Source organism: Streptomyces sp. NPDC030840 (assembly GCF_055572015.1).
Genome location: NZ_JBVIEE010000005.1, coordinates 253,619 through 311,289 on the forward strand (window position 1 = coordinate 253,619; position 57,671 = coordinate 311,289).

45 protein-coding genes and 3 pseudogenes (1 of these 48 cut by a window edge) are annotated in these 57,671 nt (G+C 70.7%); 34 read left to right on the top strand and 14 right to left on the bottom strand.

What is annotated here, in order from left to right; all coding sequences use genetic code 11:
* Positions 1–257 precede the first annotated feature (257 nt).
* The 3 genes and pseudogenes from ACZ49J_RS14050 to ACZ49J_RS14060 form a co-directional block, all read right to left on the bottom strand.
* Positions 258–1,193, bottom strand: a pseudogene (locus ACZ49J_RS14050) (phytoene/squalene synthase family protein); the annotation flags it as partial.
* Complete coding sequence (gene crtI, locus ACZ49J_RS14055) at positions 1,190–2,710, bottom strand: phytoene desaturase family protein (protein WP_467447914.1); 1,521 nt, start codon at positions 2,708–2,710, stop codon at positions 1,190–1,192. The pseudogene ACZ49J_RS14050 and the gene crtI, both read right to left, overlap by 4 nt.
* Positions 2,707–4,026 (bottom strand): polyprenyl synthetase family protein, encoded by a 1,320-nt coding sequence (locus ACZ49J_RS14060; protein ID WP_467447915.1) that lies wholly within the window; start codon positions 4,024–4,026, stop codon positions 2,707–2,709. Before ACZ49J_RS14060 ends, crtI begins: the two co-directional genes overlap by 4 nt.
* Positions 4,027–4,246: 220 nt before the next feature.
* Between ACZ49J_RS14060 and ACZ49J_RS14065 the strand changes: the two genes are divergently transcribed.
* The 8 genes from ACZ49J_RS14065 (at position 4,247) to ACZ49J_RS14100 (ending at position 13,168) form a co-directional block, all read left to right on the top strand.
* Positions 4,247–5,434: a lycopene cyclase family protein gene (locus ACZ49J_RS14065; protein WP_467447917.1), complete on the top strand. Its 1,188-nt coding sequence runs from the start codon at positions 4,247–4,249 to the stop codon at positions 5,432–5,434.
* 34 nt (positions 5,435–5,468) lie between these two features.
* Positions 5,469–6,188, top strand: a complete 720-nt coding sequence (locus ACZ49J_RS14070) for a class I SAM-dependent methyltransferase (RefSeq protein ID WP_467447918.1) — start codon at positions 5,469–5,471, stop codon at positions 6,186–6,188.
* Positions 6,185–7,741: an FAD-dependent oxidoreductase gene (locus ACZ49J_RS14075; RefSeq protein WP_467447919.1), complete on the top strand. Its 1,557-nt coding sequence runs from the start codon at positions 6,185–6,187 to the stop codon at positions 7,739–7,741. Before ACZ49J_RS14070 ends, ACZ49J_RS14075 begins: the two co-directional genes overlap by 4 nt.
* A 79-nt stretch (positions 7,742–7,820) precedes the next feature.
* Positions 7,821–8,705 (top strand): oxygenase MpaB family protein, encoded by an 885-nt coding sequence (locus tag ACZ49J_RS14080; RefSeq protein ID WP_467447921.1) that lies wholly within the window; start codon positions 7,821–7,823, stop codon positions 8,703–8,705.
* A gap of 180 nt (positions 8,706–8,885) precedes the next feature.
* Positions 8,886–9,599: a GntR family transcriptional regulator gene (locus tag ACZ49J_RS14085; protein ID WP_467447922.1), complete on the top strand. Its 714-nt coding sequence runs from the start codon at positions 8,886–8,888 to the stop codon at positions 9,597–9,599.
* 36 nt (positions 9,600–9,635) lie between these two features.
* Positions 9,636–10,802 carry an NAD(P)/FAD-dependent oxidoreductase gene (locus tag ACZ49J_RS14090; RefSeq protein WP_467447923.1) on the top strand — a complete coding sequence of 389 codons (1,167 nt, stop codon included), beginning with the start codon at positions 9,636–9,638 and terminating at the stop codon, positions 10,800–10,802.
* Positions 10,803–10,947: 145 nt separating this feature from the next.
* Entirely contained in the window at positions 10,948–11,583 is a 636-nt protein-coding gene (locus tag ACZ49J_RS14095) for a TetR/AcrR family transcriptional regulator (protein ID WP_467447925.1), read from the top strand.
* Between the two features lie 268 nt (positions 11,584–11,851).
* Positions 11,852–13,168 carry an MFS transporter gene (locus ACZ49J_RS14100; RefSeq protein ID WP_467447926.1) on the top strand — a complete coding sequence of 439 codons (1,317 nt, stop codon included), beginning with the start codon at positions 11,852–11,854 and terminating at the stop codon, positions 13,166–13,168.
* Between the two features lie 51 nt (positions 13,169–13,219).
* On the opposite strand, the gene ACZ49J_RS14105 is transcribed toward ACZ49J_RS14100, so the two are convergent.
* Both ACZ49J_RS14105 and ACZ49J_RS14110 read right to left on the bottom strand, forming a co-directional pair.
* Entirely contained in the window at positions 13,220–13,972 is a 753-nt protein-coding gene (locus tag ACZ49J_RS14105; RefSeq protein ID WP_467447928.1) for an SDR family oxidoreductase, read from the bottom strand.
* Positions 13,973–14,032: 60 nt separating this feature from the next.
* Complete coding sequence (locus tag ACZ49J_RS14110) at positions 14,033–15,073, bottom strand: NAD(P)-dependent alcohol dehydrogenase (protein WP_467447929.1); 1,041 nt, start codon at positions 15,071–15,073, stop codon at positions 14,033–14,035.
* A gap of 210 nt (positions 15,074–15,283) precedes the next feature.
* Here ACZ49J_RS14110 and ACZ49J_RS14115 point away from each other — a divergent pair, with 210 nt between their 5' ends.
* The 18 genes from ACZ49J_RS14115 (at position 15,284) to ACZ49J_RS14200 (ending at position 30,929) form a co-directional block, all read left to right on the top strand.
* Positions 15,284–16,438 (top strand): acyl-CoA dehydrogenase family protein, encoded by a 1,155-nt coding sequence (locus ACZ49J_RS14115; RefSeq protein ID WP_467447932.1) that lies wholly within the window; start codon positions 15,284–15,286, stop codon positions 16,436–16,438.
* A 412-nt stretch (positions 16,439–16,850) separates the two neighbouring features.
* Positions 16,851–17,096, top strand: a complete 246-nt coding sequence (locus tag ACZ49J_RS14120) for a hypothetical protein (RefSeq protein ID WP_467447933.1) — start codon at positions 16,851–16,853, stop codon at positions 17,094–17,096.
* A gap of 213 nt (positions 17,097–17,309) precedes the next feature.
* The gene (locus tag ACZ49J_RS14125) at positions 17,310–17,642 is read left to right on the top strand and encodes a hypothetical protein (RefSeq protein ID WP_467447934.1); all 333 of its coding nucleotides are present in this window, start codon (positions 17,310–17,312) and stop codon (positions 17,640–17,642) included.
* A gap of 113 nt (positions 17,643–17,755) precedes the next feature.
* Entirely contained in the window at positions 17,756–18,544 is a 789-nt protein-coding gene (locus ACZ49J_RS14130) for an enoyl-CoA hydratase/isomerase family protein (protein ID WP_467447935.1), read from the top strand.
* 5 nt (positions 18,545–18,549) lie between these two features.
* Entirely contained in the window at positions 18,550–18,936 is a 387-nt protein-coding gene (locus ACZ49J_RS14135; RefSeq protein WP_467448276.1) for a Zn-ribbon domain-containing OB-fold protein, read from the top strand.
* Positions 18,933–20,078 carry a thiolase family protein gene (locus ACZ49J_RS14140; protein ID WP_467447936.1) on the top strand — a complete coding sequence of 382 codons (1,146 nt, stop codon included), beginning with the start codon at positions 18,933–18,935 and terminating at the stop codon, positions 20,076–20,078. The genes ACZ49J_RS14135 and ACZ49J_RS14140 overlap by 4 nt, the downstream gene beginning before the upstream one ends.
* Before the next feature lie 43 nt (positions 20,079–20,121).
* Entirely contained in the window at positions 20,122–21,378 is a 1,257-nt protein-coding gene (locus ACZ49J_RS14145) for an acyl-CoA dehydrogenase family protein (RefSeq protein ID WP_467447937.1), read from the top strand.
* A complete protein-coding gene (locus ACZ49J_RS14150; protein WP_467447939.1) occupies positions 21,375–22,349 on the top strand; it encodes a phosphotransferase family protein in 975 nt (324 codons plus the stop codon). Before ACZ49J_RS14145 ends, ACZ49J_RS14150 begins: the two co-directional genes overlap by 4 nt.
* A 50-nt stretch (positions 22,350–22,399) precedes the next feature.
* Entirely contained in the window at positions 22,400–23,692 is a 1,293-nt protein-coding gene (locus ACZ49J_RS14155) for an acyl-CoA dehydrogenase family protein (RefSeq protein ID WP_467447940.1), read from the top strand.
* Positions 23,689–24,465 carry an SDR family oxidoreductase gene (locus tag ACZ49J_RS14160; protein WP_467447942.1) on the top strand — a complete coding sequence of 259 codons (777 nt, stop codon included), beginning with the start codon at positions 23,689–23,691 and terminating at the stop codon, positions 24,463–24,465. Before ACZ49J_RS14155 ends, ACZ49J_RS14160 begins: the two co-directional genes overlap by 4 nt.
* On the top strand, positions 24,462–25,235 hold the full coding sequence (locus ACZ49J_RS14165; protein ID WP_467447943.1) for an SDR family NAD(P)-dependent oxidoreductase: 774 nt from the start codon (positions 24,462–24,464) through the stop codon (positions 25,233–25,235). Before ACZ49J_RS14160 ends, ACZ49J_RS14165 begins: the two co-directional genes overlap by 4 nt.
* Complete coding sequence (locus ACZ49J_RS14170; protein ID WP_467447945.1) at positions 25,232–26,041, top strand: enoyl-CoA hydratase/isomerase family protein; 810 nt, start codon at positions 25,232–25,234, stop codon at positions 26,039–26,041. Before ACZ49J_RS14165 ends, ACZ49J_RS14170 begins: the two co-directional genes overlap by 4 nt.
* Positions 26,042–26,067: 26 nt before the next feature.
* Positions 26,068–27,216, top strand: coding sequence for an acetyl-CoA C-acetyltransferase (locus ACZ49J_RS14175; protein WP_467447946.1), 1,149 nt, complete (start codon positions 26,068–26,070; stop codon positions 27,214–27,216).
* A gap of 84 nt (positions 27,217–27,300) precedes the next feature.
* Positions 27,301–27,924 (top strand): TetR/AcrR family transcriptional regulator, encoded by a 624-nt coding sequence (locus ACZ49J_RS14180; protein ID WP_467447948.1) that lies wholly within the window; start codon positions 27,301–27,303, stop codon positions 27,922–27,924.
* A gap of 313 nt (positions 27,925–28,237) precedes the next feature.
* Positions 28,238–28,618, top strand: coding sequence for a nuclear transport factor 2 family protein (locus ACZ49J_RS14185; RefSeq protein ID WP_467447950.1), 381 nt, complete (start codon positions 28,238–28,240; stop codon positions 28,616–28,618).
* Entirely contained in the window at positions 28,615–28,992 is a 378-nt protein-coding gene (locus tag ACZ49J_RS14190; protein WP_467447951.1) for a hypothetical protein, read from the top strand. The genes ACZ49J_RS14185 and ACZ49J_RS14190 overlap by 4 nt, the downstream gene beginning before the upstream one ends.
* A gap of 76 nt (positions 28,993–29,068) precedes the next feature.
* Complete coding sequence (locus ACZ49J_RS14195) at positions 29,069–29,389, top strand: EthD family reductase (protein WP_467447954.1); 321 nt, start codon at positions 29,069–29,071, stop codon at positions 29,387–29,389.
* A 28-nt stretch (positions 29,390–29,417) separates the two neighbouring features.
* Positions 29,418–30,929 carry a class I adenylate-forming enzyme family protein gene (locus ACZ49J_RS14200; protein ID WP_467447956.1) on the top strand — a complete coding sequence of 504 codons (1,512 nt, stop codon included), beginning with the start codon at positions 29,418–29,420 and terminating at the stop codon, positions 30,927–30,929.
* 304 nt (positions 30,930–31,233) lie between these two features.
* Here the strand turns inward: ACZ49J_RS14200 and ACZ49J_RS14205 are convergent, their stop codons facing one another.
* The 4 genes from ACZ49J_RS14205 to ACZ49J_RS14220 all read right to left on the bottom strand — a co-directional run bounded on the left by ACZ49J_RS14205 (position 31,234) and on the right by ACZ49J_RS14220 (position 34,807).
* Positions 31,234–32,319 (bottom strand): phosphotransferase family protein, encoded by a 1,086-nt coding sequence (locus ACZ49J_RS14205; protein ID WP_467447958.1) that lies wholly within the window; start codon positions 32,317–32,319, stop codon positions 31,234–31,236.
* Entirely contained in the window at positions 32,316–33,518 is a 1,203-nt protein-coding gene (locus tag ACZ49J_RS14210) for an acyl-CoA dehydrogenase family protein (RefSeq protein WP_467447959.1), read from the bottom strand. Before ACZ49J_RS14210 ends, ACZ49J_RS14205 begins: the two co-directional genes overlap by 4 nt.
* A gap of 106 nt (positions 33,519–33,624) precedes the next feature.
* Complete coding sequence (locus ACZ49J_RS14215; protein WP_467447960.1) at positions 33,625–33,822, bottom strand: hypothetical protein; 198 nt, start codon at positions 33,820–33,822, stop codon at positions 33,625–33,627.
* 103 nt (positions 33,823–33,925) lie between these two features.
* Positions 33,926–34,807 carry a LysR substrate-binding domain-containing protein gene (locus ACZ49J_RS14220; RefSeq protein ID WP_467447962.1) on the bottom strand — a complete coding sequence of 294 codons (882 nt, stop codon included), beginning with the start codon at positions 34,805–34,807 and terminating at the stop codon, positions 33,926–33,928.
* A gap of 71 nt (positions 34,808–34,878) precedes the next feature.
* On the opposite strand from ACZ49J_RS14220, the gene ACZ49J_RS14225 reads away from it, so the two are divergent.
* Genes ACZ49J_RS14225 through ACZ49J_RS14235 form a run of 3 tightly spaced genes read left to right on the top strand, consistent with a single transcriptional unit; the run spans position 34,879 to position 37,453 of the window.
* Positions 34,879–36,084 (top strand): thiolase family protein, encoded by a 1,206-nt coding sequence (locus ACZ49J_RS14225; protein ID WP_467447963.1) that lies wholly within the window; start codon positions 34,879–34,881, stop codon positions 36,082–36,084.
* Entirely contained in the window at positions 36,081–36,776 is a 696-nt protein-coding gene (locus ACZ49J_RS14230; RefSeq protein WP_467447964.1) for a 3-oxoacid CoA-transferase subunit A, read from the top strand. Before ACZ49J_RS14225 ends, ACZ49J_RS14230 begins: the two co-directional genes overlap by 4 nt.
* On the top strand, positions 36,773–37,453 hold the full coding sequence (locus ACZ49J_RS14235) for a 3-oxoacid CoA-transferase subunit B (RefSeq protein WP_467447966.1): 681 nt from the start codon (positions 36,773–36,775) through the stop codon (positions 37,451–37,453). The genes ACZ49J_RS14230 and ACZ49J_RS14235 overlap by 4 nt, the downstream gene beginning before the upstream one ends.
* 747 nt (positions 37,454–38,200) lie before the next feature.
* On the opposite strand, the pseudogene ACZ49J_RS14240 reads toward ACZ49J_RS14235, so the two are convergent.
* The 3 genes and pseudogenes from ACZ49J_RS14240 to ACZ49J_RS14250 form a co-directional block, all read right to left on the bottom strand.
* Positions 38,201–38,481, bottom strand: a pseudogene (locus tag ACZ49J_RS14240) (CocE/NonD family hydrolase).
* Positions 38,482–38,509: 28 nt separating this feature from the next.
* Positions 38,510–38,719: pseudogene (locus ACZ49J_RS14245) on the bottom strand (alpha/beta fold hydrolase); the annotation flags it as partial.
* Between the two features lie 425 nt (positions 38,720–39,144).
* Positions 39,145–40,611, bottom strand: coding sequence for a non-reducing end alpha-L-arabinofuranosidase family hydrolase (locus ACZ49J_RS14250; RefSeq protein ID WP_467447967.1), 1,467 nt, complete (start codon positions 40,609–40,611; stop codon positions 39,145–39,147).
* 763 nt (positions 40,612–41,374) lie between these two features.
* Here ACZ49J_RS14250 and ACZ49J_RS14255 point away from each other — a divergent pair.
* Positions 41,375–42,805, top strand: a complete 1,431-nt coding sequence (locus tag ACZ49J_RS14255) for an endo-1,4-beta-xylanase (protein WP_467447968.1) — start codon at positions 41,375–41,377, stop codon at positions 42,803–42,805.
* A gap of 100 nt (positions 42,806–42,905) precedes the next feature.
* Entirely contained in the window at positions 42,906–44,210 is a 1,305-nt protein-coding gene (locus tag ACZ49J_RS14260) for an RICIN domain-containing protein (RefSeq protein WP_467447969.1), read from the top strand.
* Positions 44,211–44,581: 371 nt separating this feature from the next.
* Here the strand turns inward: ACZ49J_RS14260 and ACZ49J_RS14265 are convergent, their stop codons facing one another.
* The gene (locus ACZ49J_RS14265) at positions 44,582–46,537 is read right to left on the bottom strand and encodes an RICIN domain-containing protein (RefSeq protein ID WP_467447970.1); all 1,956 of its coding nucleotides are present in this window, start codon (positions 46,535–46,537) and stop codon (positions 44,582–44,584) included.
* A gap of 274 nt (positions 46,538–46,811) precedes the next feature.
* Positions 46,812–49,043 (bottom strand): alpha-L-fucosidase, encoded by a 2,232-nt coding sequence (locus tag ACZ49J_RS14270; protein WP_467447973.1) that lies wholly within the window; start codon positions 49,041–49,043, stop codon positions 46,812–46,814.
* A gap of 1,133 nt (positions 49,044–50,176) precedes the next feature.
* Between ACZ49J_RS14270 and ACZ49J_RS14275 the strand changes: the two genes are divergently transcribed.
* The 3 genes from ACZ49J_RS14275 to ACZ49J_RS14285 form a co-directional block, all read left to right on the top strand.
* Positions 50,177–51,607, top strand: a complete 1,431-nt coding sequence (locus ACZ49J_RS14275; protein ID WP_467447975.1) for a glycoside hydrolase family 43 protein — start codon at positions 50,177–50,179, stop codon at positions 51,605–51,607.
* 858 nt (positions 51,608–52,465) lie between these two features.
* Positions 52,466–54,577, top strand: a complete 2,112-nt coding sequence (locus ACZ49J_RS14280; protein ID WP_467447977.1) for a glycoside hydrolase family 97 catalytic domain-containing protein — start codon at positions 52,466–52,468, stop codon at positions 54,575–54,577.
* Positions 54,578–55,392: 815 nt separating this feature from the next.
* On the top strand, positions 55,393–57,671 hold the 5' portion of the coding sequence (locus tag ACZ49J_RS14285) for a beta-L-arabinofuranosidase domain-containing protein (protein ID WP_467447978.1). It continues 28 nt past the right edge of the window; only the first 2,279 of its 2,307 coding nucleotides appear in the window; its start codon is at positions 55,393–55,395; its stop codon lies beyond the right edge, outside the window.

Here is a 57,671-nt window from a genome sequence, read left to right on the forward strand (position 1 = left end):
GTCGGGGCGGCGGGAGGCGTCCTGTTCGTGGGTGTGCCTGGGCCGCCGGGTGGCGTCGCCCGTTCAGGCGTGCCCTGCTCGACGGGAGGCGTCGCGTACGTCGGCGTGGCCCGCTCGCCGGGAGGCGTCGCTCGTACAGGCGTGGCCCGCTCGACAGGTGGCCTCGCCCGCTCAGGCCTGCCCCGCTCGACCGGAGGCGTCGTATACGTCGGTGTGGCCCGGCTACCGGGCCACACCGTACGCACCGCCGACGACCGGCTCCGGTGGCGCAGCCTGGCCGCGGCCGCCCGGACCAGCCCGTCCGCCGCGACCGCCGCGCGCTCCCGGCGCGGCACCACGGCGCGGCGGTGCAGCACGGCGTAACCGTCGCGGGCGACGGCGTCGAGGATGCTTCCGTACAGGATGTACGCCGTGCGGATGCAGGGCCGGGACAGCGGATCGAGCATGGCCAGCCCCGGTTCCGCCTCCCGGTAGACGCGGCGGGTGAGTGCGTGGAACTCCCGTAGGGCGGCGAGGACCCGCCGGTCCCGGCGACCCGTGTCCCGGCACCGTCGCAACAGTTCCCGGTCGACACCGTGTCCGGCCAGGAGGTCGGCAGGCAGGTACACCCGCCCGCGGTCCAGGTCCTCGCCGACGTCCCGCAGGAAGTTGGTCAGCTGGAAGGCCACACCGAGGGCGGCCGCATGCGGCTCGGCCTCCTCCCGCGGCACCACCGTGCCCAGCACCGGCAGCATCTGCAGGCCGATCACGGCGGCCGACCCGTGCATGTAGCCGCGCAGGTCGGCGTAGGTGGGGTAGTCCGTCACCACCAGGTCGGACCTCATCGCCGTCATGAAGTCCCGGAAATGGCGGTGCTCGATGGCGTAGCGGCGCGCGGTGTCGGCGACGGCCAGCACCACCGGTTCGTCACTGATTCCCTGCCGCAGCCCGCTGTCCAGACGCCGCTGGAGCGCCGCCAGGCGCGGGCCGCGCAGACCGCCGTCCACACCGGGAGCCGGCGAGTCGACGATGTCGTCGGCCCACCTGGCGAACCCGTACAGCGCGTGCACGGCGGGCCTGCGTTCGGCCGGCAGCAGGCGGGTGGCCAGGAAGTAGGTCTTTCCGTGCGCCGCGTTGAGTTCGCGGCAGCGGCGGTACGCCGCCCGCAGCACCGGGTCGGTGATGCCCGCGGCGTGGAGCTCCCGCCCGGTCACCGGGCAACCCCCACGGCTCGGGCGGGGCGGCGCCGGAGCCCACCGGTGATCCGGGCCGCAGCCAGCTTCCCCGACACCAGGGTGGTCGGCACGCCCACGCCGGGAGTGGTGCCGCAGCCGGCCAGGACGGCGTTCTCCGTGCCCCGGACCAGGTTGCGGGGCCGGAACGGTCCCGTCTGCAGGAACGTGTGCGCCACCGAGAACGGAGTGCCCGATCCATGCTCCTGGCCCAGCCAGTCGACCGGCGTGACGAGGGCCTCCTCCTCGATGGCCGCCTCGATGCCGTCGAGGCCACGCCGGTCCAGCTCGCGCAGCAGCGCGGCCCGGTAGCGCGGGCCGAGCTCGCCCCAGGCGGCGGCACCGGGCCCGATGTCGGTGTTGGGGCAGGGGGCGAGGACGTAGTGCAGATGGCGGCCCGGTGGGGCGAGTCCGGCGTCGGTGGCCGTGGGCCGGCTGATGAGCAGGGACGGATCGCTCATCAGCCGCCCCTGGCGGGTGAGTTCGTCGAACGTGGTCCGCCAGGCGGCGCCGAACGAGATCGTGTGGTGGGCGAGCTGCGGCCAGGTGCGGTCCGTGCCCACGTGCAGGACGAGGGCCGAGGGCGAGTGCCGCAGTCGCACGGGCCGGCGGGGGCGGCGGCCGAGGAGCCGGTAGGTGACGGGCAGGTCCGGTGTGAGGACGACCGCGTCGCAGGGGATGCGGTCCTTCGCGGTGACAACGGCGGTGATCCGGCCGCCGGACCGCTCCAGCAGTGTGACCGGCTCGCCGAACCGCAGCTCGGCGCCCGCGTCGGCGGCGGCGTCCGCCATGGCCCGCGGCAGGGCGTGCATGCCGCCGCGCGGGAAGTACACCCCGGCGACCGTGTCCATGTAGGCGATCACGGCGTAGGCGGCGAGCGCGCGGGCGGGCGGTACGCCCGCGTACAGCGCCTGGAAGGAGAAGACCCGCCGCAGCCGCTCGTCCTTGAGGAAGCCGCCGATGCGCCGGTCCAGCCGCCCGAAGCCGCCGAGCGCCGCCAGCCGGGCCAGATCACCGGTCAGCAGGTCGAGGGGGGAGTCGAAGTTGGCGTCGATGAAGCGGCGCATCTGGGCCCGGTAGAGCTGTTCCAGCCAGGCGCGCAGCCGCCGGTAGCCCGCCGCCTCACCGGCCCCGGCGAACCGCTCCACCTCCGCGGCCATCGCCTCGCCGTCGGTGTGCACGTCCAGCGTGCTGCCGTCCGCGAACGACGCCCGGTAGGCCGGGTGCAGTGGGACCAGCTCCACCCGCCGGTACAGGCTGTCGCCGACCGCCGCGAAGGCTTCCTCGGCGAGACCGGGCATGGTCAGCACCGTCGGGCCGGTGTCGATCCGGTAGCCGTTCAGACGCAGCAGTCCCGCCCGGCCGCCGGGCAGGCCGTCCCGTTCGACGACGGTGACCCGGCGTCCGGAGCCCAGCAGGTGGAGGGCCGTCGACAGACCGGCCAGGCCCGCCCCGACGACCACCACATGGTCCGTTGGGCCGGAGACCGCGCGGGTCATCGCCGGGCCTCCGAGGCCCCGGGGCCCACCGGGGTGAGAGCGGGCGCGGGACGCGGACGGGCGGGCGGGCCGGCGGCGGCACGGGAGGCCGTCGCCGCGGTCAGCAGCGCGCGCAGACGGCCCTTGGCGTCCGCGTCGAGCAGGGCACCGTCGAAGTGGCGCAAACCCCGCGCCGACAGGCGGTCGATCTTCGCCTCGACCGCCTGCCGGGCGCCCGTGCGCACCAGGACGTCCCGCACCTCGTCGAGCCCGGCCGGGGTCAGACCCTCGTCGCCGAGCGCCTGCTCGAGCACCTGCAGGGCGAGCCGGTCGCCCGTGGCCTCGGCGCGCGCCAGTGCCAGGGCGACCAGGTAGGTCGGCTTGCCCTCACGGACGTCCCCGCCGCGGCTCTTGCCGGTGTGCCGGGGGTCGCCGAAGACGTCGTCGAGGTCGTCGCGCAACTGGAAGGCCATGCCCACACAGCGCCCCGCCGAGCACAGCGCCCCCATGGTGCGGCGGTCCGCGCCGGCCACCGCCGCACCCAGGGCCAGGGGCCGTTCGACCGAGTACAACGCGCTCTTGAGGCAGGCGGCGCGCAGCGCGCGCGGCTGGGAGCGCGACGCGGTCAGCTGACCCTGGAGTTCGAGGAACTGACCCGCCACCATCTCCGTGCGCATGTCGCTCCACAGCCGGCGCACCACCGTCGCCGTCCACGAGTCGAGCGCCGTCCCGGCCACCACGTCGTCCGCCCACGCGAGCGCCAGGTCCCCGGCCAGGATCGCGGCCGCCTCCCCGAAGCGGGCGACGCGGCCCGGTGACCCGGCGCCGCTGTACCGCTCGCGCACGTCGGCGTGCAGCGCCGGACGGCCGCGCCGCAACGTCGAGCCGTCCATCACGTCGTCGTGGACCAGGGCGCACGTCTGGAGCAGTTCGAGCGCCGCCCCGACGCGCAGGGCCGCCGTGGACGTCTGCTCGTCGGTCCCGCCGCAGGCGCGCATCGACCACCACACGAGCTGCGACCGGGTGCGCTTGCCGCCCTCCAGGGTGAAGCGCGTGACCCGCTCGGCCATCTCACGCGCGAACAGGGTGTCCAGAACGCCGGCCCGGGCGAGCCGGCCGGCGAGCAGCCGCTCCAGCACGCGCCCGACCGCGGCGGGCACGTCCGCGTCGACGGCGGCGGGCTCGACCGCGGGGAGGGTGACACCGTCCGGGGTGCCCGCGCCGGTGGCCGCTCGGCCCGGTTCCCCCCGCCAGGGCGAGGACCCCGACGGGGCCACCAGGCGGGGGACGGGCGGCGGCGTGGCCGCGGGGTGATCCTTCGCCTGAACGGGGCGCATCCCGGTTCCTCTCGTCGTGGTATCGGTCGCTCCTCACCGGTCCTCGGTCCCTTCCCGTGATACGGATGCGGTTCGCAGCGGGTAGCCGGAACGCGCGGGAGTGCCGTCGAGCGGACGCACCTGTTCAGGTGACCGCGACCGATGACCGCGTCGGCGTGCGCGCCGGGGCGGGAAACCTCGCACGGTGCGGGCACGTACACGTGGGACGGAGGGAGCGGCCGTGCTGAAGGCGGACGTGGCGGTCATCGGGGCGGGAGCGGCCGGGCTGTCCCTGGCCCATCGGCTGAGCGGACACATGCCCGGCACCCGGACCCCGTCCGTGATCCTCGTCGGCGCTCCGCCCGGCCCGCTGCGTCCGGCCCCGCGCACGTGGTGCTTCTGGGAGTGCGGCCCCGGCCGCTTCGACGCCGCGGTGCGATCGCGGTGGCGCCACCTGCGGGTACGGCCGCCCGCCGGCCGCGCGGTCGAAGGGGACATCGCGCCGCTGACGTACAAGATGATCCACTCCGGCGACTTCGAGCTCCTGGTCACCCGCGACCTCGCGCGCAGCCCCAACGTCCGGCGTCTGGAGGCGACCGTGGACACCGTGGAGGAGATCCCTTCCGGGGCCCGCGTGCTGATGACCCGGTCGGACGGCCGCCCCCACGCCCTTCAGGCCCGCTGGGTGTTCGACTCCCGTCCCCTGGGCAGTCTCCCGGCTGCCCGCACCACCTTGCTGCAGCACTTCCACGGCTGGTTCGTGCGCACCGCCCGGCCCGCCTTCGACCGCGGGACCGCCGAACTGATGGACTTCCGGACACCACAGCCCGCTCACGGGCTCTCCTTCGGCTACGTCCTGCCCACCGGCTCGCGCGAAGCCCTCGTGGAGTACACGGAGTTCTCCCGGCGCGTCCTGACGCCGAGCGGCTACGAGGCGGCGGTGGGGCACTACGCCGACGACGTGCTGCGCCTCGGCGACCTGGAGATCGTCGCGACCGAGACCGGGGTGATCCCCATGACGGACGCTCCCCTGCCGCGGCGGGTCGGCGCCTCGGTGTTCCGCATCGGCGCCGCGGGCGGTGCGACCCGCCCGGCCACCGGGTACACCTTCGCCGGGCTCCAGCGTCAGACACGGGCGGTCGCCGCCGCGCTGCGGCAGGGGCGCAGGCCGGTGCCGCCGGCCGCCCATTCCGTGCGGGCCCGCACCATGGACGCGGTACTCCTGCGCGCCCTGGACAGCGGCCGCGTCGACGGTCCCGCCCTGTTCTCCCGTCTTTTCGCCCGCGTCCCGACGGCCCGGCTGCTGCGCTTCCTCGACGGACGCACCAGCCTGCTCGAGGACCTCTCCATCGGCCTGCACACCCCGGTCGGCCCCATGCTGCGCACCGCCGCCGAACTGCCCGCACTGCCACGCCGCCCCTTCGACTGACCCGCCCGCCTCCGCCAGCGCCCCTGGAGACCGCATGACCTTGCTGCGCGACGAAGACCTCGCCGCCGCGTTCGACCACGCGTCCCGCAGTTACGACGCGCTGGTGGCGGCCAATCCCGGCTACCACGCGCACCTGCGGCGCTCGGTGCGCCGCCTCGGCCTGCCCGGTGACGGACAGGGGCTGCGCGTCCTGGATCTCGGCTGCGGCACCGGGGCGTCGACGGCCGCGATCCGATCCGTCCTCCCGGCCGCCGGCATCACGGCCGTGGACGCGTCGGCCGGCATGCTGGCGCGGGCCACCGGCAAGCCGTGGGCGGACGGAGTACGGTTCGTCCACGCGCCGGCCGAGCGACTGGCGGACGCGGGGTTGGAGGGGCCGTTCGACGCGGTCTTCGCCGCCTACCTCTTCCGCAACGTCTCCGATCCCGACGCCGTCCTCGGCACGGTCCGCGCCGTTCTGCGGCCGGGCGGACGGCTCGGGGTGCACGAGTACAGCCTCAGCGGACGCCGCGCCGACCGGGCGGTGTGGACGCTGGTGTGCCGGGGCATCGTCCAGCCCGCCGCGACCCTGCTGGGGGACGGGCCGCTCTACCGCCACCTGCGGCGCAGCGTCGTCGACTTCGACACGGCGGACCGGTTCGCCGGAAGGATCCGCTCGGCCGGCTTCGACCGGGTCCGGGCCCTGCCCCTGCCGGGCTGGCAGACGGGCATCACCCACACCTTCGTGGCCCTGCGCGGCGAGGTCCGCCGATGACCGGCCCGGGTCACCACCGGCCCGCCGCACGCCGGGGCCGGGACCGGCGGGCCCGCGTCCTGCCGGCCCACCCGGGAGCCAGGCACGCCACCGGCCGTCCCACGGTGGCCGTGGTCGGCGCCGGGATCGCCGGACTCGCCGCCGCCACCACGCTGGCCGAACGGGGCGTGGCGGTGACGCTGTACGAGCGCGAGCCCCACGTAGGCGGACGGGTGGGCGGCTGGCCGACCCGCCTGCGGGACGGCAGCACCGTGACGATGAGCCGCGGCTTCCACGCGTTCTTCCGGCAGTACTACAACCTGCGCGGCCTGCTGCGCCGTACCGACCCCGCCCTGGCCCGGCTCACCCGTCTGCCCGACTATCCGCTGCTGCACGCGGACGGGCTGCGGGACAGCTTCCGGCGAGTGCCGCGCACCCCGCCGTGGAGCGCCCTGGGATTCGTCGCGCTCAGCCCCACCTTCCGGTTGCGGGACCTGCGCGCCATCGACCCGGTCGCGGCCCTGCCACTGCTCGACGTGCGCGTGCCCGACGTGTACCACCGCCTCGACGACATCAGCGCCCACGACTTCCTGGAGACCGTCCGCTTCCCACAACACGCCCGCCACCTGGCGTTCGAGGTGTTCTCCCGGAGCTTCTTCGCCGACCCCCGGCAGCTGTCGGCGGCCGAGATGGCGCTGATGTTCCACATCTACTTCCTCGGTTCCGCCGAGGGTCTGCTGTTCGACGTGCCCCGCGCGCCCTTCCCGACGGCCCTGTGGGATCCGCTGGTCGGATACCTGCGGCGGCACGGCGCCGAGGTGCGCACCGGCGACGCCGTCGAGCACATCGCACCCGCCCGGGGAGGCGGCTTCGAGGTCGCCGGGGACCACGACGAACGCCGGCACGACGCCGTGGTCCTCGCCCTGGACACCGCCGGCCTGCGGTCCCTCGTCGCCCGCTCGGACCGGCTGGGCGAGCCCTCCTGGCGGGAACGCGTCGCACGCCTGCGCACCGCCCCGCCCTTCCTGGTCACCCGGCTGTGGCTGGACCGGCCCGTCGCTCCCGACCGCCCCGGCTTCCTCGGCACCAGCGGCTTCGGCGGCCTCGACAACATCAGCGTGCTGGACCGGTGGGAGGACGAGGCGGCCCGCTGGGCGGCACGGACCAAGGGATCCGTCGTGGAACTCCACGCCTACGCCGTCGCCCCGCGCGCCCCCCGCACCGCCGAGCAGGGGCGCCTCGTCGAGCAGCTCCACCGCGTGTACCCGGAGACCCGCGCCGCCGCGGTCGTCGACGCCCGCCACGAATGGAGGGAGGACTGCCCGCTGTTCCCCGTGGGCGGCCACGCCGACCGTCCCACCGTCCGCACCCGCGATCCCGGCCTGGTGGTGGCCGGCGACGTCGTGCGCACCGATCTGCCCGTCGCCCTGATGGAACGGGCGGCCACGACCGGTTTCCTGGCCGCGAACGCCCTGCTGGAACGATGGGGTGTACGCGGGCAGACCCTGTGGACAGTGCCGGACCGCGGTCGTGACGCCGTACTGCGGAAAGCGGCCGCGTGGGCAGGGCGCTGAAAGGGCCGTCACAGGGTACAGGGGGACCAGGACGCCCGTGATCCGCCGGGGCGCCGCGCGGGAAGGAGGCCGTGGCACCATGAGACTCCTCCGGGACCTCGGACCCGTGCGCGACCGGGTCGGCGAGGCCATCTTCGCCCGCGTGGCCGGACCCGAGGGCCCGGCCAACCGGGCCCGCATCCACGGTGCGCCGGGACCCCGCTGGTTCGGCCCGGACCGCCCGGTCCGCCAGGTGCACGGCGACGCCGCGATGTTCACCGGCGGGCTCGCCGCCCTGCTGCTCCAGTCGCTTCACCCGCTGGCCATGGCCGCTGTGGCCGGGCACTCCGGGTTCCGCGGCGACCCCTGGGGAAGGCTCCAGCGGACCAGCACCTTCCTCGCCGTCACCACCTACGGCCCCGCCGACAGCGCCCGGGCGGCCTGCGAGCGCGTGCGCGCCGTCCACGACACCGTGCGCGGCACGACAGCCGACGGCCGGGCGTACTGCGCGGCGGACCCGCACCTCCTGTGCTGGGTGCACATCGCGGAGACCGACTGCTTCCTGCGCGCACACCAGCGCTACGGCGCCCGCCCGCTGGACGCCGCGGGCTGCGACGCGTACGTCGCCGACATGGCCCGCATCGCCATGGCCCTGGGCGTCCCCGACCCCCCGACGGACCGCGCGGGGCTCGACCGGCGGCTCGCCGCCTACCGGCCCGAACTGCGGGCCACACCGGAGGCGCTGGACACCGCACGTTTCCTCCTGCTGCGCCCGCCCATCCCGCTGCCGGCCCGACTGCCGTACGTCGCCCTGGCCGCCAACGCCGTCTCGCTCCTGCCCGCCTGGGCCTCCCGGGAACTGCGGTTGCCGCGGATACGGGCGGCCGAGGATCTGTGCGTACGGCCGCTGGGCACGGCGCTGACCGCCGGAATCCGCTGGGCGATGGCACCGACACGCGAAAGGATCCAGACGGGCGGCGCCTGAGCGGCAGGGACGAGGCGGCTATTGACCGGTCAATTGAGTTATTGTACGGTCTAGTTGTCGGAGCTGTACGCCGTGCGGTCGGACGGGAGACAGACATGACCCATCGGTCAAGGGCTCAGCCCTTGGGTGCTCGCGCGGGACGGTCGGCACCAGCCAATTGACGGAATGTACGGTCCAGCCATGACCGTGCCGCTCTACGTACAGATCAGGCGAGAGATCGAAGCGACGATCCGGGCCGGAAGCCTGCCGCCCGGCGCCCGGCTGCCGACCGAGAAGGACCTCTCCACCCAGTACGGCGTCAGCCGTGCCACGGCCCAGCGGGTCCTCAACGACCTGGCCGAGGCGGGACTGGCGATCCGCCGGCGGCGCCACGGAACGTTTGTCGCGGACGTGACGCGCCAGATCAACCTGCTGAACTTCATCACCCCCGCGGTGGCCGCGAAGGGCTCGCCGGGCAGACACGAAGTCGTGTCCGCGCGGATCGCCAGGGCCGCGGACGCCATCCTGGCTCTCCCCGGCGCCTCCGCCGACACAGCCGTGGTGGAACTGGTCCGCCGCAAGCTCGACGTACGCGAGGAGCCACAGTCTGTCGAGCGGCACGTCGTCCTCTTCGCGGCGGCCCCCGACCTGCTGAACGAGAACCTCGAAGACCTCGTCACCCTCCCGTACCTCCAGCGCAGAGGAGTACCGGTCGACGCGATCCGGCTCTACCTCGACCCGGTGACCCTCGACGAACACGACGCCGCACTGCTGCACAGCGAGACCGGAACACCCGCCCTGATGAGGCGCAGGGAGCTGCGTGCCGATGACGGAAGCACCGTCGAGGTGGTCACGACCCTCGTCCGTCCGGGAACAGCCGAGTTCTTCCTGGAGCTGCCCGTCCCTCCCCCATGAGCAGCGTGTCGCTGCCGCGAAGGAAGTGAGTGAACGATGAAAGTCATCATCATCGGTGCCGGTGTGCTGGGCGTGAGCGTCGCGAGGCACCTCGCCGTCGCCGGCGAGGACGTTCTCCTGCTCGATCAGCGAGGAGCCGGCGCCGGTACGACCGCGACCACCTTCGCCTGGACCAACTCCAGCCGGAAGCTCGACCCGCACTACCACCGGCTGAACCTCGCGGGGATGGAGGAGCACGCCAGGCTCGCCGGGCAACTGCGGGGCGCGCCGTCGTACTTCCCCAGCGGGGCACTGCAGTGGGCGGACGCCGCGAACGAGCGGTGGCTTGCCGACAACGTGGAACGACTGCGGTCCCTGGGCTACCCCGCGCACTGGATCACGCCTGACGAGGCAACGCGGATCGCGGGCGACCTCCGCATCCCGGCGGCCATCACGTCCATCGCGCATTTCCCCAGTGAGGGATACGTTCTGCCGGATGTCTTCGTGGGCACCTTGCTGGCGGACGCCGAGCGGCACGGAGCCACGTACGCGATCGACGAGGTCGTGGCCGTCGACGACAGACCTGACGGCGTGTCCGTCACTCTGGCCGGAGGCCGGGTCCGCACGGGCGACCGAGTCGTCCTGGCGGCCGGCCGGTGGACACAACGGCTCGCGGCGGGCGCCGGAATCGACATACCCATGGTGACGGACGCCGGCCGCGGGGCGCGGACTGTCGGGCTGCTCGGCTACGCCAGGTTCCCGGAACTCGGCCTGCGCTGCGTGATCCACAGCCCCGGCCTCAACCTCCGCCCCGCGGCCGGCGGGCGTACCGTCCTGCAGGCTCTCGATCTGAACCGCGACGTCGATCCGGCAGACCCTCCGTCCGCGGACGGCGCCATCGCGAGCACCCTCGCCCGGCGGTTCTCCGCACTGCTGACCGACCCGAGCCGGGCACCGAGGATCGACCTGCGCGTCGGCTTCCGGTCCCTGCCCGCCGACGGCCACACCGTCGCCGGCTATGCCTCCGCGCGGTCCCGCGTCTACTGCCTCGTCTCGCACAGCGGAGTCACCTTGGCGCCGATTCTGGGACGCCTGGTCGCGGCCGAGATCGCCACCGACCAGGAACAGGACCTTCTCCGGACCTTCCGTCCCACACGATTCACCGGCGCACGGCGCTCGGACACCGAGGTGGACCAACACGCCGTACGTCTGGGTGAGCAGTAGCCCGCCGAGGCAACCCGCCGTCTGCCTGCCGTCGGCACGAGGGACTCCCTCAGGGCGGGAGCTCGGATGGTTTACGGTGAGCCGGGCGGAGTGGACGGCGGCATGGGCTACGCATCGCCGGCCGGGTGGACAAGGCGGGAGAAGCGTGACGTCACAGCGCGGCAGTCAGCCGGCGGTAGCCGCCCGGGGCCGTACGGGGGCCGGCCGGACTCCGGGGCCGCGTGCGGCGGAGATCCGGAACGCCGCCCTCGCCCTGTTCGCCGAGCGGGGGTACGTCGCCACCACGATGGCCGACATCGGCGAAGCGGTGGGGATGCGCGGGCCGAGCCTGTACAAGCATGTGGGGTCGAAGCAGGAACTCCTCACCCAGATCATGACGGGCACCATGGACGACCTGCTGCGGAACCACCGCGCTGCCGTCGCGGGATGTGAGGACGTGGTGGAGCGGCTGCGCCGGGCCGCCGAGGCTCATGTCCGCTACCACGCCCGGCACCGCCTGGAAGCGTTCGTGGGAACCCGGGAGATCCGCAGCCTGGAGGAGCCTCACCGTACGGAGGTCCTGCGGCGGCGTGCCGCCTACGAGCAGGCCTTCAGGACGCTGCTCAGTGAAGGCGTGCAGGCCGGGCGCTTCCACATCACCACGGTGAAGCTGACCTCGTACGCGATCCTCGATCTCGGGATGGGCGTGCCCGTCTGGTACCGCGAGGACGGCGACCTGACCGAGGACCAGGTCGTGTACCAGTACGGCGACTTCGCACTTCGGCTGGCCGGCGCGCGCTGAGCGGACGGGCGCGGGCCCCTTCGGACGGGCCGGGCATAGTATCAAATTGAATCTGCTTCAAGTAGGGCTGGGATCGCATGTGCCGGTGCCGTGGCTCCGGCGCGCGCACTTTCGGCAGGTCATGCTTCTGGGCGGGCCAGTCTCTGCCGCCACTCTTCGTCCCATCCTGAGAAATCCGCCGCAGCACACTAGCTGTACTGAGTTCAGTTCTGTAGCGTCCCCGGCGTCGGCAGGTGCGAGACCGTGCCGTGGGAAGGAGAGACGGAGCATGAGTGCCACTCAGCGTTCGGCCACATCGGAGGCGGAGTCAGCGACGTACGAACCTCGTACGGTGCGCCGCGCGATGCTGGCCGGCAGCCTCGGCACCCTGATCGAGTACTACGACTTCAGTGTCTACGGCTATCTCGCCGTGGTGATCGCGCCGCAGTTCTTCCCGAGCGAGGATCCGGCGGCCGCGCTGCTGGCGACGCTCGCGGTGTTCGCCACCGGGCTGGTGGTGCGGCCCGTCGGCGGCGTCTTCTTCGGGTGGCTCGGCGACCGGTGGGGGCGCCGCAAGGCGCTCGTCTCCTCGGTGCTGTGCATGGGAGTCGCCAGCAGCGCCACCGGACTGCTGCCGACCTACAGCCAGATCGGCGTGACCGCCGCGGTGCTGCTCCTGCTGTGCCGGCTCATGCAGGGCATCTCCACGGGCGGCGAGTCGGTCGGCGCCTACACCTACATCTACGAGTCGGCCCCGCCCCGGCGCAGGGCCTTCCTCGGTGCCGTCACGCCCATCGGGTCCAATCTCGGATTCATGTTCGCGGCCGCCACGGCCGGAGTGATCTCAGCGCTCGTCACCAAGGACCAGATGGCCGACTGGGGCTGGCGGCTGCCGTTCCTCATGGCCGTGCCGCTCACGCTGTTCTGCCTGTGGGCCCGGCTGCGGATCGAGGACACCCCGGAGTTCGAGGAGGCCGCACGGCGCGCCGACATCCCGACCGCTCCGATCAGGGAGGTCCTGTCCACCCACCGCGCGGCGCTGCTGCAGTCCATCGGCCTGTCCATGGCGCAGGGCGGGGCCATCTTCCTCGGCCTGACATACATCGGCATCCACCTCACCAGCGACCTGGGGTACGACTCCACGCAGGTGCTGTGGCTGAGCGCGGGCGTCGTGCTCGTCACCGTGCTGCTCATGGTGCCGGCCGGCCGCCTCGCCGCCCGGTTCGGCTCCCGTCGCGTCCTGATGTGCGGGCTGCTGGGATTCCTGGTGACCGCCTACCCCGCGATGATGCTGATGGAGCGGCACAACCTGGCCCTGGCCGGGACCGCCTACCTGCTGTTCATGCTCAGCAGTGCGTTCGTGCAGGTCCCGGCGGCCAGTCTGTGGCCGCACCTGTTCGAACGCCGGGTCCGGTTCACCGGCATGGCGATCGGCTACAACATCGGCACCGTCCTCGCGGGCGGTACCGCTCCGTACATCGCGGCCTACCTGGTCCAGCGGACCGGCAACCATCTCTCCCCGGCGTTCTTCGTCATGACGGTCTGCGTGATCGGGATCGGTGCCCTGCTCACCGTCCGCGAGGACGTGGGCGCGAAGTCGTGCTGAGAGGTCCGTCGCGGTGACCGCCGGTGCCGGGGCGCCGGTCACCGCGACGCGCTAACCCGCCGCCTTGCCGCGGGCGTGACCGGCGTGGCCGATGGTCTGGCCGCCGTCGACCAGGAACTCGCCACCCGTGGTGTACGAGGCGTCGTCGCAGGCGAGGAAGAGCACCATGCGGGTGACCTCCTCGGGCTCCCCGATGCGCGGGACCGGCTGATCGGCGAAGAGCGCCGGGTCGGCGCTTTCCCCCATGGGAGTGCGGATGACGCCCGGATGCACGGAGTTGACGCGCACGCCGGTGCCCGCCATGTCCAGTGCGGCGGCCTTGGTCATTCCCCGGATCGCCCACTTGCTCGCCACATAGCCGATGCCGTCGGCGAAACCCATGAGGCCGGCGGCCGAGGAGATGTTGACGACCGCCCCGCGGCCGCGGCCGCGCATGCCGGGCAGGACGGTGCGCATGCCGAGGAAGGTGCCGGCCACGTTGACGTCGAGGATCCGGCGGAAGTGTGCGGGCGACTGCTCCTCTACGCCGCCGAAGTGAACGATCCCCGCGTTGTTGACCAGGATGTCCACGGGGCCGAGGGTGTCCTCGACGGTGCGGACGACGGACTGCCACACTTCTTCGTCGGTGACGTCGAGGTGGTGGTACCGCGCGCCGGGGAGGCTCGCGGCGAGGGCCTGTCCCTCGTCGTCCAGCAGGTCGCAGACGGCGACCCGGGCGCCTTCCGCGGCCAGTCCGCGTGCGTGTGAGGCGCCCATGCCCCGGGCCCCACCGGTGACGATCGCGACTCGTCCGTCGAAGCGCATCCTGGACTTCCCTTCCGCGTATACGTGATGTCGGGCCCGGCCGGTCGGGTCTGCGTCTGGTCAGTCGGGGACGAGTACGGCCCGCCCGCGTACCCGGCCCCGGCTCAGCCGGTCGATCGCCTCCGGTGCGGCGGACAGCGGGAAGTGCTCCGTCTCGACGTGGATGGCCCCCGAGCGCGCCAGCGCGACGACCTCGGAGAGTTCGGGGCGCGTTCCCCAGAAAGGCAGGGAGAGCCTGGCGCCCTGCGGGAGAACGCCCGGCTTGGAGACGGTCAGATGGCCGCCCCCACTGCCGACGACGGCGAGTTCGCCACCCGGCCGCAGGACCCCGGCCGCGAGTTCCAGTGTCTGTGTGGTGCCGACGAAGTCGAGCACGGCGTCCACGCCCGCGCCACCGGTCCGCGCCCTCAGCACCTGGGTGGTGTCCGCCCGCACCAGGGTGCCGAAGTCCGCACCGGAGCGGTCCGCGAGAGCCAGAGCCTCCTCCCGCACGTCGACCGCCAGTACACGGCCCTGCGTTGTCGCGCGAAGGATCTGCACGGCCAGGTGGCCCAGCCCTCCGACGCCGATGACGGCGGCAGTGGCACCCCGCTCAAGTGCGTGACGGACCCCCGCCACGGCGTGGTAGGACGTCAGGCCCGCGTCCGAGAGCGGAGCGGCCTGATCGGCGGGCAGGTCGTCGATCGGCACCAGATGGCGGACGGACGGAACGAGTACGTACTCGGCCATTCCGCCGTCCCGGCCCAGTCCCACCCCGTGCCAGGCGAGGGTTCCGCGCCGGTCGCAGTAGTTGTCCCGGCCCGCCGCGCACCGGTCGCAGGCACCGCAGCCCCACGGTCCGTAGAGCACCACGCGGTCACCGGCCCGCACCCCGTCGGCGCCGGGCCCCAGGGACGTGACCCGCCCGGCGACCTCATGGCCGAGCGTGAACGGGAGCCGGTAGGGGAGAGTCCCCGGAAGGGCTCCCATGACGTGCAGGTCGGAGTGGCACAGGCCGGTGCCTTCGACCCGCACCAGTACCTCGGCGCCACGGGGGACGGGCCGCTCGACCTCGGCCGGTGTCGGGGGCTCGCCCCACGCCGTCAGTCGCAGTGCCCTCATCTTCACCGTCCCAGGTCCTGTCCGTCCCGTAGCCGCCACGGTAACAGAGGTGAAGTTGGTTCAATACGGGCAGCGCGGAGAAATGGCGCTGGGTGTGCCCGTGTGCGGCGGCTCCTGCTCGACTCTTGCCCGGGTCGCGGACCGGCGCCTACATTAAATGAATTGAGTTCAGTTCTTAACTGTGCGACGCACGAGCACGATGGAGACCCCATGCACCGTCGTCACCCCGAGATCGACCCCCAGTTGCTGTCCGAAACCGACGAACAGCGACAACTGCGCGCCGTCCTGCGGGACTTCTACACCGAGACAAGCGGTCCCGAGGACGTCCGCAAGCAGCTGGCCACCCCGCGTGGCTACGACGAGCAGCTCTGGGCGCGGCTCGCGGGCGAGATCGGGCTCCACGGGCTGGCCATTCCCGAGGAGTACGGCGGGGCGGGTTTCACGTTCGCCGAACTGGCCGTGGCACTGGAGGAATCCGGGCGCGCCCTGAGCTGTGCGCCGCTGCTGCCCACGGTGGTCCTCGCCGCTCACGCCCTGCTGCACAGCGGCGACCGTACGGCGTGCGAGCGCTATCTGCCGCGAATCGCCGACGGGACGCTCACCGCTACCGTGGCCGGGTTCGACGCCGCCGCATCCGGTGCGCTCCAGGTCACGGCCGAGCAGGGCGGTTCGGGCTGGGTGCTGCGCGGGCGGGCGGACTTCGTGCTCGACGGGGCCGGCGCCGATCTGGTCCTGGTACGGGCGGGAACCCCGGCCGGGCCGCAGCTGTTCGCCTGTGAACCCGCGCCGGACAGCACCCGGCGGACTCCGCGCCGGGTCCTGGACGAGACGAGGCGCCAGGCCCTGGTGGAGTTCCGGGGGGCGCCCGCCACCGCGGTCGGCACGGCAGGCGGTACCGAGGGCACAGTCTCGGTGACCCTTGACACCGGTCGGGCCGCACTGGCGGCCGAGCAGGTCGGCGGCAGCGGACACGCGCTGGACGCCACGGTCGAATTCGTCGGACAGCGCCACCAGTTCGGGCGGCGCATCGGTTCCTTCCAGGCCGTCAAGCACCGGCTGGCCGACGTGCTTGTCGCGCTGGAGGCGGCACGCTCCGCGGCCTCGTACGCGGCCGCCTGCGCCGCCGTCGCCTCGCCACAACTGCCGGTGGCCGCCTGTGCCGCCGCCGTGGTCTGCTCCGAGACCTTCCGCCGGGCGACGGCCGAGTACGTCCAGCTGCACGGCGGCATCGGCTTCACCTGGGAGCACCCGGCCCATCTGTACGTACGGCGCGCGCGCAGCGCCGAGATCCTCTTCGGTACGGCGGACCGGCACCGGGCCCGGCTCACCGAACTCATCGGGCTCGCCGCCGCCTCCACCGCCTGACCAGGAACCATGGCACACATCGAAAGCCGCAGCCGCAGCCGTACGGGGCCGACGCCACGGGGCTCGCTCACCCTGGCCGCACCGTTCACCCTCGGCGGTCTCACCCTCCGCAACCGCCCCGTCGCCACCGCCCACGCCATCGCCGCCGTCAGTGACGGCGCTCCCACCGAGGCCGACGCGGGCTACTGGCGGCGGCCGGCCCGGGGCGGCACCGGCATGGTGATCACCGGAGGCACGGCCGTGGCCCCCGAGTCGACCCTCCCGCGCCGCTGTCCGACCGAAGCGTGGCGCCCCGATCAGGGACGGGTGATCGCGGGCGACGAGCGATCCGTACGCCCCTGCACGGGCTGCAACGAGGGCTGCCGGACCTTCGAGCCCACCGGGTCGGTCTGTCGGCCGCCGCGGTGCAGAGGTGACCGTCCACGACACGGCCCGGCAGGCCGGCGGGCAGGCACGCTTCGCCTCCCTCGCCTCGCACATTCCCGCTTGTCGGAGGTTCGTCGACTACCAGCGCGAGCAACTCGCCGACCTGGGCGTCCGGGTGTTGCTGGGCGATTCGCCGGGGCCGGACGAGCTGGGGGAGCACACGGAGATCGTGCTCGCCGCCGGCGCGCGGGAAGAGCCCGTCCGCGTGCCGGCGCGCTTCGGACACACATGAGTTCCGAGCTCCTGCGCCGGTACGAGGGAGTTGTGGCGGACGCGCCCGTCGTCGCCGTCCTCGACGACGGGTTCGGCTGGTGGCAGGGCATCGGCGCGGTGGAGAGCGCGCTGGCGACCGGTGCGAGGGAGGTCGCCTTCATCACCCCCGCGACCGGCTTCGCGACCGGCCTGTCGCCGGAGAACCGCACGCAGCTGATGCACCGGCTCACCGGTGCGCCCCCTGCGTGTCGTCGCGCTGAGCGGGGTGGCCTCGACGTCCTCCGGCGGCGTGCGCCTGCGCCACGTCCTGGACGGTCGGGAGACGTCCCTGGCCGCCGATGTCCTGGTCACCGTTGGCGAACGCCTTCCTCGCCGCCCCGGCTTCTCCCCGGCCGTCCACCGGACCGTCGGCGCGGTCGGCGACTGCGTCGTGCCGCGCCGCGCACGCCGTCGCGGAGGGACGCGCCGCCGCCGAGGCCTTGGCCGCACGGCCCGCGAGGCCGCTGTGACGCGGTGTGTGTCCATCGGCTCGGTGACGGTCACATCGACACCGATCAAGAGCTGAATCCGATTCGGTTTGATGTGATCACGGGGTTGACAGGCGCCCGCGAGACTCACAGACTCATAGTGAATTCAGTTCAGTTCAGTTCAGTTCGGTTCGATCGGAGGGGTTGGAAGATGGCAGTGGAGGACGAGATCCAGTTCGAGCGTGACGGCCACGTCGCCCGTGTGTGGCTCAACCGCCCGTGGAAGAAGAACTGCGTCACCGTGCCGATCCTGGACCGGCTCGACGAGATCATCACGGAGGTCGACGAGGACCCCGAGCTCCGGGTCCTGGTGGTGCGCGGCCGCGGCGGCACCTTCTGCTCGGGCTTCGACCTCGACAGCCTGAAGGCCGACTACGTCGGCAAGTCGAACGCGATCGACGTGGCCGTGAAGTCCGCGAAGGTGTGCGACCGCCTGTACTCCATGAAGACCCCCTCGGTCGCCGTCCTGGAGGGCCACGTCACCGCCGGCGGCTTCGAGATCATGATCTCCTGCGACTTCGCCATCTCGGCGGACGACGCCAAGATCGGCGACTTCCACATCCGCCGCGCGCTGTTCGGCGGGGCCGGTCCGATCTACCGGGTGCCCCGCATGATCGGCATCCGCAAGACCAAGGAGCTGATGCTCACCGGCAAGCTCCTCTCCGGTGTCGAGGCCGCCGAGTTCGGACTGATCAACAAGTCCGCACCGGCGGACAACCTGGACGCGACCGTCGAGGACTTCATCGGAGACCTCGTCGACAAGAGCCCCTTCACGATGTGGCTCACGAAGATGACGATCGACCGCAGCCTCGACGCCGACACCCAGTCGCTCATGGTGATGGAGCACCTCGCGGTGGGCGTGGCCCTCAACTCCGAGGACGCCAACGAAGGGGTGTCGGCGTTCCTGGAGAAGCGTGAACCCAAGTGGCAGGGGCGCTGATCCGGATGGCCACGGATCCGCGGAGTCCGGCCGTCGCCGTCGGGCTCCAGGGCTCACGCTGCTCCGGCTGCGCGGTGACCGTCTGTCCCGCGGAGGACACGTGCCCACGCTGTGGGGGACCGGCCGACGAGACGGTCCTCCAGGGCACCGGCACCCTGTGGACCTGGACGGTGCAGCGGTACGCCCCCAAGTCACCGCCCTACCAGATGCCGCCCGGCGGCTTCGAGCCGTTCGCGCTCGGCTACGTCGAGCTGACGGAGGGCGTGCGGGTGGCCGCCGTACTCGACGTCGACGACCTCGGCGCCGTCCGCATCGGCATGCCCCTCACGGTGACCGCGGGCCACGGCGTCCCCCGGGCCAGGCCCACGACCCCCGGCGAGGAGGGCTCATGAGCACCGACGTCCTGATCTGTGGCGCCGGGCGCACCCCGTTCGGCCGGTCGGAGGCCAGCGGCCGGGAACTAGCCGTCGGTGCGGTGAACGCCGCGCTGGCGGACGCCGGGATCGAGTGGTCGCGGGTACGGGCCGCGTTCGGCGGCAGCGACAACGCCGGCCTCGCCGACACCCTGGTGGCCCGACTCGGGCTCACCGGACTGCCGTTCGTCAACGTCAAGAACGGCTGCGCCACCGGCGGCAGCGCGCTGGTCTCCGCCGTGAACGCCATCCGCTCCGGTATGGCGGACGTCGTCCTCGCCGTCGGCTTCGACAAACACCCGCGCGGCGCCTTCGACCCGAGGCCCGAGGACTGGGGACTGGGTCCGCAGTACGGCAGCGACGGGCTCATGGTGACCACCCAGTTCTTCGGCATGAAGATCCAGCGGTACATGCACGACCACGGCATCACAGCCCGCACTCTGGCCCTGGTCGCCGAGAAGGCCTACCGCAACGGTGGTCTGACCCCGGAGGCATGGCGCCGCAAACCCGTTTCCGCCGAGGAGATCCTCGACTCCGGCATGGTCAGCGATCCCCTGACCCGCTACATGTTCTGCTCCCCGGGAGCGGGCGCGGCCGCGCTGGTGCTGTGCTCACCCGAGGCCGCACGCACCCTGGAGAGCACGCCGGTCACCCTGCGCGCGGCGGTGGTACGCACCCGGCGCTTCGGCTCGTTCGAGGTGTTCAGCCCCTGGATCCCCGCGGGCCCGCTCACCAGCGTCAGCCGTGACGCCTCGGCCGCCGCCTTCGAGGAAGCCGGGATGGGGCCCGGCGACATCGACGTCTGCCAGGTGCAGGACACCGAGAGCGGCGCCGAGGTCATGCACCTGGCCGAATGCGGGTTCTGCGAGGACGGCGAGCAGGAGCGGCTGGTCGCCTCCGGCGCCACGGAGATCGGCGGGAGACTACCGGTCAACACCGACGGCGGCTGCATCGCCAACGGTGAACCCATCGGAGCCTCGGGACTGCGCCAGGTCTACGAGATCGTCCAGCAACTGCGCGGCCGGGCAGGCGATCGCCAGGTCCCCGGCGAACCGAGGACCGGATTCACCCATGTGTACGGAGCCCCCGGCGTGAGCGCCTGCACGGTGCTGTCCCGCTGACCTTCCCTTGTATGTCCCCTGCCGATCGGAGGTGGAAGAAGCGATGAACGCCAGCCCGGAAGCCGGCGCTTTCCCGGAACCCGAGGCGTTCCGCGCCCAGGCCCGGCAGTGGCTCGCCACGGTCGCCCGGCCGCGGGCCGTCGGCGGGGAGTGGGGCAGCGGCTCCGACTCCGTCGCCGTGTTCGAGAACTGGACCGAGGAGCAGGAGCGCGAACACACCGCCCGCACCCAGGAGTGGGAACGCACCCGCTACGACCAGGGATGGGGCGCCCTCAACTGGCCGCAGGAGTACGGGGGACGGGGCCTTCCCGCGTACTACGAGCAGCTCTACCGCACCGAAGAGGCCGCCTTCGACGTGCCCCACCGCACCGAGATCTTCCCGGTGACGCAGCAGCTCGTCGCCCCCGCGATCGGCATCTGGGCCACCGAGGAGCAGAAGGAGCGCTGGCTGCGGCCCATGCTGCGCACCGACGAGCTGGCCTGCCAGCTGTTCTCGGAGACCGAGGCCGGCTCCGACCTCGCCGCGGTGCGTACCAGGGCGGTGCGCGAGGATGGCGGTACCTCCCGCTCGAGCGAAGCCGAGAGTGGGGGACACTGGGTGCTCCAGGGGCACAAGGTGTGGACCTCCGGGGCGCGCGTCGCGACCTGGGGCGTCGCGGTGTGCCGCACCGATCCGGACGTACGCAAGCACGCCGGCATCACCGTCTTCCTGGTGCGCATGGACGCGCCCGGAGTGACGGTACGGCCCATCCAGCAGATGACGGGCGGCACCAGCTTCAACGAGGTCTACCTCGACGGTGTGGTGGTGCCCGACACCGATCGGCTGGGGCCGGTCGGCGAGGGCTGGCGGGTCACGCTCAGTGTGCTGGCCGCCGAACGGCTCGACTCCGGCGGCCTCGGCCTGGACAACGCCGACCGGGCCCTGGACCTCGCCGGGCACATGCCCCGCCCGCTCACCGGCAGCGAACGGCAGCGGGCCGCCGACCTCCACATCCGCACCCTCGTCCAGCGGCTCATCGGACTGCGCGTGACCGCCGCCCTCGTCGCCGGACGCGAGCCCGGCGCGGAGGCCTCGGTCGGCAAGCTCTACGCCACCGAGACCATGCGGCGCACCAGCGACCTGGTCTCCGAGCTGCTGGGACCGACCCTCGTCGCGGACACGGGGGAGTGGGGCACCTACGCCTGGACGGAGCACCTGCTCGGCGCCCCCGGATACAGCATCGCGGGGGGCACCGACGAGATCCAGCGCACCATCCTCGCCGAGCGTGTGCTCGGTCTGCCGAAGGAGCCCCTCCGATGAGCACGGCCACGCGGGTGCCGGAGCTGTCCGTCCGCGTCCGCGACCGGCTCGCCCGCCGCCATCCGGGCGCCCCGGTCGGCGAGTTGGCGGTGCTGCCGGGCGGCCACTCGGGGCTGACATATTCGATCACCGCGGGGGACGCCAGGTATGTCGTCAAGGCCGTGCCTCCGGGGCAGAAGCCCGTCGGGCGCAACGACGTGCTGCGTCAGGCGCGAGTGCTGGGAGCGCTGGCCGGTTCCGCGGTGCCCGTGCCGGGCGTCGTCGCCGTCGACGAGACACAACCGGCCTGGTTCGCCATGGAGTTCGCGCCCGGGGAGGCCGTCGAGCCGGTGCTCGACGAGCCCGGGGTGCCCGCCGCGACGGCCCGAGCCCGGATGCTGGGGATCGCCGCGGTACTGCGGCGGCTGCACACCACCGACACCCGCACGCCCGGGCTCGATCCGCCCGAACCGCTCGACGCGGCCGGGGAGCTGGAACGGTGGAGCCGCACCCTGCACGCCGTCCCCACCGAACTGCGCCCTGGTGGCGAGGAGTTGCTCGCACGTCTAGCCCGAGATGTGCCCGGCGGCCTCCCACCGGTTCTGCTGCACGGGGACTTCCGGCTCGGCAACGTGCTGTGCGTCGACGAGCGTGCCGTGGCGGTCGTCGACTGGGAGATCTGGAGCACCGGCGACCCGCGCATCGACCTCGGCTGGTTCCTGCTCTTCGCCGACCACCGCAACTTCCCCCAGCTGGGGCGTGCCGTGCCCGGCCTGCCCGGGGAGAGGGAACTGCTGGACGCCTACCTCGACGGCCGGCCCGCCCTGCCCGCGATGGACTGGTTCCGGGCGCTCGGCCGCATGAAGATGGCCGCGATCATGGGCCACAACCTGCGCCGGCACCGTGAGGGCAAGCACCACGACCCGGACCAGGAGCGACTGCCGCCCACCATCGCCGCGATGATCCGCACGGCACGCGACATCCTCGGCTGATCCGGACCGACCACACGAATCCCGGACACGAATCCCGGACAGGAGCAATCGTGGATTTCGGATTCTCGCCCCGAGCGAGTGAACTCCAGGACCGCATGCGGTCGTTCATGGAGCAGCACGTCCTTCCCGCGGAGGCTGTCTACGACCGGCAGCTCGCCGAGGCGGACGACCCGCACGCCCTGCCGCCCGTGATGACGGAGCTGAAGGAGAAGGCGCGTGCCGAGGGCCTGTGGAACCTCTTCATGGCGCACAGCGACTGGGGCGCGGGACTCACCAACCTCGAGTACGCGCCGCTCGCCGAACTGGCGGGCCGCTCGATCATCGGCCCCGAGGTGTTCAACTGCTCGGCCCCCGACACCGGCAACATGGAACTCCTCGCGCTGTACGGCACGCCCGACCAGCAGGAGCGGTGGCTGCGCCCCCTGCTGGACGCGGAGATCCGCTCGTGCTTCGCCATGACCGAGCCGGAGGTCGCCAGCTCCGACGCCCGCAACATCCGTACCCGTATCACCCGCGACGGCGACGCCTACGTCGTCAACGGGCGCAAGTGGTACACCTCCGGGATCCTCGACCCCGACTGCGAACTGATCATCCTGATGGGCAAGACCGATCCGGACGCGCCCACCTACCGGCAGCAGAGCATGCTGCTCATCCCCCGGGACACCCCGGGCGTCACGGTCCTGCGCGACCTGCCGATGTTCGGCTACACCGACCGGCTCGGACACGGTGACGTGCTCTTCGAGGACGTCCGCGTGCCGGCGGAGAACATCCTCGGGGACGAGGGAGAGGGCTTCGCGCTCGCCCAGGGGCGGCTCGGTCCGGGCCGGATGCACTACGCGATGCGCGCCGTGGGCTTCGCCGAGCGCGCCCTGCAGCTGATGTGCGAGCGCGTCACGGCACGCAGCGCCTTCGGCGGACCACTCGCCGACCAGGGCGTGGTGCGCGAGTGGATCGCCCGCAGCCGCATCGAGATCGAGCAACTGCGCCTGCTCGTCCTGAAGTCCGCCTGGCTGATGGACACCGTCGGCAACGCCGCCGCCCGTATGGAGGTCGCCGCGATCAAGGTCGCGGCGCTGGAGGTCGCCCACCAGGTGGTCGACCGCGCGGTGCAGGCGCATGGCGCCGCGGGGGTCAGCGACGACACCGTACTGGCCCGGCTGTACGCCATCACGCGGGCACTGCGCATCGCCGACGGCCCCGACGAAGTGCATCTGCGCACGGTGGCCCGCGAGGAACTCGCCAAGTACCGCGACAGGACCGGGCACGACAAGACCGGGCACGACAAGACCGGGCACGACAAGACCGAGCAGGAGAAGACCGACATGAAGGCAGGGGCAGCGTGAGCGCCGGCACTCTCGACGGCCGGGTCGCCGTCATCACCGGCGGATCCCGCGGCATCGGGCTCGGCATCGCCACCGCCTACCGAGCGGCCGGCGCGCACGTGGTGATCGCGGCCCGCAAGGCGAGCGGACTCGCCGAGGCGCGCGAGGAGTTGCTGCGCGTCAAGGGCGACGGCGACGTGCACACGGTCGTGGCCAACGCCGGCGAACCCGAGCAGGCCGAGGCCTGCGTCGACGAGACCATGGCCCGCTTCGGCCGTCTCGATGTCCTCGTCAACAACGCGGCGACCAACCCGTACCACGGCGATCTGCTCGACCTTGACCTGCCGCGCGCGGAGAAGACCGTACGCGTCAACCAGTACGGCATGATCGCCTGGACCCGGTACGCCTGGCGGGCCTGGATGGCCGAGCACGGGGGAGCGGTGGTCAACATCGCCTCCGTAGGCGGGCTGATCGTCGATCCGCACATCGGCTACTACAACGCCACCAAGGCCGCCATGCTGCACATGACCCGGCAGCTCGCCTACGAACTCGGGCCCCGGGCCCGGGTGAACGCCATCGCTCCCGGCCTGATCAAGACGGAGCTGGCCCGGGCGGTGTGGGAGGTCCGGGAGCCGATCCTCACCGCCCAACTGCCGCTGCGGCGCCTCGGCACGGTGGAGGACGTGGCGAACGCGGCGCTGTTCCTGGCCTGTGACGCCTCCTCCTGGATGACCGGCCAGACCCTCGTGCTCGACGGCGGAGCCACCGCCCTGCCGATCGGGGTGGACGAGTGAGCGGGCCACGACCCGCCGCCGAGCTGTTCTCGCTCCAGGGCAGGACGGCCGTCGTCACCGGCGCCTCCGCCGGGCTCGGCGCACGCTTCGCCGCGGTCCTCGCGCAGGCGGGCGCCACCGTGTTCGCCGCGGCCCGCCGCATCGACCGGCTGAAGGAACTCGCCGACTCCGACGCGCGTATCCACCCCGTGGCCTGCGACGTCTCGCTCGCCGACGACCGTACGCGGCTCGCCCGGACCGCGCTGACCGCTACCGGCCGTCTCGACATCCTGGTCAACAACGCGGCCACCCCGGGCGAGACGCGCGCCGAGGACGAGTCGCCGGACGCCTTCGCCGACGTCCTCGGCGTCAACCTCACCGCGCCCTACCACCTGGCCCGCCTCACCGCCGAGGCACCCGGTGACACGGGCGGCAGGAGCATCATCAACGTCTCCTCCATCCTCGGCCTGGTGACCGCCGCGCCCCTGGGCGGCGCGAGTTACTCCGCGTCCAAGGCCGGACTGATCGGACTGACGCGTGAGCTGGCCGGACAGTGGGGAACGAGCGGCACCCGCGTCAACGCGCTCGCCCCGGGCTGGTTCCGCACCGAGATGACCGCGGACCTCTTCGGCGACGAGCGCTCCAGCCGCTGGGTCGAGCGCAACACCCTGCTGCGGCGCGGCGGCGACGGCCATGAACTCGACGGCGCGCTCCTGTTCCTCGCCTCGGACGCCTCCTCGTACTGCACCGGGCAGGTGCTGACCGTCGACGGCGGATGGACGGCGCGATGACGGCCGGAGCGACGCGGGTCGGCATCGACATCGACGACTGCGGCCTGGCACGCCTCACCCTGCGCCGGGGCGAGGCCGGCAACGCAATCGACCTGGACATGGCGCGCGGACTGCTTCAGGCGGCGCGGACCTGCGCACGTGAGGCCGTACGGGCCGTGCTGCTCACCGGCGAGGGAAAGTCCTTCTGCGTCGGCGGCGACCTCAGGGAATTCTCACAGCTCTCCGGCAAGGCGCTGGAGAAGCACCTGACCGCGGTGACCGACGCGCTGCACGACGCCCTGCGTACGTTCGCCGCGAGCGACGCGCCCGTGGTGGCCGCCGTGCAGGGTGCCGTGGCGGGCGCCGGCATCGGTCTGGCCGCGGCCGCCGATGTGACCCTCGCCGCCGACGACGCCTCGTTCACCGCCGCGTACACCGCCATCGGTTACTCACCGGACGCCGGAGTCAGCTGGTTCCTGCCCCGTCTCCTCGGCCCGAAGCGGGCCCTGGACCTGCTGCTGACCAACCGCCGCGTCCCCGCGGCCGAAGCCGCGGCGATCGGACTGGTGACCAGGACCGTGGCCCCCGACCGGCTCGCCGCCGAGGCCGAGCGCACGGCCGAGGTGCTGCGCCGGGGACCCACCCCCGCCTTCGGGGCCACCCGCCGGCTCGTCGCCGCCGGGCTGACCGCTGACCTCGGGCCGCACCTGGACCGCGAGGCCCGTGCGCTCGCCGCCGCGGCCGCGTCCGACACGGGCCGTGAGGGCGTCGCCGCGTTCCTGGGCAAACGGGCGCCCGACTTCACGCACATCCCGCCCCGCCCCTGAACCTGTACCGAACCCTGGAGCCCACCGTGCCGGAAGCATTCGTCGTCGGAGCCGTCCGTACCCCCGTCGGCCGCCGCAAGGGCGCCCTCAGCGGCGTGCACCCCGCCGACCTCGGCGCCCATGTGCTGCGCGCCCTGCTCGAACGCACCGGGGCCGACCCGGACGCCGTCGACGACGTGTACTTCGGCTGCGTCAGCCAGCTCGGAGCGCAGACCGGGAACATCGCCCGCACCGCCTGGCTGTCGGCGGGGCTGCCGCAGCACGTACCCGGCACCACCATCGACCGCCAGTGCGGTTCCTCCCAGCAGGCCGTTCACTTCGCCGCGCAGGCGGTGGGCTCCGGCACCGCCGACCTGGTGGTCGCGGGCGGGGTGGAGGTGATGAGTCTGGTGCCCATCGCCAGCCCCATGGTCGTCGGTGAGCAGGCCGGCATGGGCAGCCCGTTCGCCGGGGACGGCTGGCGCGAGCGCTTCGGGAACCAAGAGGTGTCGCAGTTCCGCGGGGCCGAGCTGATCGCCGAGAACTGGGGCGTCTCCCGTACCGACATGGAACGGTTCGCGCTGACCAGCCACCAGCGGGCCCTCGACGCCCAGGCCCACGGCGTCTTCGACGACGAGATCACCCCGGCCTTCGGCCTCACCGCCGACGAGGGCCCGCGCGCGGACACCAGCCGCGAGAAGATGGCCGGTCTGAAGACCCTCACCGAGGGCGGCCGGCTCACCGCGGCCGTCTCCAGCCAGATCTCCGACGGCGCCGCCGCCCTGCTGATCGCCTCCGCGGAGGCGGTGCGCCGCCACGGTCTGACCCCGCTGGCCAGGGTGCACACCATGGCCGTGGTCGGCTCCGACCCGATCCGGATGCTGACCGGCCCGATCCCCGCCACCGAGAAGGTCCTGAAGCAGGCCGGGCTGTCGATCGGCGAGATCGACCTGGTCGAGATCAACGAGGCGTTCGCCTCCGTCGTCCTGGCCTGGCAGAAGGAGACCGGCGCCGCCTCGGAACGGGTGAACGCCTTCGGCGGCGCCATCGCGCTCGGGCATCCGCTCGGCGCCACCGGCGCCCGGCTCATGACCACGCTCGTCCACCAGTTGCGCAGGACCGGCGGCCGCTATGGTCTGCAGACGATGTGCGAGGGCGGCGGCATGGCCAACGCGACCGTGATCGAGCGGCTTTGACCGGAAGCCGATTGGCAACTGAGTTCAGCTTGGGTCTACTCTCGGGTACGCACGAGTGGGCGGCAGCCGGGAGACAGGTCAGCCATGGCGACAAGGATCGTTGAACCGGAAGCGGGGCCGAGGTCCAAGCGGGCCGCCATTCTGGCGGCCGCCGTCGACCACTTCGGCGAGGAGGGCTTCGAGGCCACCAAGTGGTCCACGGTGGCGAAGCGGGTCGGCATCGGACAGACCGCGCTGTACCACTACTTCGAGTCCAAGACCCACTGCCTGCTCACCATCATGCGGCAGGAGCTGCAGCGCTCCCACGACAAGTTCACGGAGACCACGGCGGACGTGGAGGACCCGGTGGAGGCGCTCCGGGCGGCCGTTCGCGCGGCGTACGACGTCTCCGACCAGGAGGTCCTGCAGATGCGCATCCTGCAGAACCACATGGACCTGCTCTCCGGCCCGCGCAAGTCCCAGCGGGAGGAGGCCGAGCGCGTCGCGGCCCGCCGGCTGGTCCAGCTCGTCGAGCGGGACTGGACGAACCTGCTGGTGCGGGGTATGTCCCAGGGCGCGTTCCCGCTGCGCGACGCGCAGCTCCTGGGCGCGAGTGTGCTGGGCCTGATCGTCAGCGTCTGGCGGTGGTACCGGCCGTCCGGGCCGACGCCGCTGTCGGAGGTCAGCGAAGTGATCGAGGGTGCCTGCGAGCGGATGGTCGCCACGTGACGCCCTGAGAGCCTGTGCCATGTCCCCGGCCGGGCGCGCGGCGTCCGGCCCTCCGGCGCCCTGCGATCGCACGCACCGGACGCCGCGCGCTGGTCCGGCCGAGGACAGGACACAGGCTCTGAGCGTCCCGGCTTGTGGCCCCCGGCGATTTCCGCCGGGGGCTTTGTCGTGCCGGTGGTGCGACACGGCTGTTGTCCCCGCGGCTCCGGGATGCACTATTGCCAGGCCGTTTCCCCGCGATTACGATCCTAACTGAATTGAACTTGGCTCAATTCGATCACCGCGAGCGGTCGCCGACCGAAGGGGTTCACTCATGACGTTGCGCGCATACATGGCCGGCATGGACAGCCGGCACCCTGGGCGGACGCTTCAGCTGCTCGAACCCGACTTCCGCTTCCTCATCGCCCTGCCGGGCAAGGAGGTCACCGGAAAGTCCAGGGAGGACTTCGCGGCGTACATCGCCGGCCGCAACGCCGTGGACCGGACGCACGAGATCCTGCGGTACAGCCGGGACGGCGACCTGGAGACCGTCTACGGAGTGGTGACGGAGGGCGGGCGGTACGCCGGTTCCTTCCTCTCGGCCGCGGTGATCTCGCCCGGCGGACTCCTGGCCCGCTACCAGTCCTTCTTCACCACGTCCTTCGAACTCGTCGACTGGGCCGGGCAGGCCACGAACGACAGGAGCCGGGCATGACCGACACCTCGGCCGGGGCCCCCTTCCTCACCGCGTGGTTCGAGATCCTCGACGGCGACGAGCCGTCCCGCGTCCTCGACCTGATCAGCGACGACTTCTCGCTCTCCATCCTCTTCTCCACCGGCGACGGCAAGGCCACCGACTTCGCGGGCGACCGCGCGGCCCTCGTGGGCTACCTCGAACAGCGCGAGAAGGGCACCCGCACCCACCACAGGCTGTCGGCGACCACCCTCGGCCAGGACGAGCTCTTCCTGGGGGAGGTACGACGCGCGGGTGTCCCCGAGGCGAGCTTTGTCGCCGCCGGGCGGGTGAACGACGAGGGCCGGCTGCAGCGCCTGCTGATCGGACGCTCGTCCGAGATCCGCTTCACCTGACCGTGTTCGCACTGACCGTGTACGCGCGCACGCCCCGTCCGATCGACGTACGACCGACCACGCACGGAGGACCGTCATGTACAACCTCGTCCTGCTGGCAGCGCGGCCCCCGGAGTGGACGCACGAGCAGTTCATCACGTGGTGGCGCGGCGACCACGCGGAGCTGACCTACCGCCTGCCGGGACTGCGTGCCTGGCGGCACACCGAGATCGACGCCGCTCTGGAGCCCCGCTCCGAAGGCTGGGACGGGATCTCCGTGCTCAGCTTCGACTCGCCGGAGGACCTGAGGAAGGCCCTCGCGAGCCCCGAGTGGGCCGAGGCCGTCGCACAGGTCGGTGACATGAGGGGCCGCCGCATCGCGGTCATGGGGCACGAGGCGGAGATGTTCGCCGCCTGACGTTCGGGACATCGCAGCGAGGGACAAGATGCGACAGGTAGTGCGGGAGTTCCAGCAACAGGCGAACGAGGCGGACTTCGTCGCCGTCATCGACGACGCGGGCAGCCATACCGCCCGCCAACTGCTCGACGAGGCCACGCCGATGGCCGCGGCGCTGTCCACCGGGAGCCCGGACGGAGCGGGCCGCACCGTCCTCGTCCAGGCCGACAACTCATGGCGTACGGTCGCCGCCACCCTGGCGGTCGGCCTGACCGGTGGCGTCATCGCGGTCGTCAACCGGCACACGACCCGCGCCGAGTTCACCGCGGCCTGGGAGGACATCCGCCCGGACGCCGTGGTCGCCGAGCCCTCCGCGATGGACGAATGGGCGGTGGCCGAACGGCTCCCGGGCCCGCCGCAGCCGGTGCTCGACGGCTGGACGTGCCTGGCCACGCCCCGCACACGAGGAGTGTCACGCTGGTCGGGCGGCGCCCTGATCGGCCTCACCTCCGGATCGACCGGGCGGCCCAAAGGCGTCGTGCAGTCCGAGTCCGCCCTGCGCTACGCAGCCACGAGCACCATCACCGTCAACGGCCTGTCGCCCGGCGACGCCGTCGCCGCGATCGTGCCGCTGTCGTCGACGGCGGCGTACTGCTTCGGTGTCTATCTCTCGCTGCTGCTGCGCGGGCCGCTCGCCATGACGGGGAGGTGGGACAGGGCCGTCGCCCTGCGGCGGCTGGCCGACGCCGAGGTCCGCTGGACCATGTGCGTACCGACCATGGCGCTGCAGATGGGCGCCGAGGCGGCCGGCTCCGGCATCCTTCGCGGAGTCCGGTCGATCACCGTCGGCGGTGGGCCGATGGACCGCGGAGCGCTGGCCCGGGCGGAGCGGTCACTGGGCACGAGGATCCTGCGCGTCTTCGGCATGTCCGAGTGCCTCGGCCACACCTCGCCGAGCCCCGACGACCCCGAGGAGATCCGTCTCGGCAGAGACGGCCGTCCCTTCCCGGGCACGGACGTACGCGCGCTCACCCCCGACGGGCAGATCGCCGGACCCGGGGTGACCGGCCGGGCGCAGGTGCGCGGCCCTTCCCTGTTCCTCGGCTACGCCCGCGACGGCGAGGTGGCGCCTGCGGCACTCACTCAGGACGGCTACCTGCCCACCGGCGACCTGCTGATGACCCACGAGGACGGCACCATCAGCATCATGGGCCGCGAGAAGGACATCATCATCCGCGGCGGCCGCAACATCGACATCACGGAGATCGAGCGCGCGGTGGCCAGTTACCCGCGCGTGGCCAGGGTCTGTGTCGCGGCGGTTCCCGACGACGTGCTCGGGGAACGCGTGGCACTGCTCGTCGTCACCGAGGACGGCGGCGGCATCGACCTGCCCGAGGTGACCGGGCACCTGGAGAGCGTCGGCCTGTCCAAGACAAAATGGCCCGAATTCGTGTACGGCGTCCAGGAGTTGCCCCAGACCAAGGTCGGCAAGCTCGACCGCGGCGGGGCCAGGGACCTCGCCGTCCGACTGCATGCCCGGACGGCCGACGACCGGTCCTGACGAGGCGACCAAGCGCGGACGGTGCCGTCACACACGCCGACGGGTTGCGATCCCGGGACAGTGCAAGACAAGGAGGAACATGACACCGCGGGCCGACCAGGGCCCGTGGGCCGCAGCCGGAGTGCGGACCGTACAGCCCGGCGTGCACCGCGTTCCTCTGCCCCTTCCTGAAAAGACGACCTGCACGCGGTCAACGCCTGCCTTCTGGAGGACCACGCGCACGGGCGCGGTGACCTCAAGGCCAGGTGACCTCGCCGGCGAAGGAGGGGCGCCGGGCCGGCCGCCCCCCCGGGGCCGGCAGACCCTAGGACAGCAATTCCAACCCGGAGCGCAGCAGCGCCGGGACCGCGGAGCCGACCCGTTCGAAGCCCGTCCCGACGGTCTGCCCCGCGCGGTAGCGGGCGTGGATGCCCTCGGCGATGACCGCCAGCTTGAAGCAGCCCAGCGCCTGGTAGAAGGGCAGGCCTTCGACGTCCCGGCCGGAGCGCCTGGCGTACCGCTCGGCCAGCTCGTGGCCCGCGGGGAAGCCGGGGTTGGCCGTGGGAACGTGCCGCGCCCCGAGCACCGGCTCGCAGACCGGGTCCCAGTACATGAGCAGCATCCCGAGGTCGGCGAGGGGATCACCGAGCGTGGCCATCTCCCAGTCGACGATCGCGGCGATCCGCCCGAAGTCCCCGGGTGCCAGGATGGTGTTGTCCAAGCGGTAGTCGCCGTGCACGATCGCCGCCGCGCCGCTCACGGGCAGGGCGCGGGCGAGTCGTCGGTACAGCGTTTCGAGGTCGGGCAGCGCTCGGGTGGCGACCTTGTCCCACTGGCTGCGCCACCGCCGCACCTGGCGCTCCAGATAGCCGTCGGGGCGGCCGAACCCGCCGAGCCCGACAGCGGCGGCGTCGACCGAGTGCAGCGCCACCAGGGCGTCGACCAGCGCGTCGGCGCTGCGCCGTGCGTCGGCCGGGGGCAGCGCGGCTGCCTCGTCACCGTCGCGCAGTACGGCGCCCTCGACGAAGTCGACGACGCAGAACGGCGCCCCGATCACCGCCGGGTCCGTGCACGACAGCACGGCTCGGGCCACCGGCACTCCGGTGCCGCCGAGCGCTGCGACGACGCGGTACTCACGGTCCATGTCGTGCGCGGTCGGCGTGAGCACGCCCAGGGGCGGCCGGCGCAGCACCCACCGGTGTGTCCCGTCGCTCACCTCGTAGGTGAGGTTGGACCGCCCGCCGTGCAGCAACTCCATCCTCAACGGACCGGCGCACTGCGGCACATGCTGTTCGAAGTACCGCTGCAGGGCGGAGCCGTCGATGCCGACCACGGCCGTGTCCGGCGCGGTCGCTGTCGCCTGCGGTGGTGCCGTCACCGTGGCCTTCGGTGCGTTGTCCGACGCTGTCATCGCGCGGCCCTCCGCTCCCGCGCCGCCCGCACCGCGCGTTTGGCGATGGCCCAGCGGTGGGTCTCGGACGGGCCGTCGTAGATCCGGAACGGACGCACCTCCCGGTACAGCCGTGACAGCGGGGCGTCCCCGGAGATGCCGAGCGCGCCGCACACCTGCACGGCTCGGTCGACCACGCGGTTCACCGCCTCCGAGACGTACGTCTTGGCGATCGAGGTGTGCTGGGCCGCCGAACGGCCCTGGTCCAGTTCCCAGCAGGCCCGCAGCAGCACCGCGCGACTGGTCTCGATGTCGATCTCGGAGTCGGCCAGCAGCTGCTGCACCATGCCCAGTTCGGCCAGCGGCCCACCGAAGGCCGAGCGATCCACCGCACGCTCCAGGGCGATGTCCTGTGCCCGGCGCGCCACCCCGAGCCAGCGCATGCAGTGCGTCATCCGCGCGGGCCCGAGACGCACCTGGGCGTACGCGAAACCCTGGTCCACCTCGCCCAGCACGGCGCCGTCGCCCACTTCACAGCCCTCGAAGACGACCTCGCTGTGTCCGCCGAACAGGCCCTGATCCAGGGTGTCGATGTTCCGGACGACCTTCATGCCCGGGTTGTCGGCGTCCACGAGGAACATCGTGGCCCCGCCCGCGTCCCCCGGGCCGCCGCTCGTGCGGGCCATGCAGATGGCGAAACCGGCGCCGTCGGCGCCGCTGATGAACCACTTGCGTCCGTCGATCCGCCAGCCGCTCCCGGTCCTCGTCGCCGTGGTGGCCAGCGCGCGGGGGTCGGAACCCGCACCCGGCGCCGGCTCGGTCATCGCGAAACACGAGCGCACCTCACCGGCCGCCAGCGGACGCAGATACCGCTCCTTCTGCTCCTCGGTTGCGACCACGTCGAGCAGATGCGTATTGCCCTCGTCCGGCGCCGCGCAGTTGAGCGCGAGCGGGCCCAGCAGCGAGTATCCGGCCGCCTCGAACACCACTGCCTGGCCGCAGAGATCGAGCCCGAGTCCGCCCCACTCCACCCCCACATGCGGAGCGAACACGCCGGCGGCCCGGGCCGCCTCCTGCAACCGCCGCCGCAGCGGCTCGGGCCCGTCATGCACGTTCCCGTCGCACGCCCGCTCCTCCGGCAGCACGACGTCGCGGACGAACGCAGTGGTGCGCGACGCGATGTCGGTGACTCTCTCGTCGGCTTCGAACCCGATCGACATGTTGATCCCCTGACGTCGGCTACTATGCATTAGCCATCACAGGGGGAGTGGCTCTGGATGTCAAGGTTTCTCCCTGTGGATGCGGGATGAAGGGCGGGAGGGGTGGCTAACAAACACTAGCCCTACCGCGGGACGTCAGTTGGGATGGAGTCTCGTCATGCAAGGTCATGCTCTCCGTGCCGCTGATGGCGGTGCCCGCGCTGTTCTCGGTGACGGTGACGGTGACGGTGACGGTGACCTCGGCCGAGCCGGACTTCTTGCCGTCCAGGGTGTACGTGCCCTGCGGCAGGTGCTTCCGCGGCATGCCGCGTGCGACCTGCCGACCCTGCGGACTGCCCCGGCCGACGTGGTCGGGCAGGATCGCCGCGCCTCGGGGGAGGAGGGTCTGGCGTCGGTCGGTGGGCGTCTCAGAGGGTCGCCCGGATGATGTCCACAGCGCGCTGCAGATGTGGCTCCGCGCGGTCGGCGCGGTGGGCGACGGCCAGCTCCACACGTGCGTCGGCACCGGCCAGCGGTAGGTAGGTGACGCCGTTGAGCGCCAGCGCGGTCACGGGCTCGGGCACCACGGCGACGCCGAGGCCGCCGGCCACGAGCGTGACCAGCGTCGAGGTTTCGCCGACCTCGTGGCGGATGTGCGGTTCGACGCCGGCGTCGCGCAGAAGGCCCAGCACGACGTCGTACATCACCGACCGGCGGTCGGCGGAATGCACGATCAGGTCGGCACCCGCGAGGTCCGCGGCCCGCAGCCGTTTCCGCCGGGCGAGGGGATGGTCGACCGGTACGGCGACGACGAGCCGGTCCCGTCGCAGGGTGCGCACGGTGAGGGAGAGGTCGGCCGCCACAGGGCGCAACAGCGCGACGTCGATCGCGCCGGTGCGCAGCGCCTCGACCTGGTCGGGCGCGAGCATCTCGCCGCGGAAGGAGAAGTCGACGCCGGGAAGCTCCTCCGTGAGCCGCCGCGAGAGCGCGGGCAGGAGGCTGTACGTGGCCGAGCCCACGCACCCGATCACGAGGTGGCCCACCGAGCCGGCCGCGACGCGCCGTGCGTGGTGGGCGGCCTCGTCGACGTCGGCGAGGATCGCGCGCGCCCGTTCGAGGTAGGCCCGGCCGGCCTCGGTGAGATCGACGCGGCGGGTGGTGCGGTGGAACAGCTCGACCCCGAGCTCGGCCTCGAGCTGGCGGATCTGCTGGGACAGCGGCGGCTGGGCCATGTGGAGCCGCTCGGCGGCGCGACCGAAGTGGCGCTCCTCGGCCACCGCCACGAAGTACCGCAGGTGGCGCAGATCCATATGTCGTCCATATCAATCGGATCAGATATGCGTACTTCAGAATATCGCGTGCCGGGGCTAGCGTCGTTGCCATGAGTGCTTTCCTGTACGCCGCGACGCGGACACCCTTCGGCCGCTTCAACGGCGCGCTGGCCGGGGTCCGTCCTGACGACCTCGCCGCCGCCGCGATCACCTCGACGCTTGCCAGGGTGCCCGGCCTCGACCATGCCGCGATCGACGACGTGGTGTGGGGCAACGCCAACGGCGCCGGCGAGGAGAACCGCAACGTCGGCCGCATGGCGGCGCTGCTCGCCGGGCTTCCGGTGAGCGTGCCCGGCACCACGGTCAACCGGCTCTGCGGCTCGAGCCTCGACGCGGCGATGATCGCCAGCCGGGCGATCGAGTCCGGCGATGCCGACGTGGTGTTGACCGGCGGGGTGGAGTCGATGACGCGTGCGCCGTGGGTGCTGCCCAAGTCGGCGAAACCGTTCCCCGCCGGCGACGTCACCGCGGTCTCGACCACGCTCGGCTGGCGGCTGGTCAACCAGCGGATGCCGAAGGAGTGGACGGTCAGCCTCGGCGAGGCCAACGAGCAGCTCCGGGAGCGCTTCGGGATCTCCCGCGAGCGGCAGGACGAGTTCGCCGCACGCTCCCACCAACACGCCCAAAGGGCATGGGAGTCGGGCTTCTACGACGACCTGGTGGTGGCGGTCGAAGGCGTCGACCTGACCCGCGACGAGGGCATCCGGGCCGGATCCACACCAGAGGTGCTGGCGGGGCTCAAGCCGGTTTTCCGGACACCGGAGCAGGGCGGCACCATCACCGCGGGCAACGCCAGCCCGCTCAACGACGGTGCCTCCGCGGTACTGCTGGGCAGCGAGAAGGCCGCGGCCACGATCGGGGCCGACCCGATCGCCCGTGTCGCCGGCCGCGGCGTGATGGCGCTGGAGCCGCAGGCCTTCGGCTACGCCCCGGTGGAGGCGGCCAACCGTGCGCTGTCGCGGGCCGGGATCGGCTGGGACCAGGTGGGCGCGGTCGAGCTCAACGAGGCCTTCGCCGTACAGTCGCTCGCCTGCCTCGACGCGTGGAAGATCGACCCCGCCATCGTCAACCAGAAGGGCGGCGCCATCGCGATCGGACACCCGCTGGGTGCCTCGGGCGGTCGCATCCTCGCCACGCTGGCCAAGGTGCTGCGCGAGACGAAGCAGCGCTACGGCGTCGCAGCGATCTGTATCGGGGTCGGTCAGGGGCTGGCCGTCGTACTGGAGAACTGCGATGTGACGGAGCCGGTCCGATGAGCAGGGCGGAGATCGTCGAGAGCGCCGATGCAGCGGTCGCCGGGATCGAGGACGGGTCGACCGTGCTCGTCGGCGGTTTCGGCCTGGCCGGGATGCCGTTCGATCTGATCGAGGCGCTCATCCGGCAGGGCGCGAAGGACCTCACCATCGTGTCCAACAACGCCGGCAACGGCGACGTCGGGCTGGCCGCGCTGCTGGGTGCCGGCCGGGTGCGCAAGGTGCTCTGTTCCTTTCCGCGCCAGGTCGACTCGTGGGTCTTCGACGGGCTCTACCGCGAGGGGAAGATCGAACTCGAGGTGGTGCCACAGGGCAACCTCGCCGAGCGGATGCGCGCCGCCGGTGCCGGCATCGGCGCGTTCTACTGCCCGACCGCGGTCGGCACACCGCTGGCCGAGGGCAAGGAAGTGCGGGAGATCGACGGCCGCACGTACCTGCTGGAGTACCCCATCAAGGGCGACTACGCGCTGATCGGCGCGCACGTCGCGGACACGCTGGGCAACCTCGTCTATCGCAAGACCGCCCGCAACTTCGGACCGGTCATGGCCACGGCCGCGACGACGACCATCGTCCAGGTCGACGAGGTCGTCGAGCCCGGCACGCTCGATCCGGAGGCGATCGTCACCCCGTCCATCTACGTCGACCGGGTCGTCCAGGTGGAGGCCCGTCACTACACCGTGCAGGGGGCACGATGACCACCACGTCCAGCGGCCGTGCGTACGCCGGGGCGCCGATGAGCGCCGACCACCAGCTGTCGATGGACGAGCTGGCCTCCGTCATCGCCCGCGACATCCCGGCCGGAGCCTTCGTCAACCTCGGTATCGGCCAGCCCACCAAGATCGCCGACCACCTGCCGGCCGACTCCGGAGTGGTACTGCACACCGAGAACGGCATGCTCAACATGGGTCCGAAGGCCGAGGGCGACGCCGTCGACCCCGACCTGACGAACGCCGGCAAGGTCCCGGTGACCGAGCTGCCGGGGGCCGCGTACTTCCACCACGCCGACTCCTTCGCGATGATGCGCGGCGGGCACCTCGACGTCTGCGTCCTCGGGGCCTACCAGGTCGCCTTCGACGGCTCCCTCGCCAACTGGCACACCGGCAGGCCCGACGACATCCCCGCTGTCGGCGGCGCCATGGACCTTGCCATCGGAGCGAAGGACGTCTACGTGATGATGACGCTCTTCACCCGCTCCGGTGAGCCGAAGCTCGTGCCGCAGTGCACCTACCCGCTCACCGGCGTCGGCTGCGTCAGCCGCGTCTACACCGACTGCGGAGTCTTCGCCGTCGGGCCCGAGGGCGTACGGGTCCGGGAGACGTACGGCATCAGCACCCACGAACTCGCGGAGCGACTCGGCATCACGCTGTCCTAGGGCGGATCATGCCGGGCCACCGTGCGCGGTCACAGGGCGGGCGAACTGCCGGTTTCTGAACCGGTCGGGAGCCGGGAGCCGGGAGCCGGGACCGGGAGGGCATGGTCGGCTGTACGACGCGGGCACGGGCGGCCGTCGGACCTGCGTGGGCCTTCCCCGACCGGTGACGGCAGGTCGCCCCTGCCGTCACCGACCACCGGGGCCGGGATTTCTCACCGCCGGGCCGGGCACGTTTCGGCTCTCGGCGCGTCCGGCCCGGCCCCTGTCACGCGCGCGGGTGGAGCGAGCTCGATGTCGTGGCTCTCCGTACCCGAGCCTGTCGCCGCAGCACCCTGTTCGCGCGGGACAGCAGTGTGCATTCTTGGCTTGCGGCTCACGGCGCCGTCATGCAGCTCACCGATCACTGGCCGTTCGTCCGCCTACCTGCCTCCTTGGCTCGCACGTCCGCCTGGATGGAGGCCAGTCCCTCGGCGGACAGCCGCGGGCGGTCCTTGGGGTCGCGGTGGAACCTCGACCAGAACGAGCCGGGACTGGGGCAGCGCGTGTCAGGAGCGGCAAGGTGCCCTGGTGCTTCGTATGACGAGGTGTGGTGTGACGACGACTTCTCGTTCGTCGTCCGTCGCCCCGCCTCCAGCCGGGCGACGGCCCGGCGCGCCAGCGAGGGGGGCCTGCCCGACCGTGGTGAGTTGGACGTGGGCGAGGCGGGCGAGGTGGCTGGTGGTTCCGGCGCGCAGTAGCTGACGCCGGTCATGCCGACGGAACCGTTCGTGCCGGGAAGGGCGGCAGCCCACGGTGTCGTACGTCGCCCTCCTCGTACGTGCACGGCTCCCACTGTCCCCCGGAGGCGAACCGGCCACGGGTGTCCTGGACGACCACCATGAAGCCGCGCCTGGCCGCCGCCAGGGGATCGAGGATCGTGAGCGCCAGGGCGTCTGCCTGCCGTACGGCAGCCGGCTCAGCAGCACCGGCCACGGCCCAGTACCCCCGGGCCGGTAGACATCGGCGCGCAGCACGGTGCCGTCGCGCATCTGAGCCGGAACATCGAACTCGAGCCGGTCAGGCCACCGCGTTCAGCAGGTTGGCCAGCACGTCGGGCCGTTCCAGTGCGATGAAGTGACCGGCCTCCGGCACCTGCGTGAAGTCGGCGGCGGGCAGCAGCGTCTTGTTGGCTTGCCGGTCCGAGGGCCGGGACCAGTCCTTCTCCCCGTAGACGAAGTGGACGGGGGCCTTGACCTCTGGGTAGCGCGCGGGCCGCGATGAGGCTGTGCATGGCCTGGTACACGGCTCGGGCGACGGTCGGGTAGCCGGGGCGGCGGCCCACCTGGAGGAGTTCGTCCACGTAGTCCTCCCGCAGCGCGCTCTCGTCGCTGAGGCCGCCCTGCAGGATCTTGCTGAGGGCGGCCCTGGGCTCCACCCCGGCGATCACCGGGCCCACTCCCGGCGCGAGCACGCCGGTGACCACCACACGGGCGAGGAGAGAGGACCGGGCGATTCCGCCGCGGAAGTCGTAGGTGTTCACCGCGACGACGCGCCGTACCCGCTGCGGGACGAAGCCTTGCTCGTCCGCCGCCGTGCACCAGGCGACCCGGTGCGCCTGGACCGTTGGCGTGTCGCGTGACCCGGGCGGGCTCGGCCTTCCGCCGAGCCCGCCACGCCGGCTCCATTACGGGGGCCGGACCCGTGCCGCACCGTCAGCGCTGCTGTGTCAGCAGACCCGGACGGTAGGGCAGGAGGCCGTAGTCGCCGCCGGAGTTGGGACTGCGCCCCTGGTAGAGCAACTGCAGATTGCAGGGATCGACGGTCATGGTCTGATCGGGGCTGGTGCGGATCAGTTCGCCATGGCTGATGTCGTTGGTCCAGGTGGCGCCGCTGTTGGCCTTGCCGGCGAAAGGATTGCTCTCGGTCGCGGCCTGAGGTGTCCATGAGCCGTTCAGACTGGTGGCCGTGAACGAGCGGAAGTAGCGGCCCTGCGAGCCGATTGCCTCGACGATCATGAGGTAGCGGTTCTGGCCCTGCAGCTTGTAGACCTGCGGGGCTTCGAACAGGTTGTTCGTCGTGTCGCTCATGATCACTGTGGAGTTGGTGCCGAAGCTGCCCGGGAAGTTCCCGATCGGCATGCTGGCCCGGTAGATCTTGCCGTTGTCGCCGGCGAAGAACAGGTACATGTTCGTTCCGTCGGCGATGAGCGTCTGGTCGATGGGTCCTGTTCCGGAGCCGGAGATGCTTCCGGAGAAGAGCACCTGCTCCGACGACCAGCCATTCGGGTTGGTGGGGTCGCTCGACGTCCGGTAGGAGAAGGCCGTCCTGCCCCACTGGTAGGCGAGCACCCAGATGTTCTTCGGCGCGAAGTAGAAGAGCGTGGGCGCGACGGTGGAGTTCGACATCGTGTTCTGACCGGCCGAGGCCATATCCGACCAGTTGGTGAACGGGGAGAAGTTCATCGAGCCCCAGCGCGTCCCCGTGTCGTGCGTCGTCGCATAGACGAGTTGCCTGCCGTTGTAGGGGACGACGGTGAAGTCCTTGAGCGAGACCCACCCCGGCTTGGGCTGCGCCAGCGCGCCCGTCGATGTCCAGCGGTATGTCGACGGAAGATCGCACGGGCCCGGGTTGTCGGCGCCGACCTTGACGAGCTGCCACTGCTGGTTGGTGCCGCCCCAGTCGTCGTACTGGACGATGTTGGCGTTGTCGGCGGTGGCGCCGCCCTGTACTTCGAGGGCCTTGTTGCTGTGGCGCGAGATGAGCCTCACGTAGCCGTCCGAGCTGTCGGCCAGCCGCCACTGCTGGTTGGTGCCGTTCAGGTCGGCCCACTGGACGATCGAGCCGCCGTTCGCGGTGGACCGGTTGTGGACGTCCAGCACCTTGCCCGAGTGGCGGGACTTGATGCGGTAGTAGCCGCCCCCGGAATCGACGAACTGCCACTGCTGCTGGTTCTGATCGTTCCTGGTCCACTGGGTGATGCGGGCGCCGTCGTTGGTCGCCATGTTGTAGACATCCAGGGCCTTGCCGCTGTTGCGGTTGACCAGCACATACGAGGCGTTGGGGTCCACGGTCGCCGCGCCGGCGGGCTGGGCACCGAGGAAGGTGGCCACGAGCAGCAAGGGCGCGAGGACGGCGAGTAAGCGTCTTGGGCGGACCGGGGACGGGTGGCGAAACCGCATCAGAGGGCCTCCTTGGGGGGCGGGGTGAGGTGGCGCCGGTGAACCGCGGAGCGGCCGTCCGGGCGCCAGGCATTGTTTCGAAACTTTCGAAGAGCTCCCCGAACCTTTGACGCCACAAGCTAGGAATGTGGGGCCCTCCGGTCAAGGTCTGTCGCCGATCTGTCCACAAACAGCTCTCCCTTTTGGGCATGGCAGGCTGTCGTGCCGACCCGAAGTACCCGAAGTTCGCGATACGGCTGGCCAGTCCGTACGAGGATTCGAATGTTTCGGACGGGGAGTGGAAACTTTCCCTGCGCTGAGTATTGACGATTCACTGTCAATCCCTCAATCTCGCTGACTGGGCGGCCGGTCGTAGTTCGATATTGAACTAGGGCGGCCCTGAGCAAACTGTGCCGCACCGCAGATCCGCGCACCGAAGCACCTGCGCCACCCCGTCACGTTCCGGTGAGGTTCGCACCAGCGCATCCTGGCTCTTCGCGCAGTTGGAGGGGCACGCGACGCCGCGTGACGGTCCCCCGGCTGAGCCGCGATGGAGTGCCCCCATGCCTGTGTCGAAACACCGCCACCGCCCGCCGTACGTCACCCGACGACCGACCGGATGCCGTCCGCGCCGGTGGAGATCGTCCCGGTCCCATGACCCCGGTGTCCGGTGATTCCGTGCTGCCCGGGTTCCGGCCCGCCCCGTTCGTCTGCCGAGTGGGAGCGGACGACGCATCCCCCTGCGCTTCAGTCCTTCCGTGATTTCTACCTTGGAGGCACCGTCATGGGCTCGTATGCCCTTCCCAGACCCGTTGTCCGCCGGAAGATCCGCGGCCTGCTGGTGGCGCTGGTCGTCGGCGTCCTCGGTGCGGTCGCCGCACTGGTCGCGCCGCCGACCGCACACGCCGCCGAGAGCACGCTCGGCGCCGCCGCGGCGCAGAGCGGCCGCTACTTCGGCACCGCCATCGCCTCGGGCAGGCTGGGCGACTCGGCGTACACGGCGATCGCGGGCCGTGAGTTCAACTCGGTGACGGCCGAGAACGAGATGAAGATCGACGCCACCGAACCGCAGCGGGGCCAGTTCAACTTCACCGCCGGTGACCGCGTCTACAACTGGGCGGTGCAGAACGGCAAGCAGGTGCGTGGTCACACCCTGGCCTGGCACTCCCAGCAGCCCGGTTGGATGCAGAGCCTCAGCGGCAGCTCCCTGCGCCAGGCGATGATCGACCACATCAACGGCGTGATGCGTCACTACAAGGGCAAGATCGCCCAGTGGGACGTCGTGAACGAGGCGTTCGCCGACGGCAGTTCGGGAGCCCGGCGCGACTCCAACCTGCAACGCACCGGCAACGACTGGATCGAGGTCGCCTTCCGCACCGCGCGCGCCGCCGACCCGGCCGCCAAGCTCTGCTACAACGACTACAACGTCGAGAACTGGACCTGGGCCAAAACCCAGGCCATGTACGCCATGGTCCGGGACTTCAAGCAGCGCGGCGTGCCGATCGACTGCGTCGGCTTCCAGTCGCACTTCAACAGCGGCAGCCCCTACCACAGCAACTTCCGCACCACCCTGCAGAACTTCGCCGCCCTCGGCGTCGACGTGGCCATCACCGAACTCGACATCCAGGGCGCCGCGGCCTCGACCTACGCCGCCGTGACCAACGACTGCCTGGCCGTCCCGCGCTGCCTCGGCATCACCGTCTGGGGTGTGCGCGACAGCGACTCCTGGCGACCGGAGCACACACCGCTGCTGTTCAACGGCAACGGGAGCAAGAAGCCCGCCTACACCGCCGTCCTCGACGCACTCAACGGCGGCACTTCCACGCCCCCTTCGGATTCCGGAACGATCAAGGGCGTCGGGTCGGGCCGCTGCCTGGACGTGCCCGGCACCAGTACCACCGACGGCACCCAGCTCCACCTGTGGGACTGCCACAACGGTACCAACCAGCAGTGGACGTACACCGCCGCCGGCGAGCTCAGGGTCTACGGCAACAAGTGCCTGGACGCCGCCGGCACCGGCAACGGCACCAAAGTCCAGATCTACAGCTGCTGGGGCGGCGACAACCAGAAATGGCGCCTCAACTCCGACGGATCCATCGTCGGCGTCCAGTCCGGCCTCTGCCTCGACGCCGTCTCAGGCGGCACCGCCAACGGCACCCTGATCCAGCTCTACTCATGCTCGAACGGGAGCAACCAACGCTGGACCCGCACCTGATGGGGCCAGTCACCAACGAAAGGGTGAATCGATGAAGACCTGCGGTGCGGTTTCTCCCGCCCCTCCGCGATTACATCGCTGGTGGTCCCGGGTCGCCGCCGTGGTGGCGGCGACCCTCGCGATCGGCATGATCGCCGCGGTGAATCCGGCGCCCGCCGAAGCGGCGACGGTGGACACCAATGCCTGGTACGTCCTGGTCAATCGCAACAGCGGCAAGGCGCTGGACGTCTCGGGCACCTCAACCGCCGACGGCGCGCGGGTCAGTCAGTGGACGCGCCACGACGGAGCCAACCAGCAGTGGCAGTTCGTGGATTCCGGCGGCGGCTTCTACCGTCTCAAGGCCCGGCACTCGGACAAGGTCCTCGACGTGGCCGGCGCCTCGACCGCCGACGGTGCCGCGATCCAGCAGTGGGCCGACCACAACGGGGCCAACCAGCAGTTCCGCCTGGCCGACTCCGAAGCGGGCCACGTCCGGCTGATCAACCGCAACAGCGGCAAGGCCGTGGAGGTGCAGGGCTCCTCCACCGCCGACGGCGGCAACGTCGTCCAGTACGCCGACTGGGGCGGCACCAACCAGCAGTGGCAGTTGGTCAAGCTGTCGTCAGGTGGCGGTGGCGGTGGATGCGGCAGCGCTCCGACTCTGGCGAGCGGTACGCACACGATTCAGAGCGGCGGCAAGAGCCGCAGCTTCATCCTCAGGGTTCCCGCCAACTACGACAACAGCCGTCCCTACCGGCTGATCTTCGCGTTCCACTGGCGGGGCGGAACCGCCGGCGACGTCGCTTCGGGCGGCACGAGCGGGAACGCCTGGTCCTACTACGGCCAGCAGGAACAGTCGAACAACAGCGCGATCCTCGTCGCCCCCCAGGGCCTCGGCAACGGCTGGGCCAACTCCGGCGGTGAGGACGTCACCTTCGTCGACGACATGATCCGGCGCATCGAGGGCGGCCTCTGTGTCAACCCGGCACAGCGTTTCGCCACGGGATTCAGCTGGGGCGGCGGTATGAGCTACGCACTCGCATGCAGCCGGGCGAACGTCTTCAGGGCCGTCGCGGTCATCTCCGGCGCTGAGATCAGCGGGTGCAGTGGCGGCAGCCAGCCCATCGCCTACTTCGGAATCCACGGCATCAGCGACTCCGTCCTCAACATCGCGCAAGGACGGTCCCTGCGCGACAGGTTCGTCCGCAACAACGGCTGCGCCGCCCAGAGCCCGCGCGAGCCCGCGCCGGGCAGCCGAACGCACATCACCACCACCTACTCGGGCTGCCGTGCCGGATACCCGGTCCAGTGGGCCGCGTTCGACGGAGGCCACATACCCGGTCCGGTCGACGGCTCCCCCAACGAAAGCGGCGTCGCCACCTGGACCAAAGCAGAGATCTGGAGGTTCTTCGCACAGTTCCAGTGACATGCCCGCACCACGGGTGGAGCCAGGATGATCCTGGCTCCACTCCGTCGACGTCTCTCCCGGAGTGAAGGACGGACAGGCTTTTCCAGCAGAGCTCGCACGCCTTAGGACTGGTCACGGCTGGCGAACAGGCCGTGGGGGACGTGGCGTTCGAAGAACACGCCTTCGCGGAGGCAGGTCTCGCCCGCCCGGCCTCGACGGCGCTACGCGTGCACCCGGTCAGGATGAGGCCCACCGTCTGCGCCCGGCCGGTCAGCCGGGTGAGGCGCCGGGTCGCATCCCGCAGGCTGTGCGCCGATGTGGCGCACTGTTCCGCCGGTCACCTGCCAACCGACGGGCGTCGGTGAAGGCGTCGCCCGTCGTCGGGATCGTCAGACGGCGATGATCTGCCACTGCTGCCGCGTCAGTGACGCGTACGGCTGCTGCTCGATGTTGGCTCCGTCGGCGGTGCTGCCCTCGTCGACGGCGAGGCAGAGCCCGCTGTAGCGGTTGATGAGGAAGTGGTAGCCGTCACCGGTGGGCGTGACGGCCCAGTGCTGCTGGGGGGCGTTGGCGTCCGACCAGATGCCGACGTTGCCGCCGTCGGCGCGGGAGAGACCCGCGACCTCCATGAGCTTGCCGCTGCCCACACCCTTTATCTCGTAGTAGCCGTCGCCGGTGTTGGCGAAGGTCCACTTCTGGTTCGTCCGGTTGAGCCAGGGCCACTGCAGCACGTTGGTGTTGTTCGCGGTGCCCCCACCCTCCACGTCGGCGACCTTGCCGCTGTGCCGGGCGACCAGCCGGTAGACGGTGCCGTCGCCGGGCAGCGTGGTGGACACCAGTGCCGGCTTGGCCGTCCGGCCGCCGATCCTGACGCCGCCCATGTTGGCGTAGCCGCCGGTGGCCGCGTTGGCCCGGATCCGTACGAAGCCCACGTTCCGGGCGGGCCATTCGGCCACCTTGGTGGCGCGGTCACCGGCCCAGGTGCCGGTGGCGACCTGGGTGAAGTTCGTGCCGTCGGTGCTGGTGGAGATGGTGTAGGAGGTGATGTCGCCGTCGGTGGTGTTGGAGCGGTTCCACTGCTTGGGCAGGTATTCCAGGGTGGAGACGTTGCTCCACACCCCGCCCAGATCGATCGTGATCGAGTGAGGCAGGGCCGAGGGCAGTCCCCACGTCGACCAGCAGGTCTCGTAGCCCCTGTCGCTCAGCCCGTCGATGGCGTTGAGCGGTCCCTCGCGGTCGCGGAATCCGGTCGCGTAGGCGCTGACGGGCGTCACGGGGTGCTCGGCGCGCAGCATCTGCGTCGGCAGTGGTGGCCTGGAGGTGTTGGGGCTCCAGGCCGCCCCGACCTCGGCGAGTCGGTTGACGATGTTGGTGTCCAGCCTGCCGTTGCGGTTGGGCGGGCAGTTGAGGATGAACGAGGTGTACTTCGGTTCCAGGTCGGCCAGGTGGGACAGGATCGCGTCCTTGCTCATCAGGCCCTCGGTCGGCGTGGCCGGATGCCAGAACCAGCCATTGCTGATCGTCTGTCCCTGTGTGGCCGCGTAGGTGTTCCCGGCCGGCGCCGAGACGCCCAGCGGCTCCTCGAAGTAGATGGCGTCACCGAGGAACGGCACCGACAGCGCACCGTGGTCGATCATGACGATGTCCGGCTGGAGCGACTTCACGTGCTCACGGATCCGCTGGTAGGAGACGGCCTGCTGGCCCATCTGCCACGCGTAACCGTCGGTGATGAACATGTCGATGGTGCCGTAGTTGGTGAGCAACTCGGTGATCTGACCGAGCATGAAGGTCATGTCGCTGGGCTGGATGGCATCGGTGATCTCGAGCCCGGACACGTTGTGCCGGCTCTCCCACGCCTCGACGCCGAAAGTGCGGTCCCAGATCGAGTAGTAGAACCCGACCCTCAGCCCCTTCGCCCGGAAGGCGTCGCAATACGCCTTCACCACGTCCTGCTTGTAGGAGCTGTTCGCGACGTTCTGGGTGCCGTAGGCGCTCGGCCACAGGGCGAAGCCGTCATGGTGCTTGGTCGTCAGGATGCCGTAGCTCATCTTCGCCGCCGCGGCGGCTGCGGCCCACTGGGCACAGTCCACGGCTGTGGGCGCGAACAGGGCGGGGTCCTGGTTCGGCTCAGCCCACTCCTGGTTGGTGAACGTGCCCAGGCTGAAGTGGTTGAACATGCCGAACCGCATGTTCACCATGTTGCTGAGATTGGTCTGGGGGTCCGCGGCGGCCGCCTCCGCCAGCAGAGGCGACAACGCGGGGACCACGGGCAGCGCGGTCGCGGCCACAGCGGCGCCCGCGGCGCCGAGCAGGGTACGACGGGACAGTCTTCCATCTGACGACATGGGTGTACTCCTGGTTTCGGGTGGCTCTGAGGTGTTGAGGGAAGGGGAGGAGGGGCGACAGTCGGAGGGCGTGTGAGAACCGGAGCGCGATGCCCCGCGGGCGCCGCGCGGGTTGAGGTACGACGCACACGGCTGCGAAGGCGTCGCCCGCGTCGTCGCCTCCGGCAGCAACCACTTCTGCTGCTGACCAAGCTCGGCCGGTACGAGACGTCTGGCGACTGGGTGTCCCCAGTTCCCGCGAGTGCGCCCGCCGCAGCTCATGGCGGTGCGAGGGTCACAGCGCGGTGAAGGTCCACAGCAGGTTGGTGCTGCTTCCGTAGGTCCACTGCTTGGTGACGGAGCCCGATGCGACGTTGCCGCCGCCGTCGAGGACCAGACCGGTGGTGCGGTTGGCGATCGAGTAGCTGTTGCCGCCCCGGTGGGTGATCGTCCACTGCTGGTTGGTGCTGCCGTTCCAGGGAGCCTGTTTGGCGGCGTCACCGTTGTTGGTGGCGCCCCAGCCGTCGGCGACCATGCCGTTCGTGCGGTTGACCAGCCTGTAGTAGCCGCCTCCGACATGCTCTGCCAGCCACTGCAGGTTGTTGTGGCCGTCCCAGGTCCACTGCTTGAGATTGGATCCGGAGGCCACGTTGCCGCCGCTGTCCAGGGCGAGACCGTTGGTGACGTTGGTGATCCGGAAGTATGTCGTCGGCTTGAACTGGACCCTCAGCGAGCTGATCTGGTCGTTGTTGCCAGTGACCCGCAGGTCGGAGTTGTCGGCGGTGAAGGTCCAGGAGGTCCCGGTGAAGTCGTCCGCGGAGTAGCCGACCACCTGGTAGCCGGGGGCCAGCCGGAGGGAGGAGAGGGCGTCCGGCCCCACTCCGGCCGCGGTCAGGTCGGCCGCGGTGTAGTTGCCGACGGTGAGCACGGTGGCGGCGCCGCTGTAGTCGACATCCTTGAAGACCACGGCGCCGGAGAGCGGCCGCAGGCCCGGGATCGTGCCGGAGAAGGCGAGCTTCAGGACGTAGGCGTTGGCGCTGTACGGCGCCGTGGACGGCAGGGTGACCGTGAGCCCGGAGGAGTCCTGGACCGGTGTGGGCAGGTCGATGTGGGTTCCGGCGGTGGAGCCGAGGAGCTTCACCGAGGTCAGTGACGAGAGGTTGATCCGGTCCGAGTTGAGCGTCTTGATGGTCAGCGAGCTGCCGGGCCAGCCCAGGACGGTGGCGTACAGGACGTTGTTGGCCTTGTTGCGGGTGAAGCGGATGTCCTGCGCCGTGCCGGCCGTCGGATTGGTGAAGGCGCCGCCGCCCATCTTCGTCGGGCCCTCGCCGTACACCGTCCAGGCGCGGGTCGAGTAGATCGACTCGCCGAAGCGCTTCAGGTAGTCGCCGATGCCGAGCAGGATGTCCTTCTGGGCCTGGGGGATGGTGCCGTCGGCCATCGGCGCGATGTTCAGCAGCACGTTGCCGTTCTTGCTCACCCGGTCGATGAACGAGTGCAGCATCTGCTTGATGCTGTAGTAGCCGATGCCCTGCGTGTAGCACCAGCTGCTGTTGGAGATGCTGTCGTCGGTCAGCCAGTACGGGGTGGTGAGGTCGGCCGGGCCGCCGCGCTCGTAGTCGAAGACCTCGCCCTTGCCGTTCATGCCGTCCTTGTACGTGGTGACGACCTCACGGCCCCAGCTGTTGGCCTGGTTGTAGTAGTACGCCAGGAAGTTCAGGCGCTGTTGTTCGTTGACGGCGTCCAGATCGAAGTCCTGCCACAGGATGTCGGGCTGGACTCGGTCGATGACCTCCTTGAGCTTGTCGAACCAGAGCTGGTTCTCCGCGGCCGAACCCAGCTGCCCGTAGAGCTTCTTGAGGCTGGGGTCCGTCTGGGCGGGGGCGTACTGGTAGAAGCCGGTGAAGTTGTACGCGTGGTGCATGGCCACCAGCAGCTTGAGGCCCTTGGCGCGGATGGCCGTGGAGAACAGCTTCAGCAGGTCGAGGCCTGGGCCCTTGTTCACCGAGTTCCACTCGTTGACCTGGCTGTCCCACATGGAGAAGCCGTCGTGGTGCTCGGCGACCGGGCCGGCGAACCTGGCACCGGCGTCGACGAACAGCTGTACCCACTCGTCGGGGTCGAACTTCCCTCCGGCCGACTTCAGCTTCGGCGCGAACTTCACGGTGTTGCCCGCCAGGTCCTGGGCGCCGTTGATGAAGTTGTGGTATGGCCAGGCCGATGGCTGGCCGTAGGTCGCGATGTGGTGCTGGTTGGCCGCGCTGCCCGCCTGGTACATGCTGCGCGGGTACCACTCGTTGTCGTACGCGGGGACGCTGAAGACGCCCCAGTGGAAGTAGATGCCGAACTTGGCGTCCTGGAACCACTCCGGGGCCGGCGGGTGTTGGTCGACCGAGTCCCAGTCGGGCGTGTAGGTGCTCGGTGCCGCCTGTGCGACGCCGGCCCCGAGGCCACCGCCGGCGATGGCTGCCGCCGCTATACCTGTGGCGGCGGACAGGAGCTGGCGTCTGTTGAGAGAACGCGACATGAGGACATCCCTGATGTGGGGGACAACGGAGGGAAGGGGGCAGGGGGACATGCGCCGCCGGCATTGCGGTGCTGGAACGCCGGAGGTTACGCATGAAGTTCGACCATGTGACGCCCTGATGTCAACGGGCGTGCAGGGATGAAAGCACCCTCTTGGCTCGAGTTTTTGCACCATATGAGCGCTACATCCCTGTCGTCGGGCCTCAGACATGGAATGTCTGGGGCCTGAACGAAGGGTGCGCCGCCACGCGGGAAGTCCGCAGACGAGCCGTCGGCGTCACGATGAACGCGGGGGTACCCGCAGCCGGCATCGGCATCGGCATCGGCGTGGGCGGGGTCGATCGCCGTTTCGGAGAAGGGCCGAAGCTGCCTGTGCAGACCGCGGGCGGGGCGGTCGGCCCAGTCTTGCTCAGGCGGGAACGCCGTGCGTGGCACATTCGCCGTCCGTGACCAGCCTCTTCAGGTTCCATCTACTACTGCTGCCGGAGGTATTGACGCGTCCCGCCTCCCACACCTAACGTCTGCCCGAGCTTACGAACAGTGTTCGACTTATCGGACAACTTGCCTGGGTGGGCAGGCAGTCGGCTACGGAGACTTTCCCCGACCGAGCACTGGGAGGCACACCGCAAGTCGCAACAGCGGTCAGGGTCCGGGGTGGAGATCCGGCCGACCGCCGCTGACTTCGCTGTCCTCCGAAGGCCGCTGGGCATGGACAACAGAGAACAGGATTCATACGAGAACAGGACGCCGAAGCGGCACAGGCGAAGAGCCGCCTCACAGGTGCCGAAGGAACCACAGACCGTCTCGCCGCACCGCGCCCACGCGCGCTCGAATCGACAACCGCCCGGCCGGCCCCGCACCACGACCGCCCCGCTCGGCCGACGACCGTGCCATCACCTCACAAGTCGTCACCACGGACGCACCGGCATCGTGTGGCCCGGCCCGCCGTCACCACGGCGAAGTGCACCGCACACGGGAGGTACACCGTTACCCGGATCCAGTCGGCCCCTTCCGCGTCGTGCAACAGCCGGTCCTGTCCCTCCAACACCAGGTCCGAGACCGAGCCGCCCCGCCATCCCGATTCTGGGCGCTCCCCGCCTGGTGGTGGCCTTCGTAGAATGACAGGAGATGCACATGTCCGCGTTTCGCGCCCGGCTGTCGGCGATATTGCTCGCCGCGTGCCTGATCTTCACGTCCCAAGCCTTGATCACGCCGGACCGGGCGGCCGCCGCCGACCCGGGCTACCTGATGGTGCACTTCACCGGGGAGGGGTCGACCGGTCAGCAGATGTACCTCTCGCACAGCACGGACGGCCTGCACTGGAACGACCTCAACGACGGAGGGTCGATCCTGCGCTCCAACATCGGCACGAAGGGGGTGCGTGACCCCGCACTGGTGAGATCGCCGGGTGGAGACAAGTACTGGATCATCGCGACCGACCTGTGCTGGGGCTGCGGGTCGACCGTGGACGGCTCCATCAACAACGGCAGCCGCAGCATCGTGGTGTGGGAGTCGACGGACCTGGTCACCTGGTCGGAGCCGTGGCTGCTGAACGTCGCCGGCGCGATCCCCGACGGGCGCAACGCCTGGGCGCCAGAGGCGATCTGGAACCCGGCCACCAACGACTACGTCCTGTACTGGGCGACGAACGTGCCCCTCGACGGCAAGACGAAGCACCGTATCTTCTACGCCCGCACCAGCGACTTCCGCACCATCACCACCCCGCAGATCTACATCGACCGCCCCGGCACCCAGGAACTCATCGACACCCAGATCGTCGAGATGCCGGCCGGCGTCGGCAACTACCGCTACGTGCGGGCCTCCGGCGACGGCCAGATCACCCTCGAAGGCAGCAACTCGATCCTCGGGACGTGGACCAACCTCGGCAACCTCTCCGGCATCGGCCTGACCGGTGCTCAGGTCGAGGGCCCGATGTGGATGAAGTTCCGGGACCGCAACGAGTGGGCCCTGTACCTCGACCAGTACGCCTCCCGCGGCGGGTACCTGCCGGTCACGACGGTCAACCCCTCGGTCCCCGGCACCTACAAGATTCCGGCGTCGGGCAGCTACAACATGGGCATCACCAAGAAGCGCCACGGCTCGATCCTGAACCTGACGGCCGCCGAGGAGTCCCGCGTGCTCGCCCGCTGGCCCAGCACCCCGGCCAACCGGCTCCAGTCGTACAACTTCCAGGACCGCTACGTGCGCCACGCCAACTTCGACGTGCGCATCGACCAGAACATCACCGGCCCCGACGCCCAGTTCCGGCTGCGGCCCGGCCTGGCGGGTTCGGGAACCGTCTCCTTCGAGTCCGTGAACTACCCCGGCTACTTCCTGCGGCACTCCAACTACGACTTCCAGTTGGTCCGCAACGACGGCACCACCCAGTTCGCCGCCGACGCCACGTTCCGCCAGGTCGCCGGCCTCGCCGACTCCACCTGGTCCTCCTTCCAGTCCTACAACCACCCCGACCGCTACATCCGCCACTACGCCTACCAACTCCGCCTCGACCCCATCACCACCACGACAGCACGCGGCGACGCCACCTTCCGCGTGACGAACTGACCCGACACCGACAGGGATGCCGACGCCTCCGGGAGAGCGCCGGCATCCCCTTTCTCCGCCTCGCCATGCCCTCCGCATGCCCATGAGAGTGGACAGCCCGGTCTGCAGCGGTGCGCGCACCTGCCGCGCAGTTCGGAGTCGCGGATGTACGGGGCGATGACCGCGGTGATACCGCGACGGCTGACCGGGGCCACCAAGAACGGGACATCGCGGCGCATCCTCTTCGGACCGCGGCACGCTCCGTCACACCAAGAAACGTGGGCGCGGTCGAGGTGCGTTCGGCGACGCGGACGACTCTGTAGCCAACTCGCTGTCCAACCAGCCAAGTTGATCGATATGTCGAACGATGTTCGTGAGACCGAGCAGGCATTGAGTAGGGGAAACAGGGGGCGTCAATACATCCGAACCGGCCCGTCCGTGCTTCTGCCTCATGTTCGTAACCGAGTTGGCCCGTCAGTCGGGTCGTGCGTTGCGTCGAGCTCGCTTGCCGCATCCTGTGAACGGTTTGCTCCACACGGCAGTCGACTACATCCAGCCAACGCCAGACATCCCATTAAAGGTCAGGACGTAAGCCATGGCCGCTGGGAATTTCGGGCTCTGAGGGCTTATCACTTGACAGTGATGGGATGTATTGGCAATCTCCCCCCGACTCCCGACGCGAGCGATACGCGGCGGACCATCTGCAACCACCCGGAAGGCCGCATGAAACTCTTCCAACGAAGCGGGATTCGAGTCGCTGGTACGGTCGTTGCGGCCCTCGCCGGCATAGGCTCGGTCACTCCCGTACCCGCATCCGCCGCCACGCCGGGGAACTGGACCTCGGTCCAGCCCGGTGTCGCACAGACCGGCTGTGACGGCGTGCGCGCCACCGTGGCACTGGACGCGAACGGCGCCCTCTCGCTCGGCGCGACCTGGAACTGCCGCCAAGCCCTCATACCCGCTCCGATCGGGCTGGTGACCAGCCAGGCCGACTTCACCACCGGACTGGATTTCGTCAGACGCACGGATACGCCCGTCTCGTACAACTACGAGGTCGCAGCGGGGAAGTCCCGCATCCGGACGCGGTCCGCGACCGAGACGAGACTGGTGTTCGCGAAGGGCTCCGCGCAGATGACCGTGCACGTCCGCACGTCCGCGGATGGCATGGCGCTGCGCTACGAGCTGCCGTCGGGTGCGACGGTACTCAGAGAGGCGACGTCGTTCGAACTGCCGACCGACGCCCAGCTGTCCCGGCAGGCGTTCAGTGCAGATCACGAGCGGGGATATGTGACCTCTACGGTCGCCGATGTCCCGACGGGCTCGTATGACATGGGCATGTTCGCCCAGCAGGTCAACGGCGCGCGGGTGCTGCTCGCCGAGTCCGGTGTGGACGGTGGCTATTCGGGTGGCTGGTTCACCCACACCCAGGGCACCGGCCGGTTCACCGTCGCGCTGGCCGACGCGCAGATCGTGCGATCCGGCGCGTTCACCACAGCGTGGCGTACCGCCATCATCGGCAGCACGGCGACGGTCGTGGAGTCCACGCTGGTCGACGACGTCGCGCCCGCGTCGAAGATCTCCGACACCTCGTGGATCAAGCCGGGTGTCGCCGCGTGGCCGTGGCTGGACGGCATGTACGCCACCCAGCGCGACCTGACCAAGCTCAAGCAGTGGGCCGACTACGCCTCTTCGCAGGGCTGGCCCTACCTTCTCGTGGACGACGGGTGGAAGGCCAACCAGGCGATCATTCCCGAGCTCGTGACCTACGCCCGGGATCGTGGCGTGCGGATCATGCTCTGGTACCACTGGCAGGACCTGGACACCGCTGCCGAGCGGGACGCCGAATTCACCAAGATCACCGGGTGGGGTGTCGTCGGCGTCAAGATGGACTTCATGGGTTCCGAGACCCAGGCTCGTCAGCAGTGGTACGACGCGGCCCTGGCCGACACCGCCCGCTACAAGCTGATGGTCGACCTGCACGGCTCGCGCCTGTCCGTCGGTGTCCACCGCACCTGGCCGCACGTGCTGACCAATGAGGCCGTCCGCGGCGAGGAATACCCCAACGGCCGGGACATCGGGCACGTGGCCGCGCTCCCGTTCACTCGCGGCGTACTGGGCCCGGCCGACTACTCGCCGATGAGCTTCCAGCAGGGCAACCCGAACAGCGACGCCGCCGAACTCGCCCTCGGCGTACTCCTGGACAGCGGCATCATGCTGCCCGGCAGCCGCATCCCGGACTACCAGGCCCGGCCCGAGGCACAGCGGTGGCTGCGCATGCTGCCGACCGTGTGGGACGAGACGCAGTACGTCTCGGGCGACCCGCTCACCGGAGGGGTCATCGCGCGCCGCGACGGCGACCGGTGGTTCGTCGGGGCTTTCCGGCGCGGTGGCGCCACCACCATCAGCTACCCGACCACGTTCCTCGGCTCCGGTACCTGGCACGCGGAGATCACCACCGACGGCTCCAACGGCCTGACCCGCACCAGCAAGGTCATCCAGGCCGGTGACACACTGAGCATCCCGGCGGTCGCCAACGGCGGCCATGTGGTCAAGCTGGCCAAGGTCCCGGTCATCCCGACGGGGAACCGCACGGTGACCATCGCGGGCAGCAGCCACGTACTCGACGTGAAGGGCGCAAGCCTCGCGAACGACGCCGCGATCATCCGCTGGATCAGCACCAACGGCACCAACCAGCGCTTCGCTTTCGTGCCCCTCGGCGACGGATACACGCGGATCGTCAACCAGGCGAGCGGCAAGGACGTCGTCATCCGGTCGGCCTCCCGCGACGCGGGCGCGAAGGCCCTCCAGTACACGTACGAAGCAAACGCGAACACCAACGACGAATGGCTGGCGGAAGACGCGGGCAACGGCCGGATCCGGCTCCTCAACCGCCACAGCGGTCTGTACCTCACCGCGGGCCCTGCTCAGGGCGACCAGCTGGAGCAACGCCCGTTCGACGGCGCCGACCACCAGATGTTCACCGTCTCCTGATGCCGCTGAACGGGACGGCCATTCAGCAGTGACGGCGATGGCCGTGGCGGCGGTGGTGACGACGGCGGCGGTGCGGCGGTGGTGACGACGGCGGCGGTGCGGCGGTGGTGACCACGGCGCCCGCCCCGTCGAGCCCCCGACCGTCAGCACGTGGCGGGCGATGCGAGCGTGTCGGGAACGCGGCGGCTGCCCTGGTGGACCCGGTAGGCGGGTTTCGACAGGGCCAGGGAGATGGTCGAACTCCCTTGGCCCCGTTCTGTGGTGGCGTCCAGAAGGGTGTTGGTGACCGCGCTGAACCCTATGGGTGTCTCGTCTGCGGCCAGTGCTGTCAGGTAGGTAGCCAGGTCCGGCCCCGGGCAACGGCTTGGCTGCCAGAGCGCTGATCGGACACACATCAGGACGTGGGCAAGGAACCTGCGTCGCAAGACTAGACAGAAGCAACGTTCATATCCGTTAATCCATCCCAGGTATCGGTGGAGCGGACCGATGGATCCGAGACCCCCCTCTGAGCCCCGGACCTACTGGCCGAGCAGCGCTGCCGCCTTGCCCTCAGTCGCCGACTTCAGTCGGAGTTCCGACGATCGAACAGAGCGAACCGCAGTGCCGGATGAGTCTCACGAGGATCGGTTCTCGCCGGCATGGCGGCCAGGACGGTGGCCGCCACCAGCGGCTCCGCTGTGACCTCGTCGGCCTGCTGGACGTATGGCGCCACATCGGCAGCAGACAAGCCCGTGAGGGCTGCACCCGACCGCCGGCCATGTGAGCCAACACACCCACGACCAAGCCATCGCTCTCTCGTCACCGAAAGGTGCACAATGTCTTCCTTCGTCAGCAGACGGCGCCTGCTCCAAGCAGCCGGAGCCACCGCCGCCGCCTCTGCCACCGGATCCTTCATCGGCAGTTCTCCCGCACACGCGGCCATCCCTCCCGCAAGGGCCGACATCGGGGCCCTGGCGCACCCCTTCGAGCTCGGCCAGGTCCGGCTCACCGCGAGCCGGTGGCTGGACAACCAGAACCGCACGCAGAACTACCTGCGGTTCGTCGACGTCGACCGGCTGCTGTACAACTTCCGCGCCAACCACCGGCTGTCCACCAACGGCGCCGCTGCCAACGGCGGCTGGGACGCGCCGACGTTCCCCTTCCGTACCCACGTGCAAGGGCACTTCCTCACGGCATGGGCACAGCTGTATGCCGTGACCGGGGACACCACCTGCCGGGACAAGGCCACCCGCATGGTGGCGGAGCTGGCCAAATGCCAGGCCAACAACAGCGCCGCCGGTTTCAACGCCGGGTACCTCTCCGGCTACCCCGAGTCCGACTTCACCGCTCTCGAGCAGCGGACCCTCAGCAACGGCAACGTGCCGTACTACACCATCCACAAGACCCTGGCCGGCCTGCTGGACGTGTGGCGTCACATCGGCAGCACACAAGCCCGGGACGTGCTGCTCGCCCTGGCGGGATGGGTCGACTGGCGCACCGGCCGGCTGACCAGTGAGCAGATGCAGACCATGCTGGGAACCGAGTTCGGCGGCATGAACGCCGTACTGACCGATCTCTACCAGCAGACAGGCGACGCGCGATGGCTCACCGTCGCCCGGCGGTTCGACCACGCCGCGGTGTTCGACCCCCTGGCGTCCAACCAGGACCGGCTCAGCGGACTGCACGCCAACACCCAGGTACCCAAGTGGATCGGGGCCGCCCGGGAGTACAAGGCCACCGGCACCACCCGCTACCGGGACATCGCCACCAACGCCTGGAACATGTGTGTCAACGCGCACACCTATGCCATCGGCGGCAACAGCCAGGCGGAGCACTTCCGCGCCCCGAACGCCATGGCCGGCTACCTGAACAAGGACACGTGCGAGAGCTGCAACACCTTCAACATGCTCACCCTCACCCGGGAACTGTTCGCGCTGGACCCGGACCGGGTCGCGTTGTTCGACTACTACGAGCGGGCGTGGCTGAACCAGATGATCGGCCAGCAGAACCCGGCCGACGACCACGGCCACGTCACCTATTTCACCCCGCTCAACCCGGGAGGCCGACGCGGTGTGGGCCCGGCGTGGGGCGGCGGCACCTGGAGCACCGACTACGGCACCTTCTGGTGCTGCCAGGGCACGGGCCTGGAGATGCACACCAGGCTGATGGACTCCATCTACTTCCGCAGTGACAACACCCTGATCGTGAACCTGTTCGTGCCCTCGGTGCTCAACTGGTCCGAGCGCGGCATCACGGTCACCCAGACCACGTCCTACCCGACCAGCGACACCACGAGTCTGCAGGTCACCGGCAACGTCAGCGGAACCTGGGCGATGCGCATCCGCATCCCGAGCTGGACCACCGGGGCCACCATCAGCGTCAACGGCGTCACGCAGAACATCACCACCACACCAGGCAGCTACGCCACCCTGACCCGCTCCTGGGCCTCCGGCGACACGGTCACCGTCCGCCTGCCCATGCGGATCGTCATGCGAGCGGCCAACGACAACCCGAACGTCGCCGCGGTCACCTACGGCCCGGTGGTCCTGTCCGGCAACTACGGCGACTCCGCGCTCAGCTCCCTCCCGACGCTGACCACGTCCTCGATCAGGCGGACCAGCAGCAGTTCGCTCGCCTTCACCGCCACCGCCAACGGCTCCACCGTCAACCTGGGCCCGTTCCACGACGCGCACGGCCACAACTACACCGTCTACTGGAACACCAGCGGCACCGTCCGTCTCGCCAACGTGGGCAGCGGTCTCGTGCTGGGCATCCAGGACATGTCCACGGCCAACGGTGGCCGCGCTCTGCAGTGGCGTGACTCGGGCACCGCCGACCACGACTGGGAAATGATCCCCGACAGAGACAAGGTCCGCTTCCGCAACGCCCACAGCGGCAAGGTGCTCGGTGTCTTGGACATGTCCACGGCAGACGGCGCGACCGTCCTGCAGTGGACGGACAACGGCACCGCCGACCACAGATGGATACTGCTCGACCAGGGAGACGGGACCTACAAGATCCGCAACGAGAACAGCGGCAAGTTGCTCGCCATCGCGGACAACTCCACCGCTGTCGGTGCGTTCGCCGTCCAGGACTCGGACGACGGCACCGCCGA

What these genes read in the sequence shown, in the direction of transcription:
- ACZ49J_RS14105 (WP_467447928.1), bottom strand. Translation starts at nt 13,972, where the DNA reads ATGCGCTTCGACGGACGAGTCGCGATCGTCACCGGTGGGGCCCGGGGC.
- ACZ49J_RS14070 (WP_467447918.1), top strand. Translation starts at nt 5,469, where the DNA reads ATGACCTTGCTGCGCGACGAAGACCTCGCCGCCGCGTTCGACCACGCG.
- ACZ49J_RS14235 (WP_467447966.1), top strand. Translation starts at nt 36,773, where the DNA reads ATGACCACCACGTCCAGCGGCCGTGCGTACGCCGGGGCGCCGATGAGC.
- ACZ49J_RS14255 (WP_467447968.1), top strand. Translation starts at nt 41,375, where the DNA reads ATGGGCTCGTATGCCCTTCCCAGACCCGTTGTCCGCCGGAAGATCCGC.
- ACZ49J_RS14060 (WP_467447915.1), bottom strand. Translation starts at nt 4,026, where the DNA reads ATGCGCCCCGTTCAGGCGAAGGATCACCCCGCGGCCACGCCGCCGCCC.
- ACZ49J_RS14270 (WP_467447973.1), bottom strand. Translation starts at nt 49,043, where the DNA reads ATGTCGCGTTCTCTCAACAGACGCCAGCTCCTGTCCGCCGCCACAGGT.
- ACZ49J_RS14145 (WP_467447937.1), top strand. Translation starts at nt 20,122, where the DNA reads ATGAACGCCAGCCCGGAAGCCGGCGCTTTCCCGGAACCCGAGGCGTTC.
- ACZ49J_RS14200 (WP_467447956.1), top strand. Translation starts at nt 29,418, where the DNA reads ATGCGACAGGTAGTGCGGGAGTTCCAGCAACAGGCGAACGAGGCGGAC.
- ACZ49J_RS14110 (WP_467447929.1), bottom strand. Translation starts at nt 15,073, where the DNA reads ATGAGGGCACTGCGACTGACGGCGTGGGGCGAGCCCCCGACACCGGCC.
- ACZ49J_RS14210 (WP_467447959.1), bottom strand. Translation starts at nt 33,518, where the DNA reads ATGTCGATCGGGTTCGAAGCCGACGAGAGAGTCACCGACATCGCGTCG.
- ACZ49J_RS14180 (WP_467447948.1), top strand. Translation starts at nt 27,301, where the DNA reads ATGGCGACAAGGATCGTTGAACCGGAAGCGGGGCCGAGGTCCAAGCGG.
- ACZ49J_RS14080 (WP_467447921.1), top strand. Translation starts at nt 7,821, where the DNA reads ATGAGACTCCTCCGGGACCTCGGACCCGTGCGCGACCGGGTCGGCGAG.
- ACZ49J_RS14230 (WP_467447964.1), top strand. Translation starts at nt 36,081, where the DNA reads ATGAGCAGGGCGGAGATCGTCGAGAGCGCCGATGCAGCGGTCGCCGGG.
- ACZ49J_RS14225 (WP_467447963.1), top strand. Translation starts at nt 34,879, where the DNA reads ATGAGTGCTTTCCTGTACGCCGCGACGCGGACACCCTTCGGCCGCTTC.
- ACZ49J_RS14250 (WP_467447967.1), bottom strand. Translation starts at nt 40,611, where the DNA reads ATGCGGTTTCGCCACCCGTCCCCGGTCCGCCCAAGACGCTTACTCGCC.
- ACZ49J_RS14085 (WP_467447922.1), top strand. Translation starts at nt 8,886, where the DNA reads ATGACCGTGCCGCTCTACGTACAGATCAGGCGAGAGATCGAAGCGACG.
- ACZ49J_RS14135 (WP_467448276.1), top strand. Translation starts at nt 18,550, where the DNA reads ATGGCCACGGATCCGCGGAGTCCGGCCGTCGCCGTCGGGCTCCAGGGC.
- ACZ49J_RS14275 (WP_467447975.1), top strand. Translation starts at nt 50,177, where the DNA reads ATGTCCGCGTTTCGCGCCCGGCTGTCGGCGATATTGCTCGCCGCGTGC.
- ACZ49J_RS14100 (WP_467447926.1), top strand. Translation starts at nt 11,852, where the DNA reads ATGAGTGCCACTCAGCGTTCGGCCACATCGGAGGCGGAGTCAGCGACG.
- ACZ49J_RS14115 (WP_467447932.1), top strand. Translation starts at nt 15,284, where the DNA reads ATGCACCGTCGTCACCCCGAGATCGACCCCCAGTTGCTGTCCGAAACC.
- ACZ49J_RS14075 (WP_467447919.1), top strand. Translation starts at nt 6,185, where the DNA reads ATGACCGGCCCGGGTCACCACCGGCCCGCCGCACGCCGGGGCCGGGAC.
- crtI (WP_467447914.1), bottom strand. Translation starts at nt 2,710, where the DNA reads ATGACCCGCGCGGTCTCCGGCCCAACGGACCATGTGGTGGTCGTCGGG.
- ACZ49J_RS14215 (WP_467447960.1), bottom strand. Translation starts at nt 33,822, where the DNA reads ATGCCGCGGAAGCACCTGCCGCAGGGCACGTACACCCTGGACGGCAAG.
- ACZ49J_RS14265 (WP_467447970.1), bottom strand. Translation starts at nt 46,537, where the DNA reads ATGTCGTCAGATGGAAGACTGTCCCGTCGTACCCTGCTCGGCGCCGCG.
- ACZ49J_RS14140 (WP_467447936.1), top strand. Translation starts at nt 18,933, where the DNA reads ATGAGCACCGACGTCCTGATCTGTGGCGCCGGGCGCACCCCGTTCGGC.
- ACZ49J_RS14190 (WP_467447951.1), top strand. Translation starts at nt 28,615, where the DNA reads ATGACCGACACCTCGGCCGGGGCCCCCTTCCTCACCGCGTGGTTCGAG.
- ACZ49J_RS14090 (WP_467447923.1), top strand. Translation starts at nt 9,636, where the DNA reads ATGAAAGTCATCATCATCGGTGCCGGTGTGCTGGGCGTGAGCGTCGCG.
- ACZ49J_RS14185 (WP_467447950.1), top strand. Translation starts at nt 28,238, where the DNA reads ATGACGTTGCGCGCATACATGGCCGGCATGGACAGCCGGCACCCTGGG.
- ACZ49J_RS14205 (WP_467447958.1), bottom strand. Translation starts at nt 32,319, where the DNA reads ATGACAGCGTCGGACAACGCACCGAAGGCCACGGTGACGGCACCACCG.
- ACZ49J_RS14150 (WP_467447939.1), top strand. Translation starts at nt 21,375, where the DNA reads ATGAGCACGGCCACGCGGGTGCCGGAGCTGTCCGTCCGCGTCCGCGAC.
- ACZ49J_RS14130 (WP_467447935.1), top strand. Translation starts at nt 17,756, where the DNA reads ATGGCAGTGGAGGACGAGATCCAGTTCGAGCGTGACGGCCACGTCGCC.
- ACZ49J_RS14195 (WP_467447954.1), top strand. Translation starts at nt 29,069, where the DNA reads ATGTACAACCTCGTCCTGCTGGCAGCGCGGCCCCCGGAGTGGACGCAC.
- ACZ49J_RS14220 (WP_467447962.1), bottom strand. Translation starts at nt 34,807, where the DNA reads ATGGATCTGCGCCACCTGCGGTACTTCGTGGCGGTGGCCGAGGAGCGC.
- ACZ49J_RS14170 (WP_467447945.1), top strand. Translation starts at nt 25,232, where the DNA reads ATGACGGCCGGAGCGACGCGGGTCGGCATCGACATCGACGACTGCGGC.